The following is a 57,671-nucleotide window of genomic DNA, read 5'->3' as shown; positions in this document are numbered from 1 at the left end:
CGGGAACTCCCAATTTAACTAAAAAATCCCGTTGAGAGGTGGAAAAAATAATTACCTTATCGTAATTAGCTAAAAAAGGGGCGTGTAGTTGGTAGGTTAATAATTGGGTACTGGAGATGAGATTGCGAATTTTACTATCAAAAGCCGGGTGAAAAGTCGCCACCAGAGGCAAATCTAAAGACTCACAAATTTCTGGTAGCAGAAAATCGAGGGGAGACAGGGGTAAGGACGCATGAACTAGATCGGGTTTCAGTTCCCTGAGTTTATCCTGTAGAACCCGACTCGATTTCAGGGTGGGAATAGTATAGACTTGGGAACTATAGAGACGTGGCAGGGTGATTTCGTCGTAAAAGTCGGGCCAATCGCTTACGGTGGGTTTTTCGGAAGAAAAATGCAGAAAACTGACTTGATAATCTCGATCGAGCAGGGAATTAGTCACTTCTCGCCCATAGGTAACGTTACCGCAAAAAGGAGATTTTTTTCCTAACCAGGCAATGTGCATTCAGATTCTCTTAAGAAAAATTTAATTTAGTCAAGTATCAGCTTACTAAATTAACCGTAAAATTAAAAGCTAATAGAGTACCCAAGCAAAATTAATTACCCATCTAAGTCCTCAGCTAAAAATTGCCCTTTGCAAGAGTGCCTATTTGATAGTTAAAATTCTCGGCTTTTTACTGATTGGCCGAGGACTTGCGACGACGACAGCGTTCTGAACAGTATTTGACCTCATGCCAACAGTTTTGCCACTTTTTGCGCCAAGTAAAGGATAAACCGCAAACGGGACAAATTTTACTGGGAAGATCGGACTTCGAGACCTGACGTGCCATGATTAAAATTAAAAAGTCAAAAACTGCTCCTTATCTATGAGTGTAGATGAAAATAATCAGAGTTCCCCACTCGATCGCCTGAGAATTATTTTAGTTGAACCAGCCGGAGCCTTAAATGTGGGTTCCACCGCCAGAATTATGCGGAATATGGGCTTAAGTCGCTTAATTATCGTCAATCCTGCCTGTGATATCCTTGCAGAAGAAGCGCGACGCATGGCAGTACACGGAATTGAAGTCCTAGAAAACTGTTCACAGGTAGCCACCCTGGGGGAAGCTTTGCAGGGTTGTCATCGCATCATTGCCACCACCTCGAAACCCCGTCACCTGAATACTCCCCTCGAAACACCCCGGACCGCCTTACCCTGGTTACTCACCCCTAACCTGGAATCGGCCCTAATTTTCGGGCCAGAAGACCGGGGTTTAAGTAACAGCGAACTGAACCACGCCCAGCGTTTTGTCGGTATTCCCGCTAATCCTCAATATTCCTCCCTTAATCTGGCCCAAGCGGTGGCGGTTTGCTCCTACGAACTGTACCAAATGGCAAGGGAAAATAGGCTCGAACCCCGGTTAGAAACGCCCCCTAATGCCACTTTTGAGGCTCTAGAAGGCTATTATCAGCACTTAGAGAGCTTTTTGCTCAAAATTGGCTATCTTTACCCCCACACCGCCGCCGCTAGGATGGAGAAATTCCGGCAATTTTATCATCGGGCCCGGCCCACGGTGGAGGAATTAGCCCTGCTGCGGGGCATTATCGGTCATATTGAAAGTATCGGGCAACTTTTTCTCGGTCTTGATAGTCTCAAGGGCAAGAAAAAAAATTCTCCTAGCGATCGATAATAAATCTGGATACCCTTGAGGAAAACCGTGACTCGTCAAGTAACTCGTCGTCCCACTAAAGTCCAATCCGGCCCTGGGTCCCCTAAGTCTATGGACTCAAACAATAAAAAAAGGTCTTTACCAGTTAAAAAGTCGCAAAAACAGCGTAAACCTAACCTAATCGCCTCTTTTCTCCTTCAGGTTCTTCGCTTCTCTATCCTTGGTGTCGGTTTAGGTGCGATCGCTGGTACGGTTTTAACGGTGGTGGATCCGAGCAAATTACCCCTACACCCAAAACCCACCGCTACTAATTCCCCGACTCCCCAACCCGTCACCCCGAAACCGACCACGTTAGTTTTAAACGAAAATCTCAGCAGCCTCAACCAGAAATTACAGGCTTTAGCGGTCAAATATCCGAAATTACAGGCGGGAGCTTTATTTATTGACCTCGATAACGGTGCTTACGCTAATTTTCGCGGAGATACTATTTTTGCCGCCGCTAGTACGATTAAAATCCCGATTCTGGTGGCCTTTTTTGAGGATGTGGATGCGGGAAAAATTCGTCTCGATGAACCCCTTGTGGCCACTAAGGATGTCATGGCCAGTGGGTCCGGGGATATGCAGTATCTAGGAGCGAATAAAACCTATACTGCCCTAGAAACCGCCACTAAAATGAACGTAATTAGCGATAATACCGCTACTAATATGTTAATTAAGCGCATGGGAGGCAAAAAGGCTCTTAATCAGCGTTTTCAAGCTTGGGGTTTGACCAGTACGGTAATTAATAACCCTTTACCTGATTTGGAAGGAACCAATACCACAAGTCCGAGAGATTTGGTGACAATCTTAGGAAAAGTTAATCAAGGGGAATTACTCAGTTTACGTTCCCGAGATCGTCTATTGAATATTATGCAGGAAACGCGCACTCGCACCCTGCTGCCCCAAGGTATCGAGAAATCCGCCGATATTGCCCATAAAACCGGTGATATTGGCTCGATGTTAGCGGATGCGGGGATTATTGATATGCCCAACGGGAAACGCTATCTAGGAGCAGTGATGGTCAAACGTCCCCACAATGATAGTAACGCTAGGACTCTGATTCAACAAATATCGCGCACGGCCTACCAACACTTTAAATGGTATCAAACTCAACCCCCAGCCAAACCGCAACCGGTCGCCCAATCTTCTCCCTCTCCTAGTCCGGTCGTTATTCCTAGTCCGGGTAATTAGGGTTTGCGGCAAAAAGTTTTTCGTGGGGGTAGGGTGTGGGGTGTGGGGTGTGGGGTGTGGGGTTTTACCCATTTTCAGGTGGTCAATTACCTAATTTTCAGGGAAAAAGTAGCTGAATTTTGCCCCCGATCCCCGCAATGGCTGGCACTTTTTGAGGGAAAAAAAGTCTAAAAGTCTTATCCAACAAGGTTTTTAGATTTATTAAGCAAACCCTAATTAGCCCCTAGGTTAAATTATTGGCTAAAAGACGGGCCAATTGTTCGGCATTTGCCCGGGGGGAAAGACGAGGAAGGATTTTTTCCCCCGTGGCTAGTTTTTGACAGAGGACGGGGATTTCGTACTGATAAGCGTTAAACCAATCCTCTCGACTGGTAATGTCCCTAATTTCTAACTGCCACTCTGGTTGACGGATTTTTTCTAGTTTTTCTAGCAACCCTTCGCAAAGATGACAGTCTGGTTTACTGTATAAAATTAGTTCTATGGTAGTCATAAATATTTATGTTCATTACCTCCACGATTAGTCTCTCATCAACAATTCTACAAACTCCCACACCCACACCGACTTTAAATAATAATTTAGTTAATTCAGGTAGTCAAGATCTAGTCTATATCGGTGTGTTTCTTCTGGCAATTACCCTAGTCATGGTTATTGGTATTATCAATCAAAAAATTGAATACGCTCTCATTTTTGCCGCCACTCTCACTATTATTTTAGTTGCTTTCCTCTGGTTTTTATAAGTCCTTCAACTAAGGAAATTGAGGGCAAACCCCCCTTAATAAAGCTTGACGGCTCTCGTTGATTCACCTTCACCAAATTGTTAACTAATTCGAGTTCAGACTTGACAAAAATCTCCCTAGGTCCGAGCGGAAGATTAAGGAATGCATCCTATATTTGCAGAAATACCGACAATTAGCAATTATCAGTGACTCTTAAATTGGTACAAAAATATGAACAATCGCGTGTAAGCATCTCACCGAAAAACTAATGCGCGGTAGGGTTGATTCATGAATCAACCCTACTATGAATCAACCCTAGGGGTTTGGGGGGTTCTACCCCCCAAAAGCTTGGATTGAGTGATAAAACCGAAAGTAACGGCCGATTTTAGGAGAAAGTTTCCCCTTAAAAATCGCAACTTAGTCGATTTACAAAAATGAGATGTACCCCAAGCAAAACGATCGGACTTATAATATAATTGTATTGATTGTGGCTTGTTGCTAGAATCACCCCAAATTGACTCAATGGGTTTATAAACGATGACAACCCTAGATATTGCTAACGATATTGTCTGTCCTCCCACCGATTTATGGAGTGATGAACCACCCTTGGAAAGTGATCTGCATTTACAACAAATTATTTTATTATTATCTTGTCTTGATTGGCTCTGGCAAGATAGAAACGATTACTATGCCTCGGGCAATTTGACTATTTATTATAACGAAAGACAACTGAAACAGCGAGATTTTTGTGGACCAGATTTTTTCGTAGTTTTAGATACGGAGAAACGTCTCAGAAAAAGTTGGGTCGTCTGGGGAGAAGGGGGTAAATATCCCAATGTAATCATCGAAATTCTCTCCGATTCCACCGCTAATGTGGACAGAAAAGCCAAAAAGGAACTATATCAGCATACTTTCCGGACTCCTGAATATTTTTTGTTTGATCCTAATACTTTAGAATGGCAAGGATTCACTTTAATCGAGGGACAATACCAACCGATTACCCCCAATAAAAATGGTTATTTATGGAGTAAGCAACTAGGATTATATTTAGGGATTTTTGCCAATAAATTGCGCTATTTCACCGAATCGGGTGAATTGGTTCCCACCCCTCAAGAGTCAGCCCGACAGGAAAGATTAGCCAAAGAAAGAGAACAACAACGGGCGGAAAAATTAGCCCAAAAGCTGCGAGAATTGGGCATTAATCCCGATGAAATTGCTTAAATATCCAGTTGGGGGTGTTAGGGTTGCCCAACTCACCCCAGCAGTCTAGTTATAAATACTTATAATTTCTCAGGGAATTATAACAATTATTAAATAATGTGTAGTTTTGTATACTGATGTCAGGAACTTAGATACAATATCAAGTGGCGTAAGATATATAGAGATTAGCTAGTGAGTCGGCATCAAGACAGTCAAACTGACCGGAAACGAGAAGAAACACAGTTCACTCCTTACAGTGCAGAAGCGATCGCTCAACAATACCGTTACAAACCTTGGCAATTGTTCGGTCGCGCTTTCGTGATTATTTGGTCTTTAGGATTATTTCTGCTCAGTCTCCTCTGGGACAAATGGACAAAGCAAGAAGAAGCCAATAAATACCGGCGTGCCAGCGAACTTAGGCAAATTCTCACCCGTTTGGGTCCCACCTTCATCAAAGTCGGTCAAGCTCTCTCTACCCGTCCCGACCTCGTTCGCAAAGACTTTTTAGACGAATTAGTTAAACTGCAAGACCAACTTCCCCCCTTCGATAACCACATCGCTTTTGCCATTATCGAGACAGAATTGGGGATGCCTGTAGAAAAAGCCTATCGAGAAATATCCCCCACCCCGGTAGCTGCCGCTAGTTTAGGACAGGTTTACAAAGCTATTCTCCCCACCGGCGAAGAAGTAGCCGTTAAAGTGCAACGGCCCGGGCTGCGGTCGCTTTTAAGCCTTGATTTATACCTAATGCGCTGGGCTGCCCAAAAATTCGGTCGTTTATTACCCCTCAATCTCGGCCACGACCTCACCCTGATTGTCGATGAATTCGGAACCAAACTCTTTGAGGAAATCGACTATCAAAACGAAGGTCGCAACGCTGAAAAATTCGCCACCAACTTCCAAAATAACCCCGAAGTTAAAGTTCCCAGTATCTACTGGCGTTATAGTGGTCGCCGCGTCCTCACCCTGGAATGGATTGATGGCTATAAACTCACCGATACCGAGAAAATCAAAGCTTTAGGATTAGACCCCAATAATATCGTTAAAATCGGCGTAACCTCTGGATTGCAGCAACTCCTCGAACACGGCTTTTTCCACGCTGATCCCCATCCGGGTAATCTTTTCGCCACCTTTGATGGTCGCATGGCCTATATCGATTTTGGCATGATGGATCAGTTAGAGGAGGAAACTAAAGAAACCCTCGCTAGTTGCGTCGTCGATTTAATTAACAAAGACTACGAAAACCTAGCCAGCAACTTTGTCAAACTGGGATTTTTAACCCCAGAAACCGATATAAAACCAATTATTCCCGCCCTAGAACGAGTTTTAGGCAATGCCATCGGTCAAAGGGTCGGTGACTTCAATTTCCGCACCATTACCGATGATTTCTCCGAATTGATGTACGAGTATCCCTTCCGGATTCCCGCCAAATTCGCCCTGATTATTCGTTCCCTCGTCACCCAAGAAGGGGCAGCCCTCACCCTCGATCCTAACTTCAAAATCGTCCAAGTGGCCTATCCCTACGTCGCTAAACGTCTCCTGACCGGGGAATCGCCCCAACTGCGCCGGCGTTTACTGGATGTACTGTTCAAAGACGGTAAATTTCAGTGGCAACGCCTAGAAAACATGATTACAATGGCTCGATCGGAAAGTAACTTCGATTTACTGCCCACAGCGCAATTAGGCATCACTTTTCTTCTCTCGGAAGAAGGTCGTTATCTGCGTCGTCAATTGCTATTAGCTTTGACGGAAGATGACCGTCTCCACACGGCCGAAGTGCAACGTCTCTGGAGTTTAATTCAAGGAGAATTGCAACCGCGGCGACTCTTGGATGTGGCCATGAGCGCTTTTCGGGAATTATCGTCCCAAGGTGTGGCCGCTGTCGTTCCGCGAGAAACCAGTTCGCGTTAGAGTGTTTAAGGTCAACATCGGTTAATCACTTTTTCTATGGATTATTATTTTCTGCCCCAACCGCCCTATTTTCTGGTTGTTGCCGGTTTATTTATCGGTATTACCTGCGGGGCCGCTTTTGAAGCTAGTCTCAAGCAAGTGGTTAACAATTGGTATAAAAATAAGGGTTCGGACGATCAAAATCTTTTAAAATCCAGTTCCTTACAAATTCCTTTTATTGGTATTTGTGTAGGAATCTGTCTTTTCCTTGCCTCGGGATTAGATATATTTATTCTCAATGGTTGGGTTGCCTACGCTATCTCTCTCCCGATGACTATCTTTATCGGTGGTTTGGTTTGGAGTCAGTTAGGGGAATTATTAGGCCAATTACAGCGCGGCGGTTCTAAAGAAATTGACCTCGATTATCGGGGATAATTGGGAGGCAGCAAACATTTAGGACTAAGATCATCGGTGTTAGCAGATAGGAAAGAGCAACTTCCCCACAACTAACACCAAAACCCTAGTTATACCCAATTTACCAGCTATTTTGGCCCGCAATTAGATGCAAAAACCTTTAGCATGGCATTGGCGATCGCTACCCCTGCATCAGCGCACCGGTTCCGAGGTTTTTGCCTGCTTATTCGCCCAAGATGCGATCGCTACCTTACTAGAAAGTCCCTATCCGGGTAATTCCCTCTCCCGTTACTCTCTTTGTGCTGGTTCCCCGCGTCAGCTTTGGACCCCCGCACTAGGGGAAATTTTCCCCTTTTTAAGCAGTTTACTCCCCCAAACTCGATCGGATGTGCTTCCCGATCATCTTCCCTTCCATGGCGGTTGGTTGGGGTGGTTAGGCTACGATTTAGCTTGGGAAATAGAAAAATTACCCGACAGGAAAGCTGATACTCTCCCTTTTCCCATCGCTTATTGGTATGAACCGGATAGTTTTGCCCTTCTCGATCACCAAGCACAAATTCTCTGGTTAGCTGCCACTAAACCCGAAGATTTAGATAAATACGAACAATCTTTAACCACTAACCCCGATTTTGAGTTGATCGATCCTCATCCCTCTCCCTTAATCTTTTATACTTCTCAACTCGACTACGAAAAAGCTGTTAAAAAAGCGTTAGATTATATCAGAAAAGGTGATATTTTTCAAGCAAATTTATCCCTAAGATTTCAAAGCACAACTAGGGCAAAAGGATGGCAAATTTATCGCAGTTTACAACAGATAAACCCTTCTCCTTTTGCTAGTTATTGGCGCACCCCTTGGGGAGAAATGATTAGTTGTTCTCCCGAAAGATTGGTCAAATTAGAAAGAGGAATAGCCAGCACTAGACCGATCGCTGGAACTCGTCCCCGGGGTAAAACCGAGGCACTCGATCGACAATTGGCCGAGGAACTATTAACTAATAAAAAAGAGCGCGCCGAGCATATTATGCTAGTGGATCTAGAACGTAATGATCTGGGTAGAGTTTGTGAATGGGGATCGGTTGATGTGGATGAATTACTGACGATCGAGCGTTATAGTCATGTTATGCACTTGGTCAGTAATGTTCAAGGAAAATTAGATAAAAAGTATCATGCTATTGATTTAATTAAAGCTCTTTTCCCCGGGGGAACAATTACCGGTTGTCCGAAAGTTCGTTGTCTAGAAATTATCGAAGAATTGGAACCAGTGCGACGCAATTTATTCTATGGTTCCTGTGGCTATATTGACAGCAGAGGTCATTTAGATTTGAATATTCTCATCCGTACCCTATTAATGACTAATCAAGGGAATTTAAACACCGTTTGGGGACAGGTGGGAGCGGGAATAGTTGCCGATAGCGATCCCGAAAAAGAATGGTTAGAATCCCTTCATAAAGCTGAGGCACAATTAATCGCTTTACGTTCTTTTTAATTTTTGATTTCAACAAACTCACCTAAGTAGGTAGGCATTAAAAATTATCAGATGCCCCCCTTATTAAGGGGGGACTAAGGGGGGATCGGCACCCCCCTTATCAAGGGGGATCCCCCCGCCTTCGGCTTCCCCCCTTATCAAGGGGGGTAGGGGGGATCGAACCTAAAATCCATGTTTAATTTAATTATAACCAGCTACCTATTGTTGCATCTAAAACCGATCTTTTTACTTTTTACCTTATCTGCTATTTTGTAGGATAGCTTCTGATCTTGAACCCTATTCATGAATCAAATTTCTATCGCTGTTACTTTTTTTCTTAGTTTATTCTTGACCTCGCTTCCCTTTTTACTTTTGGGGGCAGCCGTTTCCAGTTTTTTGCTGGTTTTCGTCAATAAACAGCGATTAGCGGCGATATTTCCCCGTAATCGACTGTTAGGAGCGATCGTCGGCAGTACAATCGGATTAATCTTACCCGTCGGACAATACGGCACGATTCCCGTCGCTAGAAGATTCTTATTAGAGGGAGTACCCCCAGGGGTGGTGTTTAGCTTTCTCACCGCTGCACCTACCCTAAATATCGTCACTCTTTGGCTAACTTGGCAGACTTTCACCTATTCTAGTATTTTCTTCTATCGATCGCTTTCGGTGTGGTTAATGGCAATTTTTATCGGCACTCTCTTTAGTTTCTATCGGGAAAAACCCCGCACCGATAGTGAAATTCCCCTAGAATCGAGTTTAGTTCTTTCTGGTAGTTTTTTACCGGAGGAAGCAGCCAGTCAACCCCTGCAAAGAGTCGGCAGTCTTGTTTATGAGTATAAAACTAGAGATAGGCAAGCTTGGCCAATTTCTGTGCAGTTATTTCTTGATAACTTTATCGATGAAGCGCTGGAATTAGGGGGATTATTAATTATAGGCTGTGCGATCGCTAGTGTCTTTCAGCTATTATTACCTCAGAGTCAATTAATTGCCTGGGGGAATACTCCCGCTACTCAAATTCTCGTGCAGTTGTTCTTTGGTTTCACCCTCGCTGTTAATGCCAGTCTTAGCACTTTTGTCCCCGGTTCTTTAATTACTAATCTGTCCGTCGGTTCCACTCTAGCTTTTTTACTGGTCGCTTCCCTCATTGATATTAAAGCTTTTATCCTCCTCCTATCAGCTTTCCGTCCTAAAATTGTCCTTTATTTCGGAATTTTATGCCTGTTAATGACTTTTTTAGTGGCTCTGATCCTCAGTTTTTATCTAGGTTGAATTCCTTCCGGGTCAAAAAAATTTTCTCTTGACAAAAGTCCCTTGACATGATATTATATTCATAATGGAAAATCCGTGCGCCTACAAGCCCTATTTTCCCAAGCATTTAAACTCTATCTTGATTCTGCTTGCTGGAGTTGCGACAACATAGTTTTATAGTTCTCACTCCACCCACCTACCTAGAGGTTCAATAAGCATCTTTTCGATGAATACTACTCAATATGATAATCAGCATTTCTTGATCTTGAATTTTGTAAATGATGCGATAATCCCCTATTCTAATTCGGTAGGTGTCATCATATCCTTTGAGTTTCTTGACTCCGCTAGGACGAGGTGTATCGGTAAGTAGTCTAATGGCAGTAATTAAGCGTTCGCGTTGTTGTTTGGGTAAGTTGTTTAGTTGTTTTTGAACTGGTTTCGGAATAATAACTCTGTAGTTCACGCTTGAGTTGCCTCATATTCTTCGAGGGTTAGATAGTCTCCTGCTTGATAAGCTGATTCAGAAGCGATTATGTTAGCTTGCTCTTCTTCTGTAATTTCTATTGCAGTATGTCGTTCTTTGATAAAGAGCAAAAAGTCAAGTAATTCAGTCAAAAGGGTGTCAGGTGTCTGCTCGATTTCTTTAATTAGTTGTTCTTTGAGTGTCATAGCTTTATCAGTTATCAGTCATCAGTTATCAGTTATCAGTGAGCAGTAATCAGTTATCAGTGATTAATTCCATCATAGTCCATCATTCAATCATTCCAATCATAGTCGATGATAGGTGGTGGGTTACTGGACTAGGTAATAGGTGTAGGGGTAATTCATGAATTACCCCTACAATCGGCTAGGTTTTTCTGGATTTTGTCAAATTTTCTCTTGACAAAAGCCCCTTGACATGATATTATATTCATAATGGAAAATCCGTGCGCCTGCGAACCCTATTTTCCCAAGCATTTAAACTCTATCTTGATTCTGCTTGCCGGAGTTGCCAGAATATACTCCTATAATTCTCCATAAGGTTGACCTGGAATAGTCTTCTGATAATATATCCAAAAGTCCCTACAATATCAAATCCGTCGCTTTTTATTGAAGTTATCTAAAGCGGGAAAAATCCCCTTTTTTGTAGTCTGTGATACTGTTTTTTGGATTGAGATCGTCTAAGGTCAAGGGAATTGCTTCTAGGGTTCCGATTTAAACTTCTTTAAATGTCAGGTCCGAGAGGAGCAAGCTAGTCTTAAATGAGCGGATCAAACATTTTTTCCGTCTAAGCTGGCTACACGGCGGGATAAAAGCCCGGGAGACTTTAAGGATAACTGTTTTGAGGCAGTGTCTTTGAAGAATCCCGGGTTATTGTATTTTGAGGTGAAATGATGTCCGAGGAATCTACTTTTCAACCCCCTCATGTAACTGAAGCTCAACAGGCCCTAGAAAAAGAACGCCATTTGCCCCTAACCGGTTGGCAACAGGAAGTTTCCCAGGGGTTAACCTACGGTTTAGAGGCGGCCGATAGTATTCGCGATCGCAGTATTCCCACCTTTTCCAGGGGTGAGTTACCCCACTATGCGGGAATTAACACCTTTATGAAGGCCCCCTATTTGGAAGATGTGCGGAATGTGGGCAATTATGACGTGGCAATCGTCGGTGTTCCCCATGATTCGGGGACAACTTACCGACCCGGAACTCGTTTTGGACCCCAGGGAATTCGGCGGATTTCGGCCCTTTATACGCCCTACAATTTTGAATTAGGGGTAGATCTGCGCGAACAAATTACGCTCTGTGATTTGGGGGATATTTTCACCATTCCTGCTAATAATGAAAAGTCCTTTGATCAAATCTCTAAGGGGGTTGCCCATGTCTTTAGTTCCGGCGCCTTGCCGATTATTTTAGGGGGTGATCATTCCATTGGTTTTCCGACAGTGCGGGGTATTTGTCGGCATTTAGGGGATAAAAAAGTCGGTATTATTCACTTTGATCGCCATGTGGATACCCAGGAAACGGATTTAGATGAACGGATGCACACTTGCCCCTGGTTTCATGCCACCAATATGAAAAATGCTCCTGCTAAAAATCTCGTCCAATTAGGGATTGGTGGTTGGCAAGTTCCCCGTCAAGGTGTTAAAGTTTGCCGCGAGCGGGCCACTAATATTTTGACCGTCACCGACATTGTAGAACGAGGCATTGATGCGGCCGCCGAATTTGCCTTAGAACGAGCTTTAGATGGTACGGATTGCGTTTGGATTAGTTTCGATATTGATTGCATTGATGCCGGTTTTGTCCCCGGTACAGGTTGGCCGGAACCGGGCGGGTTATTACCCCGTGAAGCCTTAGCTTTATTGGGTAAAATTATCCAAAAAGCTCCCATTTGTGGTATGGAAGTGGTGGAAGTTTCCCCTCCCTACGATATTAGTGATATGACCTCTTTGATGGCTACCCGTGTTATTTGTGATGCCATGGCCCATATGGTTATTTCAGGTCAATTACCCCGTAAAGAAAAGCCCTATTATATTCATTCTGATGCCAATATGGAGGTTGATGAACCTTGGATTTAAGGACAAAAGCAGCAATAATTAGAGAGGTAACACATTCGCGAAGAAACACCGATGGCCAAAGGATTTGGAACTCCTATTAACAAAAGGTTAGGTTACGTTTTAACTCTAGTATCTGATCCTAAAATTTATGCTGCTGCTGAAAATGCTTTGCCCTATCTTGATCAAGATGAATCAGATGAACCTTTTGCTGGTATTACTAATGACTTGTCAATGGCGCGTGTCTGGAAAAGTCGCAAACAAGCAGAAAAAAGTGTTCAGAATTATCTTGGATTTTTAATGGATTGGATGACTAATGAAAATTTAGACAGATTAACTATTTTAATTTGTTCTTTAAACGCTAACAACAAAGGAGAGTTAACGACCGAAATTGCCCAAAAAATGCAGCTAGAGAGAGTAGAAAAGGAGTAGCCACTTCAGCATATTATGCACGAAACTGATATGACCAAGGCGTTAATTATGACAGTTCGAGATTGGTATGATAGCCAACCTGAAAAGCTCAAAATTGAAAAAATTCATCTCATGGTTGGTGAATTTACCTGTGTCGAACCGGTCAGTTTACAATTTGCCTTTGAAGTTCAAACTGCCAATACTTTTCTTGCCGGCGTGGAATTAGCTATTAAAAATATTCCCCTAATTGCTTATTGTCATTGCTGCCAAAAGGATTATAAACCCCAAATTGGCCAGCAATATTCCTGCCCAACTTGTCGATCACCGATGGAGGATATTCGTTCAGGTCGAGAGTTAAAAATTGACCACATTGAATATTCTTTAGATTCTTAAACAAAGTTGGGCGATCGCTTCTACAAGTTCGATGATCAATTATTCATTCTCAACCAAAATGCACCAAACTTTTGACGCGGCCTTAGAAATTAATCTACTTCATGCCAATCAAGCAGGAGCCGATCACAACCGGGAACATTTTGACGAGTGGGGCATTACCTGTTTAAACCTGATGAGTAGTCCAGGTGCGGGTAAAACTGTGTTATTGGAAAAAACCCTCGCAGCCTTAAAAGATCAATTAAAAATGGCTGTTATTGAAGGTGATATGACTACAGAACTAGATGCAGAGCGCCTGAGACAATATGGAGTTCCCGTGATTGCCATTAATACTGGTCGCTCCTGTCACTTAGATTCCAAAATGGTAGCCGGGGGAATTCATCGTTTCAAAGAAGATTATAACCCCAAAGAGTTTGATTTATTGTTGGTGGAAAATGTGGGAAATTTAGTTTGTCCCGCCGAATTTGAGGTAGGGGAACACGCCAAAGTTGCTCTATTAAGTATTACTGAAGGAGAAGATAAACCCCTCAAATATCCAATTATGTTTCAAGAAGCGGATTGTCTGATTATTACCAAATTAGATCTGGCTCCTTATTTAGAGATTGATTTAAAACGTTTAGAGGCAAATGTTCGTTCTATGAATCCCGATGTAAAGATTATTGCTCTTTCTGCTCAAACAGGAGAAGGTTTAGAAGACTGGTTAAATTGGCTAAAAAGCCAAGTCAATAGGCCGAGGTTCTTGAATTGTTAATCAGTAACAGTTTTTGAGGTTTATTTCTGTTTTACTAGCTGTCATCTCTAAAGGCTATTACCTATGAAACGGCGCAATTTTTTCTCCTTACTTCTCGTTTTTTTTAGTAGCTTACTGCTGACCGTTAGTTGTAATCAAGCTCCTCAGCAAACCCCCAATGCAAGTAGTTCTCTGAGTAATACTGCCCCGATTGTCATTGGTTATAGTAACTGGGCCGGTTGGTGGCCATGGGCGATCGCTGAAGAAGAGGGATTATTTGCTAAAAATGGGGCTAATGTTCAAATGAAATGGTTTGATGGTTATCTTGAATCCTTGCAAGCTTTAGCTGCCGGACAATTAGATGGAAATAGCCAAACTCTCAACGATACAATCGCTTTTGCGGGAGATGCAGTGAATGGTCAAGTTGCTGTTTTAGTTAATGATAACTCGTCAGGAAATGACAAAGTTATTGTCACAGAGGAGATTAAAACGATTCAAGATTTAAAAGGCAAAAAAGTTGCTGTTGAAGAAGGCGTTGTTGGTGACTTTCTCCTCAGTTTAGCCCTAGAAAAAGAGGGAATGAGCCGTAAAGATGTGCAAATTGTCCCCATGGAAACAGGGGCTGCTGCCGCCGCTTTTGCATCGGGAAAAGTCGATGCAGTGGCCGCTTTTCCACCCTTTTGGTCAACGGCCCTTAAAAGAAAAGGTTCTAAAGAATTAATTAGTTCTAAAGCTTTTCCAGGTGCTATTCCTGATTTATTAGTTGTCAGTGCCAAATTAATCAAAGAAAAACCAGAACAGGTTCAGGCTCTTGTCAAAACCTGGTTTGAGGTTCGAGACTTTATGGCTAAAAATCCCCAAAAAGCCGATGAGATTATGGCCAAGCGTGCTGGCATTAGCCCAGAAGAATTGGCCCTATATAAAGAGGGAACGAAGTTTTTCACCTTAGAAGAAAACCTAGAAGCCTTTAGTCCGGGGAAAACCATAAAAAATATGCCCTTTGCCGCTCAAAAAATGGCTGATTTTATGAGGGAAGTTGGCTTTATTAAAAAAGTCCCCGATCTAACAACCATTCTAGATCCCCAATTTGTCAAGGCGTTGGCAAATCAAGACAAAAAATCCTAATTAGTCCCTCGATCATTGACTTCAAGAATTGTTTGATAACTGGGTGATATTGGCTATCAAAATTATTCTTTTCTTTTAAAAATCCCATGACCACAACACCTAAAACGCTTCCTCAAAGCACTTTTTGGCGGATTACCGAGGATATTCCCGAATCCCTCAAATGGACTTTAATGGTTTCCTCTATTATTGTCCCGCTGATTTTATGGTTACTAATCTCTAGTTTTGCGGGCATTGAATCCGTATTTTTGCCCTCTCCTTTAGCCGTTATTCAGGCCTTAGGAAAATTAGCAGAACAGGGCTTTTTAATTCAAGATACTATTACCAGTTTTTTACGAGTAGTTGGGGGCTTTTTTTTAGGAGGATTGTTTGCTATTCCCCTAGGGATTTTAATGGGAACTTTTCCGAGTATTCGTAGTTTAATGGAACCGATCATTGGCGTTGTACGTTATATGCCCGCTCCTGCTTTTATTCCCCTATTGGTTATTTATTTGGGTATTGGAGAAACGTCAAAAATTATGCTGATTTTTATCGGGACAATTTTCTTTAATACCCTGATGATTATGGATGCAGTTAAGTTCATTCCCCGTGAATTGATCGAAGTAACTTATACCCTTGGAGGAACGCGAAAACAGGTTTTATTTAAAGTGATTACTCCCTATATTATTCCTAATATTATTGATACTTTTCGGGTTAATATGGCAGCCGCCTGGAATTTGGTGGTAGTGGCGGAATTAGTGGCGGCGGATAATGGATTAGGCAAACGGATTTTATTGGCCCAGAAATTTCTGAGAACCGATGAAATTTTTGCCTGTTTAATTGTCCTGGGAATTATTGGCTTTGCCCTAGATTTAAGTTTTCGTTTGTTTTTGCATTGGACTTGTAAATGGTCAATTACTCGTTAACTTAAAAACTCAAGAACAGAGTTTATTCTGTCACCAGTAAAGTTATTTTAATGATAAGAGAAGAACCTTAATGCACTTAGAAATTACTCAAATCAATAAAATTTTCACCACTAAACGAGGTGCTGTGGTCGCTCTGAAAGATATTAATTTACACGTTGAAAGTGCTGAATTTGTCTGTGCGGTCGGGGCCTCTGGTTCGGGAAAATCGACTTTGTTGCGAATGATTGCGGGTTTAGAATTGCCCACTTCCGGCAAAATTACCGTTGATGGTGTTGAAGTGACAGGGCCAGGAGCCGATCGCGGCATGGTTTTTCAAAATTATACACTCTATCCCTGGATGACGATCCAAAAAAATGTTGAATTTGGCTTAAAACTACAGGGATTATCGACAAAAGAATGCTGGGAAGTGGCCTGTTATTATCTGGATATTGTCGGTTTAATCCAATTCGCTAATGCTTACCCTAGAGAACTATCGGGTGGGATGAAACAACGGGTTGCGATCGCCCGCTCTCTTGCCTGTCATCCCAAAGTCTTATTAATGGACGAACCCTTTGCAGCTTTAGATGTACAAACCAAAGAAAGAATGCACGAATATTTAATTGAAATTTGGCAAAAAATCAGGTGTAGTATTTTAATGATTACCCATGATGTGGATGAAGCGGTTTTTTTGGCTCAACGTATTTATGTTTTGAGTGCTAGGCCCGGGACTATACAACGGGAATTAACAATTAATTTACCCGTAGATCGTAATTATAAAATTAAACGACAAGCTCAGTTTTATGACTATACGGATCAAATTTACGGCCTGCTACGGGGTGAGAAATGCTAGAAAAAACTAGGGATGATCAAGAGTAGTCCCGGGTTGAAAACGAGTTAGAGCAGCAAAAATCATCCTTTAGAGATACTTTCGGTTATCTAGCATCGCCAAACAGCGATCGCTGCTGCCGCCAACCCTAAATAGGGTTTGCTGAATAAATCTAAAAAGCTTGTTGGATAAGGTTTTTAGGCTTTTTTGACCTCAAAAAGTGCCTAGCATTGGAGTGATCGGGGGTAAAATTCCTGGACTTTTTCCCTGAAAATTAGGTAATTGACCACCTGAAAATGAGTAAAACCCCACACCCCACACCCCACACCCCACACCCTGCCACCACCGAAAAACTTTTTCAGCAAACCCTAGATAAGTGATAGAACAGTTGTTCAACCATTAAGATTTTGTGATAATCCCGGGTAAGTGTGATCTAAAGTACAGCTTTTTTTGGGAAAGTTTCCCCGGGGGTGCTGCCTTGGGGCGCAAATATGATAGAATGCTGGTAAATTGATACAAAACTTTACTTCAAGGTGAATCTATGCCGTTTACGATCGAATCAGCGCGGAGCATTTTCCCCAACACGCTATCAGCGGATGTGGTTCCTGCCACGATTGCGCGTTTCAATCAGCTGAATACCGAAGATCAACTAGCCTTGATTTGGTTTGCCTACCTAGAAATGGGCAAAACCATCACCGTTGCCGCCCCCGGCGCTGCTAGTATGGTGTTTGCCGAAAAAACCATGAATGAAATTCGGCAGATGTCACCCCTGCAACAGTCGCAGGTGATGTGCGACTTAGCGAACCATGCTGACACCCCGATTTGTCGTACCTACGGCACTTGGTCTGCTAACATCAAACTGGGATTCTGGTATCAATTAGGACAATGGATGGAAGATGGCAATGTTGCCCCAATTCCCAAGGGTTATGAACTATCTGCTAATGCCAGCGCCGTTTTAGACGGGATTAAAAAATTAGAGTCGGGACAACAAATCACCGTTCTGCGGAATTGTGTGGTCGATATGGGCTACGATCCCAAGAAACTGGGCGATTATAACCGTATTTCCGAACCCGTGGTTCCTCCCCAAAATATTGCCGAACGGACCAAAGTTAGCATTGAAGGCGTTACCAATGCCACCGTCCTCAACTATATGGACAACCTCAACGCTAACGACTTTGATGTATTAATTGAATTATTCACCCCTGACGGCGCTCTGCAACCACCTTTCCAACGTCCCGTCGTCGGTAAAGAGGCAGTATATCGCTTTTTCCGGGAAGAATGCCAAAATTTGAAATTAATCCCCGAACGCGGTGTAGTAGAACCCGCCGATGACGGTTTTACTCAGATTAAAGTGACGGGAAAAGTACAAACTCCTTGGTTTGGTGCAGGTGTGGGTATGAATATGGCATGGCGCTTCCTCCTAACTCCTGATAATAAAATTTTCTTCGTAGCGATCGATTTATTAGCTTCTCCGAAAGAATTATTAAACTTTGCCCGTGGCTAAATAGCTACTGAGAGAAATCATTAAAAATTCTGATGAAACTTATTAGAGTTCCTTGTCAAGTGAACTCTTTTTTTTATACAATTAAAAGGCTGACTTAAAAAAATTGGTAAATACACCGGTTTCTTCTCCGATCTAGGTAAGAATAACTAAACAATTATTCTTACAGATGTGGGCGAAAAGAGTCGAGGTAGTTCAAAAATCCAAAATTATCATCCCTAAAACTAAAATCATGCCTATGAGTGAAATAATTTGGTCAGATACGGAACAAGAAATTGCTCAAACTGCTTTCCAAAAAGCCTATCAGCGAGAAACTAGCACTTTAATAGAACATATTAAAGAACAGTCTGGTCAGATCACGGTTTTAGATGATATCTGGCAAATGCACGATTATCTAAGCGCCCGACGACATCAGATTGATGGTAAATATGACTATCGCTATACTTCCCTAATTTTTGTCTTTGCTCAACTGTTAAAGGAAGGATGGTTAAAGCTAGAGGATCTCAACGGTTTGGAAAAAGATAAACTAGCAAAAATCGCTGCCCTGTCGCGAATGTAAATTAATGATTAGCATTAAGCTATCAGCTTTCTGCTCCTAGTTGGGTGACTAAAAAATTCATCTCTAGATAATCAACCCCGTCTTAAGTTTTTCCTAAGCGGCAACCAATTCCGCTAGAATGAGTCAATCATCCCGATCGCTTTTCGCTTGTTTTGCACCTTTGGTTTATGTTCAAAAATCTTTTACTTCCCCTAGGAATATCTATCTTTCTCGGTGTTTGTCAGTCTTTGTCAGCCGCCGAATCAGCTATCATCAAATACCACATCTTCCAAGGGTCCGTATCGGTATCAGAATTAAAGCAATTGAGCGAAACAGGCGAATTAGCTCCCGCTTTGGCGGCACAATTAAAGATGGCTAACCAAAAACCCGAAGAATTCCGCAAAATCCTTAATCGTCGGGTAGCGGTGGATGCCGTCTTTCTTTCCAAATTTCTTAATAGTTTTTTTGGCGAAAGTTTGCTAGATTATGCCGCCGAAATTGTCCACACCCCCAATCGAGCCGCTAGTCGGCAAGCTTTACGCGGTTCCTTAGTCACTTCTGCCCTCAACGATAACGAGATTCAAGTCATCGAAGTCCTTGCCAATTATCCCACCAGCGAGGTTCATGTGGATGGCAATCGTCTGCTGGATTTAATCAACCAAATTGAATCAGTATTGAAAAAAATGCCCCGTTTACCTTTCTGATACCAAATACGCCTTTCAGGTTTTCTTGAATTGCGCTGTAAATTGAATAAATTAGGATAATCTAGCAATAATAATGACCACTTCTTTGTCTCAAAGGAAAACAGTTAGCGGCAAACCTTTTTTAAAGTGGGCGGGAGGCAAAACTCAACTGGTTCCTAATATTCTATCTTTGATTAATTCCCAGATTTCTCAAGATTGTCAGTTTAACTACATTGAACCTTTTGTCGGAGGTGGGGCAGTTTTATTCTCAGTATTAAATAATCCCTATCCTGTTCAAAAATTTATTATTAATGACATCAATCCTGATTTAATCATGGCTTATAATGTTATTAAAAATAATGTCAAAGAATTAATAGTCAAGCTTAAAAAAATTCAGCAGGATTTTTATGAACTTAAAAATCTAGAGGAACAACAAAAGTTTTTTTTAGATAAAAGAATAGAATTTAATTCTCGTGGCTGTGATGAAGATGTAGAAAAAACAGTTTTGTTATTATTTCTCAATAAAACTTGTTTTAATGGACTTTATAGAGTCAATAGCAAAGGACTTTTTAATGTCCCTTTTGGAAAATATGTCAAACCATTGATCTGCAATGAAGAAAACTTATTAGCTGTCAACCATCATTTACAAAAAGTAACGATCCTACAAGGAGATTTTGTCCAAACCCTAAATTATGCCAATAACAAGACTTTATTTTATTTTGATCCTCCCTATAAACCGATTAAAAAAACATCAGCTTTTACCTCTTATACTAAAGAAGATTTTAACGATGAGGAGCAAATAAGATTAAAAGAATTTATCGATCGAGTCGATCGGGCAGGTTATAAATTTATTTTAAGTAATTCCGACGTTAAAAACTTTGACTCTGACAATAATTTTTTTGATGATTTATATAAAGATTATAATATTCAAAGGGTAAAAGCCCGACGAAATATTAATTCCCAGGGCAATAATAGGGGAGAAATCTGGGAATTACTGATCAATAATTGACAAAAATCAAGTCTAACAGAAAAGACGACATGAATCGCCCATGCAAAAGTGAAGTGCAACCCCCCAGATTGACAAAGGTAAGCCCCTAGAGATAGTCTGAAGTTTCTGACAAGAGAAAGACTATCCGATCGCCTATATCCATCTTAAGCCAAAAATTTGCTTTGACCATAGTATCCATCTCACCAATGGCAATTAATTTGGCACGACTACGTTTACCCTTCTGAGTATGAATTTTATCTGCAATCATCCCTCGATCGAGCATTGCTTAAAACAACAATTAATTAATATTTTTCCAGAAAACAACCATAAATTAACTTTCTATCGTTGCCCAAAAACTGATATTATCCTCTATCGTTCACCTCTGTTTTATTATTTTACGCCCGCTCAATTTCAAACCATATTTAACCATTTAATCACCTTTTTTCCGCAAATTCAGCTTAGGGAAGGATGGCTAGAATTATTATTAGATCAGCAATTTTTGTCCTTTTGGTTACTGAAACTAAACGATTTAATCGATAAGTTTTTCTCCGATCAGCTTCCTCTCCATCCCAGAGGAGAATTTTTCTTTTTATTTCAATACACCCACGCTCGCTATTCTGGTTTGTTACAACTGCTCAATCGGGAAAAAATTAGTTTAACCGAGTCTGAACCGTTATCGTGGCATCATCCCGCCGAAATAGCCTTAATCCTGCAAATTTTAACCGTTTGCGATTGTTGGGAAGGCCAGAAACTCTATCCCCTAACCGCGAATTTTTGCGAAGCGATGCTCAATTTTGAGCGTAACTGTCGCATTATCGGAGAATCCGCCCCAATTCAGCGATCGAGATTAATCCTGATTAGCGTCAGTCAAAAACTACTTAACCGTCTTCTCCGTCAAAAATGGCAACTGCTGCCAATGACGGAACTATAAAAATATCAACTTTTATGAATTTAGTGGACAAAACCATCAGCCTATGATAGATTTTAATTAGTGTGAGGAGCGAACCAGAATAGAGAGCCGAGACGAAACATGGACAGTCGCCGGCTCTCTTTCTGTTGTTTAGGAATTATTTTCTTCTTGGCGATATTTAATAAAAGTGGGCAAATCAACCCGAAAAGAGGAATATTTCGGGGAAGGGGAGATGATAGGTGCCGGCCAATCCCTGTCTTTCTTATTTAAGGATTCTACTGGCTCAATTGTCTCTAATTCCGCTACAAAGTCATCGATGGGAGCCACTTCATCGTTTTCTTGGCTCTCTGTCTGAGACCAAGGCTCGATCGCAGCTGCCTTGGCAACAATGGCTAAATCTGGGGAAAAATTGCGATCGCTACCGCGCTGAAAATACTGGGCCAAGGCCGCTTTATACTGGAGGGTGTAGCGTTGCTGACGTTGGAGACGGGTGCGTAATTCCTGCAATTGCTGGTCATAGTTGCAGAGTTTTTGGCTTTTTTCCTGATAACTTTCCTGAATTAAGGCACATTCTCGCTCTAAACGGGCTAATTGTTGGCGTGTGCGGGTCAATTCTGCGGTCAAATTGGCAATAATCATCGGTTGCCGTTGTTCTGCTTGACGATACTGTTCGATTTCTCCTAAAGCTCGCTGTAATTGTTGCTTTTCGTATTGCAGTTCCTCGTTTTGCTGCTGGATTAGGGTATCGCAACTTTGCCAGCGACGATGTTGCTCGGCTAACTGCGATCGCAGTTCCCCGAGAGCTTGCTCCCGTCGCCAGATCTCCGCTTGTAATTCTTGATTTTGTTGACGTAAATGAGAGGATAGAGCTGCCCAATCTGTCTCATCTGTTGATTGACTCTCATGCTCGACAATTTCAGCAGTAATGACAGTATCCGCATGGGTGAGATGATCGAGGTACAGGTCGGAATTATCGTTCATAAAAGCCAAAGGATGAGGAAACCTAGAAGTTTAGAGACGTTAAAAGCCTTCTATCGTTCCAAAAAAAAATGGGAACCGCATTGTTAGAGACTGCCGCGCGGTTCCACTGCCGATCCTTGAGAGGAGAACACTATATATAACCATAAGCTTATTAGGAATTGTTGTCAATACTTAATGAGAAATTTTTTCAATAAGTTGGGGAGAGAGGGGAATCGACTAATTCCTAGATAGCTATAGTGCGGGGTATCTGGCCTGGATCCAGGGAAGAATTAGCCACAGCAAAATTGACACAAGCAGCGGTCGAGCGGGTTAGCGGCTCGATGTGCTTCAATAATCCTATAGTTTTTATTTTCCTTGTCGTATCATGCCACGTCCCCCGAAGAAAACCCCTAGCACCCCTGAACCTCCCGAAGAGCCAATTAAAACCACTCCTCCCCTACAACCTCTACAAATTATTAAAAAGGGTTCTAGGGCTGCAGTACCCCCCAAACCTCCAGAAACTCCTCCAGAAATCATCGAGGAAAAACCAGCCGAGGAAACGGTAAAATCAGTCAGTAGCGAGATAAAATCTCCTCTCCGTCCCCGTTTCGATTCGGCTCCTCCATTCCGAAAACCAATTCCCAAAGCAGAAATTCCCGTCATCGAAAAAGCGACGGGAGCCAATGGCGAAGTATTTAATCTGACCGATTCTGTCCTGATTACCGAACCTTTCGGTACTCGTATTGCCGCTATTATCGATAGTTTTTATGCCGATGCTCAAGGCGAAATCTGGGCCCGACTCAAACCAGTGGAAGTTAATCCCGATTGTCGCTGGGAACTGGCCTGTATTCGCTCTCAGGGTTTGGTAAAGGCCGAGTAAGACAGTTATCAGTTATCAGTTATCAGTTATCAGATTTGAGTTTTAAGTGTGCAGTATTAACAAGTAATTTACATAATATCTCTTGCATAGTTGATTTTTGAGGGTTCAAAAACGTCAAAAATAAGGATTAAATTGCATAAAATATGTAAATAGACCACTTAATTGATTTTTATTCATTCTTAATTCTCCTGACGACCGACTACTGGCTACTGACTTCTAACCCTAACAACAATTTTTGATTTTTACAAGAGGTCTGATGATTTGGTATTCTCAAAAGGTTTACTGATCAAGGCTATGGTATGATTAAGGGTGGTTTGTCAGACTCTGATATTTTTCATGATAATCTGTTTTTATCTGATATCATGTTGAGAAAAATTCACGCTCTAAATTTGGGTTTAAATTATGATAACTACACTCATCGAACGAGAAGCAGAACCAATTTTAATTAGTGACTTAACTTGGAGAGAATTTAAAGCTGTTGAACAGCTAATCGATCGCCCAGGGTTAAGGTTATCTTTTTTAGATGGAGTTTTGGAGATTAGAAAAATGCCAGGGAAAAAACACGAAACTATCAAAAAACGTATTGCTTCCTTAGTAGAAATTTATTTAGAATTTTTGGGATTAGATTTTACTCCTACTGGTTCTGTCACCCTAGAAAATGAATTTGAAAAGGTTAAAAGAGAAGGTGATGAATCTTATGAATTGGGAGCAAATAGAAAACATCCTGATTTAGTGATTGAGGTGGTTGTTAGTAGTGGAGGAATTAATAAACTGGAAGCATACAAACGGTTACAAATCCCTGAAGTTTGGTTTTGGATGAATGATGAGTTATTGTTTTATAGTTTAGGAAATGAGGGATATGAAGCTGTTAGTAAATCGCAACTTTTACCGATTTTAGATGTAGGTTTATTGATGCGCTGTATTGGTATAGAAAATCATGCTCAAGCGCTGGGAGAATTTAGAGCAGGGATTAAACCGAATTGCTTGGGTTAATATTGATAGAAAACGATTAAGAAATTATTGCTTCAGTTGCTGTGGATTCGTTGAAGCAGCAAATTATCAATCAGATTTTGGTTGAGAGAATTTCAGTATATTAAGGGGAAGAGAAATGTGAGTGACGAGCTTGTAAAATGGATAAAAGAAAGTTAGTGACTTTCTGAAAACATTCACGATCCCTTTGTAACATTAGGTATCCCTTGTGGATATATATTGACATGGGAATGTTGTATTGATTTAAAAAGCCTTTGCCAGTTGATTAAAATTTCATTAGCGTTTCCGTCCTGATTTTTTTGTAACCCAAGTATCACTTCAACAGTTCCTTGATAATTAGCTTGAGATATACTCTGGTGGTTAAGTTTACTTAAAATATTTTTTAAAGTAGCCCAAACTGAACTTACTCTAATAATTTCTATTAATGTATCTCCTTTATGAATTACTATTACAAGTTCATAGTTATCCTTTCGATTTTCTGAGCATAAAGATTCCCACTGGCTTGTTTTTAAGCGAATGATAGGATTGTTATAACTTATAGTTTTGACTTCACTGTAAATATTTTTACCTTTTGAATCTTTACACAAAAAATCATATCCTAAAGCTAAATAATCACTTTGTTTTTCAGCAAAATAACCTAGTAATTTATACATTCTTTTTGCTTTTCTCTCACCCCATTCTCCCCAATACTCTTTATTCTCACCTGTACCACCAGGAGAATAAACAAATCTAGAGTTATTAGATATATTTTTTTGATTTAGTGGTTCTTGGATATTTTCTGGAGGGGGCGTAAATTTTTCTTCTTCAGTAATATCCCCAATATCATAACCATTTTCTAGTAAGTATTCTTTGATGTCTTCAATCTCATCATCTAGTAACTGTAACATTAATTGCTCTGTAATTTTCACTTTATCTAACTTCAAAGCATCAAGTAAATGTTTACCCAAATTAACATTTTTAATACTATTCCACTTCCTTACATAATAAATAGAATTATTATCTTTATCATAGTAATTATGTAAAGACTCTTTATAGTCTATTAAACTACACATCATGAGAATTTTATGAGGATTATAAAATCGAATGTTATCTACTTTCTCTTTAATTTGCTCCTCTATTAAAATATTACGTTTTCCAGTAAGTAATATACCTATGAATATAGACCTTGCTTTAATTAAACCAGGTAGATAGTTATCAATTTCACTTTTATCCAAATTAATATCCATATCCTCAATAGTGATTTTTTTAACTCTTAAAATATCAAGTATTGTTTCAAATTGAGAACAATTTACACCAGAATCAGCAAATTTTACTAAACTAGAGTTGCGCTTAGGAGGTAATTTCAATGATGTACTAAAATAGAATAAATCATTAATAAAACGAAATTTACCATCATAAGTTAGTAATTTTCCACTATTTATCCAAGTTTTAATTTTTTCTTTATCTTCTTCATTTATTCCTTGTATAATACATCTTAAAAAATGTTCAAAGACTTGATTTAGTCGTCTATCATGTTTGTTGGTATGCTCAGTATATTTTTCAGCAATATCATCTAAGATAGTTAAACAACTTTCTACATTAAGCTCTCGCTTCACACCAATAAAATCTTCTACTTCTTCTTTCAAGCTACATATACATACATTGTAGCAATCTCCTACGAGTTCTCTGATTCGATTAGAGTATATACCCTCAGATGACTTATGGCATTTTTCATCAAAGCAAGGAATTGAGTAGTTATGTTTTACTGAAACTTGAAAATAGGAAATTACTTCTACTGGAATATTATTTCTCCATACTTTTGATTGCTGTCCTAAATTTAATCTATCCCAATTATCATTTATATACCTCCATATTTTCTGAGAAAATCTAAAATTATTAAAGTACAGATAATGGGGGTAATAAATAAAATTTTGAAAAAAGTGTTTTTGCTCATTAGAATCAAGTCCAATAACTCCTAAGTATTCTTTTTGAAATTGCGTTGAAAATTGAATTTCTCGCTTATCATTATATATCCAAAATCTGACTTTCTCTTCTACTCCTATATTTATAAAAAATTCCTTCCATTGCTCTTTATTAGATGATTCATGTTCGGAATATTTAGAACTAACAAATTGATAAAAATCAGTATCTTCATAGAAAGTTTCTAAATTTTGCTGGGGATTATAGTAATTTGATAAGTAACACTTTTTAGCTAGTGCTAAATTATTGTTTCTGACCAAAAGTTTTAATCCACATAATTTCTGAAAGTCTTCTTGAGTTAAATAGGTACGATATGTAAATATTTTTCTGCATATATCAACAGCATTTTCAGATGTTATAATCTCTGGGTTATTGAGGACTTGATAAATTTTCTCTCTAATTAAATCAACACCCTTTAAGTCAGATACTCCTAAGACACCAGTAAAAAACCTTTTCCATTCAATAATAGAATCTCCTTCTTGATAATATTTATTACTGATTAAATTAGGTAATGATACCTCTAATAGTGATATATCTTCCAACTCTTCATTTGTATAAAACTCAGATAAGTTACATTGACTTGCTACTTCTAATCCATTGTTAGTTAATAAAGGTAATTTATGAAGTGATTCAATATCCTCATTACTCAATGATAATGTTTTCCAAACATTAAAAATATATCTGGTAATATTAATGGTATTGGAATCATTAATTGCATTATTGGTAATCATAGGAATTATTGTGTTAGATATAATATCTAATCCATTAGGATCTTTAACACCTATAAATAAGAAAAAATCTTTCCAATTACTAACTGTAGCTGGAGTTTCACAATAATTATGAATAACAAACTTAAAATTTTCAATACCAATTAAATTTGCTACTTCCTCTGTTGGATATTGAGGTTTATAAAAATCGGATAAATAAAAATTACAAGCACAATCAAGATAATATTTATTATCCTTTGGATTACGATAAATTAATTGTAATTCATTTAATTTTTGACATTGTTCAGAATTCAGTTGAGAATAATATTTAAAAATAAATCTGACATAATTTATACAGTTATCTAAGGATAATTCTACATCTGGTTTGTATTTAGCTTGATTTATTCTTTCTTTCAATATTTCGTAACCATTAAAAATCTTAATTCTTAAATTATTTTTTGCCCATGCAAAGAGTTCTTGGTCTTGTCTAAGTTTTTCGTCTATATCAGGATGTATAAAATAAAAAATATCGAAATTTAATATTTCTTTTATTTCTTTCTCTGATTCAATAATTTGGAAATATAATAGATCAGGACTAGCCAAATTACTATTTTCATCCAAAATAAATTTTATAGAAAGTAATTCTCTATTAGATAAGTTTTTTGTTTTTAAATGAGCTAATACTTGAAAAATAAGCTGCGGGTTGCTTTTAACAATATTTTGGTAATGTATGGACTTCAAAAAACTACCAAGGGATTTTACATCAAAAATTTTAACACCAAAATTCTTTAGTTTTGTTTTATTGAGTAATGAATTACTTATAAAGTATCGTTTAGAATCAAAAGATGTTCTTACAGTTTCAACTGGTATTATTTTAGTAATTTCTGTCTCATCTAAAATAGAATTATTTACAGTTAATAATTTATTATCTTGTTCTGAAGGAATAAAAGCAATTAATTCTAGAGCTTGATCAAATTCTTGATTAAATGAGATAAAAGTTTCACTTTTAGCTAAGTTCAAAGAAAATTTAGATGGTAAAATATTAGTAACTTGGTTTCTATATTCTGTCTTTTTAGCAACTTCAGCTATCCATGTTAACGAGTAATAAGCTATATTAGCAAAAAGAAATATATTCCAAGGATTATCATGATGAATTTCTTGTCGGTTAGCTGTAGTTAGAAAATCAGCATTAACTAAAAAAGGTAATTTATATTCTTTTACATTGGTTGGTAAATATGTAAATAAAACAGAATCTTCTTCATTGACAGCAACCAGTTTATTATCTATAAGTTGAGCAGCAAAGGTAATTTTCGAGCGTTCAATTAATTTTAGTTTATCAGGTATTTTTTTATCGCTTTCCATTTTGTCTTTAACTTGTTTAGGCACATTAAAATCAAAATCCTGTACTAACCAATAAGTAATTTGGTTATTTCTACATATTTTGTATTTTCCTCCTTGCTTTTCTTTGGTGATGGAGACATCAACTATGTTGATATTATTTAAGCCTATAACATTTATATTTTGAACATGACGTAAAAATAAAATTAATCTAGGATCTTGAAATAATTTTTCTAACTTTGTTTTATATTCTTTAATTTTAGCTTGTCCCACATAAATAGCAGTTGCAACAGGAAAAGTAAAAAATTGTTGATACTGCTGAATTTCTACAGGATATTCTTTTTTATCTATCCAAATAGGTTTGATTTGCCAAGGAGTTTTCTCAAGGTTTTTATGTCTTTTGTCATTTCTATCAAATTTGAATGAAAAATTACCAGAATTAATATATACACATTCTGAATCCGCAAATACAGATTTAAACCCTATACCTTTATAACCTGTTTGCTCAGAATTATTGACTTTTGTACTTTTGGATATACTCGATATAGCGTCTACATTAGTGCTATCAAAAGGCTTACCATTATGCAAAATCAAAAAATGTTCGCGGAGAATGACAAATAGTACGTTTACTTGACCAGTTTCATTAGGTATATCATCAGCATTTTGCAAGAGTTCAAAGATAAATCGTTCTGTTTCTGTATACAAATCACCTGTAAGTCTTGTTAAAGCATTAGCAAGGTTTTCAGCATCTCTTTCAGACTGACCTGTTTCATTGAATATTTTCTCAATTAGTTGTTTAGGATTTTGCATAATTCTTTATTCGCAGGGAAATTTGGTCATTATTGTTACCTAATAAATCCAGTTCTAAGCAATTACCGAGTATATCGGTTACTCATTGATGATTTTATTGGGTAATATTGCCGTATCTATTTAGCATATCACTTTTTTATCAACTAACAACAATCAAAAATCTGACAGGGGGACAAGAAGGCTGAAATCCATATATCATAAGCTTTTCATGGTTTTAGATCGAAAAAGTCCGCCGCACCATCTCTCACTTATTAATAATAATTCCTAGTAAGCTCGCTCCTATTCCTAATTCTTTCGTTAGCTTTTTGCCTAGAATCGCTAGATCTATTTCTAGAATTTCTGGACTATTTTGTAATAATTCCTTGGTTCTTCGGTTTGTGTTATGCAATGGACTGGGATTATAAAGGATGGAACTCTTATGTAGAAAGGCATTTGGCGATTTTTGTCAATTGTTTTTTATCTAGAGCGAACTCATCAATTAAGTCTCTTGCCAGAGAAGGATTTAGTCGATTTATGCCCCCCTATCGAATCATACCAAGTAACGAAGAGCCATAATCCTTCATCTCTCAATCGTTTAATAATTTCCTCTGCGGATTCTCCTAGGTCAACAATTTTCGATAATACCTCTACCCAATTAATAATACTGATATAACACCCATTAATCAAGGCATTTTCTACAATTTCTGCTCCTGGTTCATCTCTAAGATAAGCTAAAAAGGCAGCAGCATCTAACACAGATTTATTCACTTAAATACTCCTGTCTGCGTTCTTGAATAAGTTCATCTACTAAATTTCTATCAGGTGATTTATCTTTTAATAAACCTCTTAATTTTTTAACTTGGTTTTTGAGACTAACTAATTGTAATATACCATTATCTTCCAGAGTTAAAATTAATCTATATCCAGATTCTAAATTAAGAATTTGTTGGATTTCTTGCGGTAAAGTTAAACGTCCTTCTGGTTCAATATCAAGTATGTATTGTTGAGAAAGTGATGAATTAGCAACTGTCATAACTTTATATTTCCTCGTTTTCTACCTATTTCTAGTTTAGCAAAATTCTCAAAGTTAATCCTGTAGGGTGGGTTAATGAAATGTAACGCAAACAGTAAGTTTTTAAAAGACTCACGCCCGAATCACAGTAATTCTATATTGATTTTCCGTCACCAACACCTCAGTTGATAACCTTTCTTCCATAGGTAAAGCATTTTTCCGCCTATCAAAGATAAATAACCAACCAAAATCTAAACCCAAACATCCTAAATAAGATTCTAATTGTTCAATTCCATCAGCTTGAGGATCGCGCTTTTTATCCCGCCATACTTTCAATTCAATCCCTAAAATTACATCTTTATAACGCAGACATAAATCCATTCTATCGCTACCAATTGCATATTCCCTTTCTAAAACTCCCCCACCATTAACCACACGATGTAAAAAAGCCATTAATACAATATGTGGGGCAATTTCATGGTAAGCAGCACTACTTAATAATGGTTCGACCTGTTGTCGCCAAAACTTGAGAAATGCTGTTAATAAAGCATCAACATTTAATTCACCTGTTGTAGTCAACCAACTAGGACTAATTAAAGGTAAACTGTCCTGAGTTCCTTGTACTAAAACGCGGGGAATAACTTCACGATATATGGGGTTAGAAATAACTAATCCTCCCCTTGGATCACGTCTTAATAATCCTAAATCTATTAAATATTGCCTATCATCTGCTAAAGTATCAGGTAATGTTTGCCCTGCTAAAATTGGTTCAATAATATTTTTCACTCGTTTTTCCCTGAGTTTTTCTGCTAAACTATCTAAATGAGTATCTTGACGAGCAATTAATATTTTTTTGGCTGTTAAAATGTGTTCTTTGGTAATAGCAATGTTTCTATCTTTTACCATTTTTTCTACAATTTCTTTAGCTAAAGCATTGACTAACCAAGGTTGTCCTTGAGTTAAATCAAACGCTGTTTCGATAGCTTCTGGTGTGAAAATTTGTCCTGTTGCTGCTGTATGTTGTTGATATAATTCTCCTACTTCTGCAAGATTAAAATTTCTCATAGTCAGAGAAGCAACTTTTATATTAAAAGGACTAGATGTATTTAATCTATCACTACCTCCCGATGCTACTTTATAATCTCTCACATCTCGTAAACCAATTAATCCTACTGATGAGGGAAAATTTTCTGGACGTTTAGGAAAACCATCTCTTAACTGTCGTAAAACTGATATTAATGTTTGGTCTTGTAAAGAGTCAATTTCATCTATAAATAATACTATGGGACGATTGATAGCTTTTGCCCAACTTCTTAAAAAAGCCTTAATTCTGCTTCCTGGTTCTTCCTGTTGCCATTGTTTAGCAGCTGGTTGTAATTCCGTCGGTAAACTATCCTCAATTGTATTATACCAAGTTCCTAAAATTGCCAATTCTGCGGCAGTAGGATCATGATTAAATGCACTTCCTACTTCTACGGATACCATGACTGCGGCATAATTTCCAGTATCAGTCAATTGTTTTGCTAGGGATAACATAGCGGTGGTTTTCCCCGTTTGTCGTGGTGCGTGAAGAACAAAATAACTACGTTGTTGAATTAGCTCCTCTAAATCTGGTAATCTGACTGTGGGAGAGAGCATATAGTGGATATCGTCTGAACAGGGACCTGCAATATTAAACCAGCGAGTCATAGAATTTTGGTAATAGATGAACTCTTTAAGTTTAGACATTTTTTATGCTCCCGATACATTATTAAAACCACTAAATTTGCTAATGAGAGTTGGTTAATTCGGCAATTAATTGTTCAGGAGTGATAATTCGTGGTGTGACAATGGGGAAATCTTGAGGATTACGGGTAATAATTGCATCCAATTTATTAACTACCGCGGTAGAGTATTGAATAGAATCTTCAAAATCCTGAAAATTGGTTGTGAAAGCCATTATAATTGCAGCCTGATTTACTGTAGCAATTTGACAAAAAGTAATTAACTGCTTTAAATAAGTAAGCGTCCAATCTCGACCTCTTGCTTTACGGATAATATAATACAAATCACTAAAAGTTGAGGCGGAAATATAACCTGCAATTGTGCCTTTTTCAATTAGTGATAAAACTTGTTCACTTGCATTCCAAAAAGGTTCTCTTTCTAAGGCATTATCAATAATGATATTAGTATCTATCAGGATTTTCACAGGTTATATTTCTCCTTTAAATATTCATATTTAGCTTGATCTGGATCAAAGTCTGCCGGAATGGCAGGGGCATTTTCAAATAAACCCTGAAATGCTTTGATCCTAGATTTTCTTTTTGGTGCTTCTGGTGCTGGTTCAGTGGTTGGGGTTGTGGTATGATCAAGGGTATCTGTGGCTGCCCAGACTACAATTTCCACATTTCCGGGGGGTAAATTCAATGGTTCGGTAATCAGCAAGTTACCAGATTGATCAATTTTTCCTTTGAGTTTGTATGCTTGCATGATGTTTTTTATGATACTCTGTTTTTATATCATATCATAGTGAACAAAATTCACGCTCTAAATTTGGGTTTAAATTATGATAACTACACTCATTGAACGAGAAGCAGAACCAATTTTAATTAGTGACTTAACCTGGAGAGAATTTAAAGCTGTTGAACAGCTAATTGATCGCCCAGGGTTAAGGTTATCTTTTTTAGATGGAGTTTTGGAGATTAGAAAAATGCCAGGGAAAAAACACGAAACCATCAAAGAACGTATTGGTGCTTTACTAGAAATTTATTTAGAATTTTTGGGATTAGATTTTACTCCTACTGGTTCTGTCACCTTAGAAAATGAATTTGAAAAGGTTAAAAGAGAAGGTGATAAATCCTATGAGTTGGGAGCCAATAGAAAACATCCTGATTTAGTGATTGAGGTGGTTGTTAGTAGTGGAGGAATTAATAAACTGGAAGCATACAAACGGTTACAAATCCCTGAAGTTTGGTTTTGGATGAATGATGAATTATTGTTTTATAGTTTAGGAAATGAGGGATATAAAGCTGTTAGTAAATCGCAACTTTTACCGAGTTTAGATGTAGGTTTATTGATGCGTTGTATTAATACAGAAAATCATGCTCAAGCACTGCGAGAATTTAGAGCAGGGATAAAAATTATTGAATCAACATAACAATAGAAAATGGTGATTTTTTCTGCCTATCTAAAGATTATGGGTTAACTTAAAAGTTGCAGAATGCCGACTCTCTTATTCTTTCTGTGATAAGTTTAATACTAAATCCAGTTATTAAAAACTGATTATTTATTCACCCTTTTGCCTGTTGCCTTTTGCCTGTCATCATAAGTAGTCTATACTCAACGGATTTAGTATCATTTCATCAACTCAATAACCAATCTAGATGATTCTGTAAACATTGCTTGAGGTCGTAGCGTTGCTTGATAGTTTCCCTAGCATTTAAACGCAGATTTTGCCAACCCTGGGGATAATCTAACACTTCATCGACGCGATCGGCTATTTGTTGAGGAGAAAAGAAATCCACTAATAAACCATTTTCCCCATCAGTAATTAATTCTCGCACGGGGGGAGTATCGGAACCAATCACCACGCAACCCATGGCCATAGCCTCTAACATTGACCAAGACAGCACAAAAGGACGAGTAAGATAGATATGGGCTGCTGATGCCTGTAAAACCTGTTTATATTGACCGTAGGGCAGAGAACCGGTAAAATGCACCCGGGATAAATCCAAAGAAAGGCTTTCTAACATCAATTGTTTATAGGTTTTGCCCTCCGGTAGAGTTTTCCCATAAGCGACTCGATCCTCCCCGACAATCACCACATGACAGTTAGGCCGACGGGCTAAAATTAGGGAAACAGCCGTCATAAATTGGGGAAAACCGCGATAGGGTTCCATTCCCCGGGTTGCATAGGTGACAATCTCCTTAACACCGGATAAATCTAAACCTATCTCTGGAATCACTAACTGCACATCGGGACGGGGACAGAAATAGTCCGTATCGATGCCATCGTGCAAAACCGTCAGTTTCGAGTGAAATTCGCTGGGAAATTGTTGTTTTTGCCAGATAGTCGGCGATAAACCTCGATCGCAACTGACCAGATCGATCAGGATCGTCGCATTTTTAATTCTAATCCGGGCTTCGGCATCAGCATTAAGGGGATCCGCCGGATCAAAATCAGCATCGGAACCATGGGCATGATAAAACCATTCAAAATAGGCTAAAAACTTAGTTTTCGGGAAAATATCCTTGATAAATAGACCCGGCCCCCAGCCAGAATGTGCATAGACAATATCGGGATAAAATCCTTGATTTTTCAGTTGTTGGCAAACACCATAAACCGCTTGACCTTGTAAAACCGCACTTTCGAGGGGACGGACATAATGATGGGTTTGGGGAGAAACAGCGCGACTTTCCTTGTAAATAAATTTTTTTACCCCCGCTATCTCTCCCTCTTGCCGGGTAGTGCCGAAAATAACTTGATTTCGGGGGTCTTGAGCCAAAACCGTGCTTAAATGGCGAAATTGGGCGGGAAAGTTGGAATGAAGGAATAAAAATTTCATCGCGGGTAAAGGTTTAGAAAAAGCGATCGCTAACCGTACATTGTCCCTGAAAACGGAGCAGATGATCGCATAATACCAAAGCCATCATCGCTTCTACCATAGGGACCGCTCGGGGTAAAACGCAAGGATCGTGTCTTCCTTTGGCTGCCAGGGTGGTTTCTTCCCCGGTGCGCGTCACGGTTTTTTGTTCTTTACCGATAGTTGCGGTGGGTTTAAAAGCGATGCGGATAATAATATTTTCACCGTTACTGATTCCCCCTTGGATACCCCCCGAACGATTGCTCGTGGTGCGAATTTCCCCGTTATCATCGATAAAATACTCGTCATTGTGTTCGCTGCCGGTTAAGAAGGTTCCCGCGAATCCCGATCCGATTTCAAATCCCTTGCTCGCGGGTAAGGACATCATCCCCTTAGCTAAATCGGCTTCTAGCTTATCAAAAACGGGTTCTCCTAGACCTTTCGGCACATTTCTGGCTACACATTCCACCACACCGCCGATCGAGTCCTTATTCAGGCGAATTTGGTCGATCAGGGCGATCATTTGGGCGGCCGTTTCCCCGTTGGGACAACGCACTATATTACTTTCCACCTCGTCGAGGGTGACGGTGTTGGGGTCGATGATTGCCTCAATATCTTTAATTCGCTTCACATAGCCGATAATCTCGACATTATAGATAGATTTAAGGATTTTTTTGGCGATCGCTGCTGCGGCCACCCGGCCGATGGTTTCTCGGGCCGAAGATCTGCCTCCTCCTTTCCAGTTGCGAATGCCGTATTTTGCCTCGTAGGTGGCATCCGCGTGGGAAGGTCGGAATTTCTCGGCCATTTCGTTGTAATCTTGCGAGCGAGCATCCTGATTCCGCACTAGAATAGCGATCGGTGTACCGAGGGTTTTACCGTCAAAAACGCCCGAAATTATCTCACAAATGTCATTTTCCCGACGCGGGGTCACGATTCTGCTTTGTCCCGGTTTGCGACGGTCTAAATCGATTTGAATCTCCTCTTCAGAAATTTCTACGCGCGGAGGACAACCATCGATAACCACTCCTACCCCACCCCCGTGAGATTCTCCAAAAGTGGAAACCCGAAATAGTCGTCCGAAAGTGTTACCCATAATCTCAATATCTACTAAGCCTCAAGCTTTTATTGTACCTGAGCGGTTATCAGTTATCAGTGATCAGTTATCAGTTATCAGTGATCAGATGTGAGTTTTTAGTGGACAGTCTTAAGTAGAAAATTGCCGTTTTCTTGTCACTGATGCCATTTTTCAAAAGTAATCGCAGAGATGGTTAATTTCCCTTACCCCCACAACCAAAGGGAGAGGGGAGTAAAATGCCGGCTCTCTTATTCTTTGTGTGATAAGTTTAACTTATATAAGACCGATCAATCTTTGTGTCCTTTGTGTCTTTGTGGTTCGTTCCATTTGCTCGCCAGCAGGAATGTATTTTAGAATACATTTTACCCACCAAACCCAAGAGAGTAAAATGCCTGCTACGAATAAAGGAAAATACTATGATTACTGTTTACTGATCACTGTTCACTGATAACTGAAAGGTCTCCTGTCTTCAGGTTAAGCTCCCAAAAAAAGGCTATTCTTTACCTTATATAGCCTGGCGAAAATTTGATGACTTCTTTGTTAGTTCACACATACCCTTCTCTTGTCAAGGGTATTTTAATTAAACGTTACAAACGCTTTTTTGCCGACATACAACTGGACAACGGAGAATTAATTACGGCCCATTGCGCTAATACCGGACCGATGACGGATGTATGCGTAGAAGGTCAACCGGTTTATCTTTCTCGCAGTGATAACCCGAAGCGAAAATTAGCTTACACCTGGGAGATGATTCAACTGGGGGAGACTTGGGTGGGAGTTAATACCAATCTTCCTAATCAGGTGGTGAAAAATGCCCTGTTGCAAGGGGTTTTTCCCGATTTGGTCAAAAATGACACCGAGGTGCGATCGGAAGTGGCCTACGGTCAAAATAATGGCAGTAGAATTGATTTTCTTTTGACCCATGGGGATAATTCCCTCACCTATATCGAGGTTAAAAATACCACTTGGAATCAGGGAGAAACGGCACTTTTTCCCGATACTGTCACCACGCGAGGACAGAAGCATTTACAGGAATTAATGGCTTTATTGCCGGCAGCGGAGGCGATTATGTTCTACTTTATTAATCGGGGTGATTGTGACCGGTTTGCTCCGGGGGATAGTAAAGATGCTAAATACGGGCAGTTATTACGTCAAGCAGTGGCTAAAGGAGTCAAGGTTTTACCCTGTCGCTTCCAAGTGACACCCACGGGAATTTATTATTTAGGTTTAGCAGAATTGCAACTGTGAAACCAGTGGTTTAGATGGGCCAGCTTTTGACAAAATCCCCCAGACCGCAACTGACCTTGAAAAGCTTAGAGACACAGTTACCTGTGCCTCTAATGGGGATTTTGTCGATACATATTTGGGGTAATTTGTCAAGGTTTTTGATAACTAATTCCGTGGCGCATTTTCTCTAATTTCTGTTGCACCTGAGCATCGAGAGAATGGAATAAAAAACGCCCTTTGGGACTTTGAGAAGAACTCTGGGATTTTCTCAGACGACGACCGGTTAAATCCACCTCGATTTCCAGACGTTGAGCGGAAATCCACTGGGCCCCATAACCCATAACGGTCATTTTTTGGGCATTATCAGAGGTAGCGACGATAATCCGTCCGATAGCTGGGGCGCGATCGTGCCAAAAATCGGCGCAGGTTTTCTCGATATAGGTGTCGGCGGTTTGAGCGTGAGCGGTAAAATAAACCGATAAATGGTTAGTGTAGCGTTCTTGGCTGCCGGGGGTATCTTGAAGGTAGGAATCGAAGACGATTTGGGTTTGATAACCCTGATGGTGGGTGTAACCGATTAGGGTTTCAATTAACTTGTCTCGCGCCGGTTCGAGACCGTGGCGATCGCTGATTTTTTTCAGGGACGGCCAAGCGCCGATGACGTTGTAGCCGTCAACCAGCAGAAGGGAACGATCAGAAGAATTAACCATGGCTTTGAGAGTAATTGGTGTAGCATTAAGGGCAGTTCTAAAAAACAGCATCCTAATGATATTAACAAAAAATTTAAGATTCAACCGCCGCACTTGCCAATAATCTCGCTTTTAATTCTAGGGGATTTCCCCGATCCGTTACCTTACCCCCCTCTAACAAAAATGCCCCATCGCTGTAATCCAATTCCTCCAGGCGATGCGTCACCCAAAGGGCTGTAATCCCTCGGTTTTTGACCAATTTCTGCACTTGAGAGACTAATTCTATTTGGGTATCCCCATCCAAAAGGGCGGTGGGTTCATCAAAGAGCAAAACCTCGCAATGACGAGCTAAAGCCCCCGCAATGGCGATTCTTTGCTTTTGTCCGCCACTGAGAGCATAGATCGGTCGTTTTTCCATTTCTAATAAATTCACCGCCCCTAGGGATTCCCGCACCCGGGCCCGAATTGCCGGCGTGGATAAACCCTCGGATACCAACCCAAAAGCCACATCTGCCCCCACTGTTGGCATAACTAACTGATGGTCGGGATTTTGGAAAACAAAACCGAGGGGGTTAGGTATCTCTATTTCACCGCGACTAGGTTTTAATAATCCCGCTAAGAGCCGCAGCAGGGTTGATTTACCGCTGCCATTTGTCCCCAACAACATCCAAAATTCTCCTCTGGGAACTTGCAAAGAGCAGCCATTTAATACTGATTTCCCATTCGGCCAGCTAAACCAGAGATCTTTTACTTTTATAGTCATGAATTATCAGCCTTTTCAGTTATCAGTTATCAGTTATCAGTTATCAGTTATCAGTTATCAGTTTTGAGTTTTGAGTTTTAAGCCGAAAGTGTTATGTAGGCGGTTGCCGTTTTTTGTCACTGATTACTGGTTACTGCTCACTGATAACTGATTAAAGAACTATTCTGTGGCTAAAGCGACAAACCCCGGCGCTCTACCAGTGGAGGCAGCCCCGGATTTTTGTGACACAATCACCGCACTGATCTGATCGCTCAAAACCGCCACCTTTTTATCGGTTTGTTTTTCGCAGGTTAATTCTAATAATTCTGGATTCGGCGATCGCATAGCGTTAATAATTGTTTGATACAAAGCGTCTGCCGCCGCTTCTTCCTTGCGCTGCACGGAAATGGGGATGGGCGAGAGTTTCAGGGTAATATCGATCGAATACATAGTTTAGCGTTCCCTTCCAAAAAACAAGTCAAAAACCATTGTATAACAGGGCTTGGGTGTTGGGGTTTTAGGGTGTTGGGGTTTTAGTTGAAATTCCCCTATCTCCCCATAGTTGCCCATCACCCACCGCCGATAACCTTAGGGTCATAAGGGACTTGCGCAGGAGAGGCAGCTCACCTGTTAACATTTCATGTAACATCATCTCCAACTCAAACAAATCGCTATAACTTCCTGCATCTTCCCCTAAAATTACCTCTGGAGCTGCATAGCTTTCAGTAAAAGCTTGAACACTGCGACTATTCTTTCTCAATCCTTGCCTTGCTGCCCCAAAATCGATTAAAACCAGCCGTTTTTCATCGGTAATTAAGACATTATCTGGTTTTAAATCTAAATGATAAATATCTTGCTTCTCATCATGCACTGCTTCCCAAGCACTGACTAAATCATTCATTACCGACTCAATATCTTTCTCATTTAATCTCTTTTCTGGTTGTTTATCGTAAAATATCTCTTAAAGTTTGTCCCTTCACCAATTCCATCACCAAATAAACGGTTATCTGGCAAGGGTTTTAAGAATTGTTAATTGATCTGTTTTTGCCAACAACTCATCTAACTCAGCTACCTCATCAGCGCAGGGCAAAGATGCTGCATTTCTCATCACTAAATCATCTAAACGGGTTGGCTCTACCAGGGCTAATTGACAACTTGCCAGCGCTTTTAATTCATCCACACTCAAACCAATCAAATAATCTTGATCGAGGCCTAATAGATTGGCAAATCGAGAATAGGTGTTCCAGTCTAATAAAACCCCAACTCGTTCCCGTTGCTCATTTGTTAAGTATTCTACCGGCTTGGACAGATCAGAAACACCCAGAAGACAATGTCATCCTATTTTAGTAATTAACTCCAGATAATGCTATCGATCGCCGATCAGGTTATCTTATTTTTGTTTTCCTAATTGTTAGGTTTTCTAAAAAGTTGAAAAAGTACGGGTGAAGCATTCGGATAGAAAATCTCTGGTTTCAGCGATAGGTTATTGTCCGAATGCTTCGCCCCTACAGGACGCAATTGCCGATCAGGTTATCTTATTTTTGTTTTCCTAATTGTTGGGCTTTATAAAAAGTTTCTAAACTGTGACTATCCCCGACAAAACGCCAGTGCCAGGGTTCATAATTAATACCCTGGGGATTATTTTCGGGGAAAGATAACTCGAAACTATACTGGGCAGCGTTATTTTGCAACCAACGAAAAGCGGCAGTATTAGCAAAACTGCTACTTAAATTCGTTGCGGGAGCGCTACCATCGCCAATATCGATCGCATAACCGGTATGATGTTCGCTGTAACCCGGAGGTGCGCTCACTTCTGCTCGTTTGCGGGTTTGCTGATTGCGTTGTTTTTTAACTTCAAAAAAGAGCTTTTCTTGGGTTGCTTTCGATCGAAATGCGGAAATCGGCATTAAAATCACCCCCGACCTTCTCGCGTCACTCTGCATCTGGATAAAAGCCTTGGCTGCCGGTTTCCTTAAACGCATAGTACCATCCCCAGTAATGGGGGCTAATTCCGTCTCTGGGGCCTCTTGATAGGGTAAATGACCTAGAATGTTCTCAATCGGGCTAGGAGTGGCTTTAATGGGGGGGGATGGGTTAATAACCGGTTTTTTTACGGAAGCAGGGGGACGATTCAAGACTGCTATGGCAATTAGGCCGGTTCCCACCAGAGCGAGTAAACCGCTTGCGATCGCTATTAGACCCTGGGGATTAGTAGTTTTTCTGTACTGGTTGTCCCGCAAAGCTTCGGGAATATCATCGATCGGTTTCACGGTTTACTTACCCTCCTGCACCATAATTACATTATTCCCCGGCCACTCCATCTTGACGAGCAGCCTGTTGAACGGCGGCGGCCACAGCCGTAACTACACGACCATCAAAAACCGAGGGAATAATATTCTCTCGATCAAGATTAGCAGGAGTGATCAAAGAAGCGATCGCTTTGGCCGCTTCCAGATACATATTATCGGTGATTGCCCTAGCGCGACAGTCCAAGGCCCCGCGAAATAATCCGGGGAAAGCGAGAACATTATTAATCTGATTGGGATAATCGCTGCGTCCGGTAGCCACCACGGCCACCAAATCATTGATTAATTCCGGTTGAATTTCGGGAATGGGATTAGCCATGGCAAAGACGATCGCATCTTTAGCCATTCCCTTGACCATTTCGGGAGTCAATACCCCCGGTGCGCTCACCCCCAGGAAGACATCAGCGCCTTTGAGAGCATCCCCTAGCTTACCACTGGCAGCCACGGCCCAAGCTTGTTTTTCTGGGGTTAAATCGTCCCGGTTTTGGGAGAGGATGCCATGGGAATCACAGAGGATTATATTTGTGGCTCCTGCGGTTTTAAAGAGAGTAGCGATGGCGATTCCCGCCGCACCCGCACCATTAATGACGATTTTGACTGTATCAAGCGATTTTTTGACCAATTTGAGGGCATTAATCAGGGCAGCCAGGGAAACGATCGCCGTACCATGTTGATCATCGTGGAAAACGGGAATATTTAATTCCGCTCGCAGACGTTTCTCGATTTCAAAACAGCGGGGAGCGCCGATATCCTCTAGGTTAATACCCCCAAAAACCGGAGCGATTCTTTTGACGGTTGCGATGATTTCTTCGGGGTCTTGGGTGGCTAAACAGATGGGAAAAGCATCAATTCCGGCGAATTCCTTGAATAACATCGCTTTCCCTTCCATTACCGGCAGGGCAGCCTCCGGCCCGAGATTTCCTAATCCTAATACCGCGCTACCATCGGTCACTACAGCGACGGTGTTGCCCTTGATGGTCAATGAGTACACCAGTTCGGGTTGGTGAGCGATAGCGGTGCAGATGCGACCAACTCCGGGGGTGTAGGCCATGGCCAGGTCATCTTGGGAGGTGAGGGGAATACGACTCTCAATGGAGATTTTACCCCGACGATGGATATCGAAGGTGCGATCGGAAACTTTGAGCAGTTTAACATCTGGTAGAGCTTTAACCGCAGCGATAATCTGTTCCGCTTGGTCGGTACTAGCGGCATCAACCATAATCTCGCGGGTGCTAATCTTTAAATTGCGTTCGATCAGAGAAATTTGCCCTAAATTCCCCCCGACATCGGCGATCGCATTGAGGACAGAAGCGAAGGTTCCCGCTTGATTGGGGATTTCTATCTTGAGACTTAAACTATAGCTAGGATTGGGCGTTAAATGAACCATGCTGAAGGCTTCCAATACTGATAAATATTGATTATCTTCTATCTGTGAGGGACTTTGGTATCTAATCGTGCAGTTTCTTTAGCTATTAGGGTCTCTCTGGGCCTAACACCAGGGGAGCGGGGTGTGGGGTGTGGGGTGTGGGGAGATGGCAAATTAGGTTAGACTTTATCTTAATGAGAAAGACTGTAAATATGACTAGAGAATTATATCCGGCGATCGATCCCTATTGTACTGGTTACTTAAAAGTATCGGCTCTCCACACAATCTATTATGAAGAAGTGGGCAATCCCCAGGGTAAACCGGTAGTATTTCTCCATGGCGGGCCTGGAGGTGGTATTGAGGGGATTTATCGTCAGTATTTCGATCCACAGAAATGGAGAATTGTCCTTTTTGATCAACGGGGTTGCGGGAAAAGTACCCCCCACGCTGAGTTAAGAGAAAATAACACTTGGCTGTTAGTGGCAGATATCGAAAAACTACGAGAATTATTAAAAATTGATCGCTGGGTAGTTTTTGGCGGTAGTTGGGGAAGTACCCTATCTTTAGCCTACAGTCAAACCCATCCCGAACGCTGTTTAGGCTTAATTTTGCGCGGGATTTTTCTACTGCGAGAAAAAGAATTAAAATGGTTTTATCAAGAGGGAACCAGTTATATTTTTCCCGATATTTGGCAGAATTATTTAGCACCTATTCCCCCGGAAGAAAGGGGTGATTTGCTGGCCGCTTATTATCGGCGCCTGACTAGCGATAACCCCCAAATCCGTCTAGAAGCTGCCAAAGCTTGGTCAATTTGGGAGGGAAGTACCAGCAAATTAATTCCCGCAGACAATTTAATCGAGAGATTCGGTCAGGATAATTTTGCCGAAGCTTTTGCACGCATTGAATGCCATTATTTTGTCAATAAGGGTTTTTTAGAGACGGATAACCAACTGATCGAAAATGTTGATAAAATCCGCCATATTCCCGCGGTTATCGTGCAAGGACGTTATGATATTGTTTGTCCGATGATTTCTGCTTGGGAATTACATCAAGCTTGGCCGGAAGCGGAATTTATCATTGTTCCCGATGCGGGACATTCGATGACAGAAGTGGGAATTCGTAGTGCTTTAATTGAGGCTACCGATAAATTTGTTAACTTATAAATCACCTAATTATCGTGATGATTTTGCCAAATTTGTTCGTAGGCTTTTTCCATATCTAGGGTAAATTTTTTCCCATTCCAGAGGGGAGATCTATGGCGAGATTGACGTAATTGATAACGAATTTCTTCCCTTAAATTTTGATCTAATCCTAACTTAATTCCCCACTGCACATATTCCTCATCACTCCAAGCTATACCCTGACTAATGCCGGCATTTTTCATAAAAGTATAGCTATTACGGGCTGCAAATTGTTCACCAACCCTAGTGACTAAAGGAATCCCCATCCAGAGGGTTTCTAGGGTTGTGGTAGCACCACTATAGGGATAGGTATCGAGAACTATATCAGCAATTCCTAGATTAGCGCGATGGGTTTCCTCATTGAAATCATTGGGCAAAAATCTTAATCTATCTTGACTAATTCCCAATTCGTCGGCACTTTTGAGAAATAATTCTCGAATGGTTTCTTTGTCGGCAAAACCTTTGATTAAAAGATAGCTATTAGGAACCTGTTGAAGAATCTGCAATTGCAGACAAATCATGTTTAAAGTGCGTTTTAATCCCGATTGCACGGTCAGATAAATAATAGCATCATCGGGAATATTTAAATCAGTTCTTCTCCTAGTGGGAACACCCACTTCAAAACCATCCACGGATAAATAAGAGTTAGGAAGTCGGATAATTTTTTCTGAATAAATTTCTTGAGCATTTTCGGGTAAAACGTAGTTATCGGCAATAAAATAATCAATAGCAGGAATTCCCGACGCATCTAATCCTAACCAGGTTACTTGTATCGGTGCTGGTTTTAAAGCCATTACTAGATAAGTTGTATTATTAGTTAAGCTATCAATATCCACTAAAATATCTAAGTTATCTTGACGAATTTGTGCAGTTATTTGTTCAATTTTTGCGGGCAAGTTATAGCTATAATCTGAGTTATTTATAAACCATTTTTCAGTAATTTCGTCCGCTGCTTGGTTGACAAAATAGGTGTAAATTTCAAATTTATCTCGATTATGATAGTGAAATAACCAGCGACTTAACCAACCCACAGAATGACGACGGAGAGTATGGGCAATATAACCAATTTTTATTTTTCTCGCTGGAGATTTTGGAGAAGAAACAGGAGCGATATAGTTATAGCGGTTTCTCACATCTGCTTGGAAAATTTCCGCTAGTTTACTTTGTAAATAGCGATTAATTTTGGGATTATCTTGATAGTAGGGAAGACAGATAGTAACTCCTAAAATAGAGTCGATAATAAAGGGACGTGCATTAAATTGTTTGGCATTAATTTGTCCCTCGATTAGTTGTATTAATTCATCGATAAATTTAGGTAAATTTCCCCAGTCTCCCTTAGCTTGTAAAATACCAATTACTAGAGAAATTCCCAAGAGCTTTTCAGTAGTTGTTTGGCAACTTTTATAAAAATTATCGGCAATTTCTAGAGATTTTTTATAGTCAACAGTGGTGGTTTTATAAAGATTAAACAAACTATTTTGTAGGTATAAATCCTCCGGTAGAAAGCGCAAACAAAGTTCTACTAAATTAATGGCAAATACACTTTGCTTTTGTTGATAAGCATAATTGACAATTGCTGAGATAACTTTGGCTGCAATTATTTCTGGATTATTGATATGTAAGGCTGCTAATTCTAAAAAGTGGATGGTATCAGTACAGGGGTAGATTAAAACTTTTTCCGTCACTCCCAGCAGTAAATCAACATTAATTGCTGCTGTAGCTGTATTTTCTAACAGTTCAAATACACACCAATCATTGAACTTTTCCATCGCAAAAATTTGGAATTGGATTTCTAATTCCATCAGATGCAGGAGATTGTTTAAAAAACTAGGATTAAGATTTTGTAGCTGCAATCGAATTAGATAACTTGTCTCTAATCTTTGGGAATTTTCTTGTCTGGTTGCCTCTGCATCTAAGATTTGAGTTAAAGTTTCTATCCACCCCGATAATTCTGATTCGGCTGCTTGACTCAACACCAGTAACCAAGTAGCTTGCGCGTCTTCTTCTCTATCTTGTAAAAGATAGGCTAATCCTAGATAAAAATAATCCTCAATTACTGGAGAATTGTTTTCAATTAATTGTTCATAAAACTGCAATACCAGTTGATAATTATTGTCGTTTAAGTGTGTTTGTATGTCTTGATGCCATTGCATAGTTTTTATCCGCTAAGATTGACAATAAATATTCCACATTTGCCGATAAGCATTTTCTAAATCTCTGGTAAATTGTTTGGCATTCCAGAGGGGAGATGTATGACGAGACTTTCGGAGTTTCCAACGGACTTCCTCTCTTAAATTTTTATCCAATCCTAACTTAATTCCCCACTGCACATATTCTTCATCACTCCAAGCTATACCCTCAGTTATTCCCGCATTCATCATTAAAGTATAACCGTTGCGTGATGACCATTGTTGCCCCACTTTAACCACGAGAGGAATTCCCATCCAGAGGGTTTCTAAGGTGGTTGTACCACCATTAAAGGGATAGGTGTCCAAAACCACATCAGCGATGGCTAAATTTGCCCTGTAGGTTTCCGTCTGATAGAGAGGAAGCATCTTAATTCGATTAGTTTCTACTCCAACTTCTGCGGCAATTTGACAGAATAAATCCAGGAGGGAATTATCATCAGCAACTCCTTGAATCAGGAAATAACTATTAGGTACCGATTTGAGTATTTGCATTTGTAAGCGAATCATCGCTGGATTACGCTTAATTGCTGTTTGAGAACTTAGGTAAATAACCGCATCGTTATTAATACCTAAATCTTCTCTTCGCAGGGTAGGAACGGCTATTTCAAAACCATCCACAGCGACAAAAGTATTAGGCAAACGCCAGATTTTTTCCTGATAATATTCTTGGGCATTTTCTGGCAATACATAAGGATCCGCTAAAAGATAATCTACTGCGGGTAAACCAGAACCATCAAAACCTAACCAGTTAACTTGAATAGGGGCAGGTTTTAAGGCAATAACTTGGGCAACGATTGCCCCAGTACCACTATCTAAGTCCACAAGAATATCGATGTTATCTTCTTTAATTTTGCGGTAGGTTGCTAGGGAATCAGCAGTAGCATGATAGATTTTATCTGCGGGATTAGAAAACCATTGTTTAGTTATTTCATCCACAGGTTGACTCACCATATAAAGGTGAATATCAAACTGTTCACGATTGTGATAATTAATAGTCCAACGACTCAATAAACCGACGGGATGACGTTTTAATGTTTGGGCAATGTAACCAATTTTAAGTTTTTTATTGGGATTATCTTCTCTGGGTTTATCAAAACCTTCCTCTTGAAAACCCAACATTTCTTTGTAAGTTTCTTGGAAAAAACTACCAATCTTACTTAAAAGCGGTCGATTCTCTTTCGGTTTATCTTCATAGTAAGAAATCGGATCCATAACTGTTAGTAACCCTTCTCTAACTAAGGGATGTATGTCTTGGGGCTTTTTTTCTAGAAATTCTTGAATTAAGTGTTTATACTCTTGACAAATACTAGGAATGTCATTCCATTTTGAGGCTCGTAAAGAACCACTAAAGAGGAGAGATTGACTAAACATTTTTAAATCAATTGTTTGGATTTTATCTTTAAATTCTTTGGTAAAGTTTATCGCTTTTTGGTAGTCAGGTACAACAACATAAAACCAAAATAAATTAGCTACTAAGTACAAATTTTCTGGATAAAGGGGAAGAAAAGCTTCCGCTAAGTCAACGGAATAAGTAGGTTGATATTTCTCAAAAGCAAAGTGTCGGGTGACAGTGATGACGTGATTAAGTAGTTCTGGAGAATTGCCAAGATAGGGTAAACTTAACCGAACTAATTCTATGGTATATTCATGAGCGTAACGTATGACGGCAATTACTACCCGTTCCAATAATTGAGAGTTAACTGAACCCTGAGTAATTAATTCTAGTATTTGCCATTCTTGCAGTTGTTGAGGATCAAATCTATTTAATTTAATTTCAATGAGGGTTAAATGCAGTAAATTATCGAGATAACTGGGATTAATTTCCTGTAGATGTTTACGAATTAACCAACTGGTTTCTAGATTTTCTAACTCTAATTGTCGGTTAGCTTCGGTAGTTAAAATATTGCTTAATTCTAGCATCCATGAATCAGTTTCCTGTTCATCTCCTTGAGTGAAAACAAATAACCAAGTAGCTTGTGCTTCTTCTTCTTTTGCCTGCAAAAGATAGGATAATCCTAAATACCAATAATGACTAATTTCTGTGGTTTCTTTTTCTATCAGTTCTTCGTAAAACTGACTAACAATATCGTATTGATTGTTTTCTAAAGCGGTTTTAACTTCATTTTGCCAAGACATGATTTAATTCTCCCTGATTAACTTTCACAATAGATTTGCCACATTTGACGATAGGCATTTTCCACATTTTTAGTAAACTGACGTGCATTCCAAATCGGTGAATTTTTTCTAGATTCGTCTAATTTAGCGATAACTTTGCGTCTCAACTGTTCATCCTTACCTAACTTAATTCCCCAATCGATATACTCCTCATCACTCCAAGCGATACCCTCACTAATTCCCGCATTAACCATTAAAGTATAACTATTTCTCGATGACCATTGTTGACCAACTTTTGTAACCAAAGGTATCCCCATCCACAGCACATCTAAAGTCGTCATTCCTCCCGTAAAAGGATAGGTATCTAAAACCACATCAGCTATTCTTAAATTTGCTCGATAAATTCCTGTGGGATAGAGGGGTAAGATTTTTAATCTCTCATAATTAATTCCTTCTTCCTCGGCAATTTTGAAAAATAATTTTTCCACTGATTTAGCATCACTTAACCCTTGAATACTCAAATAACTATTAGGAACTGCCTTTAAAACTTGTAGCTGAAGTCGAATAGTTTCAGGGTTACGTTTAATCCCCGTTTGTACGGTTAAGTAATTAATTGCATCCTCTGGAATCCCTAAATCATCCCTGCGGAGAGAGGGGGAAGCAACCTCGACACCATCCACACAAATATAGGAATTAGGTAAGCGCCAAATTTTTTCTCGGTAGTATTCCTGTGCATCTGCTGGTAAAACATAATTATCAGCAAGATAGTAATCAATTGCGGGAATTCCTGACGCATCAAAACCTAACCAAGTCACTTGTATTGGTGCGGGTTTTAGTGCCATGACTTGACAAGTTGCTTTATTAGTGATGCTGTCTAAATCTACCAAAATATCAATATTATCTTGACTAATTTTTTCAGCAATTACTTGAGGATCAATCGGTAAGTTATAGCAAGCATTTACCTGATTTTTAAAAAAAATTTCAGTGATAATGTCTTCTTTTTGAGATACTAGGTACAAAGAGACATGAAATTCATTATAGTCATGATACTTCATTAACCATCTAGCGATTAATCCGATAGAATGATTATATAAAGTATGGGCAATATAGCCAATTTTTAGAACTTTATTAGTATTCTTAATAGTCGATTTTTGCTGATAATTACAGTTAGAATTATTGCGAACATATTCCTGAAAAAGTTGACCAATACAATTACTAATATAACGGTTTTTTCTTGGGTTATCTTCTAGGTAAGTTAGAGGGGATAAAATTGTTATGTATGGTTTATCCAATAATCTTGGACATTCTTGATTAGCGATACTTTTTTGCAAGGATTCTGCATATTCTTCAATATCTGCCTTAATATCGACCCAATCACCACTAAATAATTTGACATAAAGAGCAATAAAATCAGCTACAGCTTGAGAAGGCAACCCTTGACAACTTGTTTTTAATTGATTAGCTACTTGGATAGCAGCGGCAAAATCTCGATTATCAAAATAACATTGATAAAGTTCAGCTAACAGATAAATTTGCTCTGGTTCTACTGCTAAACAAGTATTAATAATATCAATAGCCAATGGTTTATTGTTTCTGGCTAGAGAAGGTACTTTAGCTTCTACTACTTTGATGAAAGTTTGTCGCTGACAGTGAGATTGAAATATTGCTTCCAAGTAAGGGACGGTTTCTGGTATCTGAGAATCGAGAAATTTTTCTAAAACTTCTACTAATAAACCTAAATCGAGACTCTGGAAATTATTTGTTTTTAACACATCGACAAATAACCAAGCTTTTAACTGCTCTTTATCGAAATAATTCAAATCAATTGCTAATAAAATAAACCGCAGCAAATTATCAATATTATCGGGACTAATCTCGCGAATATGTCCTCGAATTAACCAACTGGTTTCTAAATTGCCTAACTCTAACTGTCTTCGCGCTTCCCCATCCAAAATATTGACTAAATCTGCTGTCCACAGCATCACCTCCTGTTCATCCCCTTGACTGAGGACGAATAACCATGTGGTTTGTGCTTCTTCTTCCCTAGCTTCTAAAAGATAGGCTAATCCTAAATACCAATAATGACTAATTTCTAGGGGGTCTCTTTCTATCAGTTCTTCGTAAAATTGGCTAACCTGCCAGAAATCCCCTTGGATAATTGCCGGTTCAACTTGGGAATGCCAAGACATAAGTATTTATCGTTAAGTGTCTCTACTAGCATACTCAAATAGAGGCAAAATTTTTCTATATAAGTAAAATTTATCAGTCGCTCAGGGGTTGGGTTTTGGGGTGGTCACTGCGTGCGCGTTGCGGGGGGGTGTTGGGGTTTTAGTTGAAATTCCCCCACTACCCCACTTCCCATTCCCCCACTTCCCACTCTGCACCCAGTTTCAACGCGTCCCAGCTTACCATCAATCTCAGCCAAGAGTCAGTCCCGATGAAAAAGTTTTCACCACCAGAGACGAAAGAGGTTTCCTTCCCTATACCCCACACCCTACACCCTACACCCTCTTTCAAGTCAGTTTTTTGAAAGATTTTCTAAATAAACCAATAAATCGGCCATAGCTTGAGTATCGGGCTTAAATTTGGGCATTGGCGGTGTTTTACCGCTAATTACCTGTTCAATCAGACTAATTCTCGATTTGCGACGGGAAACGTCCTCTAAACTCGGTCCGACGATGCCATCAGCAAACTGACCGTGACAAGCAGCACAGTTAATCTGAAAGATTTCGTAACCACGACTGACATTGCCTTGTCGGGATAACACCTCTTTAATGTAGGGATCCGACATCTTAGCCAGATGAAAGGTGATTAAAAAGGCACTAATCAGGAACAAAACCACGATTATAACCATTAAGAATCGATAAAGTCCGAATTTTGGTTTAAATAACTGACTATTCACGCAAGCTGCCGAAGGAAAGATGAGTTTCTCTTTACATTTTGCAACTTTTTGCCCCAAAATTCCACCGCCGCTGCTAGAGATAGGCAAATGGAGAATAATATAAGACAAAAGTGTATCTTTTTCTAACCCTCTAGCAATGAACCTATTAACCAGACTGGAAGATTGGCCCTATATTATCTTACCTATCATCATCGTCCTCAGTTTCCTGCTGTTGGGATGGCTCGTAGAAAAGCGCGTTGTCAGTCAACTTTTATCGATTGCCAGAGAAAAAAACCTGCGTTTCTCGGAAGGGGTTTTACGTTCCCTTCGCGGATTAAGCATACTTTGGTTCGGACTTTTGGGTTTAAATATTGCCCTCTCCCTTCCCAATCTTCCCCTCTTTCCCTACCTGATTCTCCTGAGCCAAAAATTGCTGCTAGTGGCTTTTTTAGCTTCGGCTACTTGGGCTATTGCTCAATTATCCGTGGAAATATTACGATTTTATACCACGGGAGATGATGGCATTTCTTCCCTAACTTCCCTATTTGAATTTCTCGCCAAAGTTCTGATTTTTAGCTGCGGTTTTTTGCTTATTTTAAGCTCGATTGGCATTTCGATAACTCCGATGCTTACTGCCTTTGGTATTGGGGGTGTTTCCCTCGGTTTAGCTCTCCAAAATACCCTAGCTAATTTAATGTCAGGGATTAATATTATCACTTCTAAAAAAGTTAGACCGGGAGATTATATTGAACTGAGAACGGGAGAAGCTGGTTATGTGCGAGATGTGGATTTAAGATGCACAGTAATCGAAGAAATTACCAATAATCTTTTGGTTATTCCCAATGCTCAGATCATTTCTTCTAGTTTCCGTAACTATAGTTTACCAGATCACTCCCTCCTCATCCCCGTGGAAGTGGGCATTAGTTACGATAGTGACTTAGAAAAAGTCGAAAAAGTTACCCTAGAAGTTATGCAAGAAATCGCCCAGTTATTGCAACCTCACCTCGGTGACTATCAACCTTTGATCCGTTATGGTAAATTCGATTACTATAGTATCCTGCTGACGGTTTATCTCAAGGTGGTAGAAGAAGAATTTTTTCAACACCTCACCATTAAACACGAATTTATTAAACTCCTACACCGACGCTATCAGCAAGAAGGAATTAAACTTCCCTATCCGATTTTTTTTCCCTATCCCCCCACTAATCCCCCTAGTTAACCTCAATTCCCTATGGCAACCAACAATTTAAAGCGCGGGCAGCTCACAACTGATAATTCTCCTCAAAAAACTTACGAGTCATCGGTTGGGCAACTTCAAGACCGTGGCCTTCTCCTAATAATTCTAGGGGTTTTCCTTCCACTTGAATCCAGACTTTGGCATTGGGATCCTCGGCAGTAGTAGTATAGATGATTTGTGCCAAACGACCGATTAACATATCAGGACCATCATCATTGCCAAACTCGCGCGAGAGATTAATCTTAATTCCCGTTTTATCTACTTTTAAATCAAGTAATTTAGTCCCGGGGGGAATAGTAGTCATATCCTGAGGATTACTTGGACCGGCTAATAGAGTTTGTAATACTGCTGTTAACTCTCCCTCGCGGCCATCGGCTTTTTGAACGGTAATTTCTTGGCTGACTAATTGATTCCCCGTATCAGTCACTTTTAACCAATAAACCTGTCGAGTTTCCCTAACAGGAATAGCTGCAGGAGTCGCTGTCGGACTTGTCTTCACTGGACCCGGAGAAACTGGTTCAACAATTGGCGATTGACTTATCGGCACCTGACTGGGAGATTCAATCGGGTTTTCGCTGGTTTTCTGGGAGGAAGATAGGTGATGGACGGCAAACCAGGCAGTGGCCCCACCAGCAGTAAATAAAGCGAGGCCGATACCAATTATCCAAGGCAAAGAGATTTTATCACTAGAGCGAGAACTAGGCATAATTCAGTTATCAGTTATCAGTTATCAGTTATCAGTCGAACGCTTTTATTCTCCCCCCGCAACGCGCACGAAGTGGTCTCCCCACTTCCTCACTTCCCCACTTCATAATTCATAATTCATAATTCATAATTCCCACTTCCGATCTCCTGTTTTCTGACCGTTAAATTTAATTGGGGTTCCCCGATCGAGGCTTGATGCTGCCAAAGGCGGCTATACTCAGCTTATCATCGTCGATCTGCAATTGTAGAAGGCGGGCGATAATCCCTTGTTTCTCGAAGTTTTTTAAATCTAACTGGGTGGATATACCCTCGGCAAACCCCTTGAGAAGGCGCGAGGAGAGGCGACGACCATTAAGAGTGGCTGTGGGGTCAATAAGCTCGATTTTTCGCCCCTGCACTAGCTTAAATCCCACTTCTAGGCTAAGGTCGAGGCTGGCTGCTGGTTCGTCCGGCTTTTGGGTCTCCAGCTGCAGCCTCAGAGCGACGCGATTATTATTAAGAAAGTTAAAATTTGCTTGACTAAGTTGATATTTTGTGCTAGAAGATTCTTCCCTAGAAGGAATTAGATTATTAATCAGGGTCTGAATTTGTTCTTTGACCGCTGCCGATTGTAAAGCTTGATTAACATTAGTTTCCGTGAGGACAAGATGCAACGCCCCCGCAGCCGGTCGGCGCAGAGCGGCGGCTAAATTGCCGTTTTTTTGCTGTAATCGCCGCAAATCGAGGCTAATTGGCTCAGTTTCTAGCTCGATCTTCTCAATGCGAACATCAGCAAGGGGATAAATTCCCCGTGCAGAAATGCGAACTCGATCGATTTTGCCTTGCAGAGCCTGATAATTGGGAGTATTATCGACCCTGACGGCTAATTGTTCCACTTTTTGGACTTGAGAGCGAAGGGTATGGGCTAAAACCGTATCAATAATTGCCCCTGCGGGAGTTAACAGGGTCAAAACACTAGCGAGAGTGATTGTTAGCCATTCCATCGCCCAATTACACCCATTCAGCTAAATTTTGCCAAGCATTAGTCAAAAGCTGACTTAACCAACGTCGTTGCACTTGATCTAAAATCGGGTCTTCTGCGAGAATTTCTTCAGTAAGATCATCGAGAGATTGGCCTTGAGCGCGGGCCATTCTAATGATTCCCGCAATCACGGCAGCGATCATCTCCTCATCCACGGGACGCTGTCGGAGGGCGGCAATTTCTTCGGGGGTAGTCGGGATAGGATAATTCATAATCAGATGGTCCTGGCTGTGTATTAATCTAGGTATGTAAAGTTTTTTCAACTTTTTTCAGAAAACTTTTTGTGTAGTCTAGCGTAATCAGACGATTTTTGGGTGTAATAGCTAAATCAAGATGAGAGAAATCCTTTACAGAGAAATTCCGACTCCCGACTCGATCGCCGTTTGTCAGTGGTTACAATCCGATTGGCAACCCGGAAGCGGTGTCAAGACAAATACACCTAACGGGGTGAGATTGCGCTTATCGGAGGCGATCGAATTGTCGATCTTTGTCTGGACGCTGCAACGGACTACTTATTTAAAAGTTTTCCGCTGGGGTGAGCGATCGCATTACCTGGAAACATCCCTAACTCGGCAGCTCGATCGAGCTTTACAAAAGCGTTTTCCGCCGCAGTGTAACACGATACCAAACATCGATCGAAAAAATCACTCAATTTTTACAGCTTTAGAAGCGGACTATCCCCTAACGGTTCACTACTTCCGCAAAATGCCGCAAGGGGAGGCAGATTTAGAACGGTTGTACTGGTGGGAAAAACGTTGGCGCGACAGTGCCAAAAATCCCCAACAACCGCAGCCGGTAATTTTCTCTAGCAGTGAGGAAAATGATCATCCCATCGCCTACGACTTAATTTATATTGGTGGTGCCTTGGGGGCAATTCACGCCGCACAGATGGCCAAATTAGGTTATCGAGTCCTCTTAGTAGAAAGACTGCCTTTCGGACGGATGAATCGGGAATGGAATATCTCTCGATCGGAGTTTCAAAGTTTAATTAATTTAGGCCTATTTACTGCCGAAGAATTCGAGGAATTAATCTTCCAAGAATACCTCGATGGCTTTAATAAGTTTTTTGATGGCAATAATCCCCCCCATCTGAAGGCGGAGATTCTCCATACTCCCACGGTTTTAAATATCGCCATTAATTCCGATCAATTGCTGCAATCCTGCGGTAAAAAAATACAGGAATATGGCGGTAAAATTCTCGATCAAACCGAATTTCTTAAGTCTGATATTACTGCTAATAGTGTTACTGTCACCCTTAATCATGGTGGAGAAATTCAACAGATAAAAGGTCGTTTATTGATTGATGCCATGGGGTCTGCCTCCCCGATTGCTTGGCAATTAAACGGAGTGCGTGCCTTTGATAGTGTCTGTCCGACGGTGGGGGCAGTAGTAGAAGGATTCGATCCAGTGGTGTGGGATTCTCACTATGGCGATGTCTTAAATTCCCATGGCGATATTTCTAAAGGCAGACAACTAATTTGGGAATTATTTCCGGGGGAAGGAAAAGAATTAACCTTCTATCTATTTCACTATCATCAAGTCCATCCCGATAACCCCGGTTCTCTGTTGGAAATGTACGAAGATTTCTTTACTATTCTGCCCGAATATCGACAGTGTGACCCAGAAAAATTAACCTGGAAAAAACCAACCTTTGGTTATATACCGGGGCATTTTAGTACAGGAAAAAAAGATCGAATTGTCTCCTTTGATCGCATTTTAGCCATCGGTGATGCCGCCTCCCTGCAATCACCCTTAATCTTTACTGGATTCGGTTCTTTGGTGCGTAATTTAGAGCGCTTAACCCATCTTTTGGATATGGCATTGAAACACGATTTACTAACAGCTAAAGACCTAGAAAATGTGCGGGCCTATCAAAGCAATGTGGCGGTAACTTGGTTATTTTCTAAAGGAATGATGGTTCCCACAGGAAAAACCTTACCACCCCAAAGAATCAACGCCATGTTAAACACATTTTTCGGTTTATTGGCCGACGAACCGCCGGAGGTTTCTGAAACCTTTATTAAGGATAAAACCGATTGGTTGACCTTTAGCCGTTTAGCAATTAAAGCGGCCAGAAAAAACCCCGCTTTACTGTTATGGATAGCAGAAATGGCTGGCAGTCAGGATTTAATTCGGTGGTTAGGTTCCTATCTCGATTTTAGCCTTGATGGAGTCAAAAATCTGTTTTTTGGTTCCTGGTTTCCCCAATGGTTAAAAAACTCCCAAAGCTGGCTAGAAAAAGACAATCCCCGCCTCTGGTTAAAGTTATTGAGTTTTAATTATAGCTTAAGAAATTAGAGGATATTTATCAATTGACGCTCCCATCACCCTAAGCGCGTTAGAAGTCAAAGTAGATGAATTGTTTAAGAAGTTAACACCCCCAGAGGGTTGCTTCTCTGACAGGATTTCCCTTGATCCTTACTGAATACAATTTAATTTGGTATGACTAAGACCTGGGCGAATAAACTTCTCGGTTCCGATGCAAGCAAAATAAACTAGAAAAAACCGGGTTAAACTGGCGAAAAATTATTCCTACCGCCAGGGTCGCCGGGGGCGAGATTTTCGAGACATTTTCGATGACAGGAGAAAAGATGAGGATGCCTACTCGATTAAATTTTTCTAGGGAGCAGTTTTCCCTACCCGGGTTAAAGCGTCTGCGATCCTATCGCTCGGCCTGGTTGCGGGGAGATATCATCGCGGGGATCACCGTGGCGGCCTATCTCGTTCCCCAATGTCTGGCCTACGCGGAACTGGCCGGAGTACAACCGATCGCCGGATTATGGGCGATCCTACCGCCCATGCTTATCTATGCGCTGCTCGGTTCCTCACCACAACTCTCCGTCGGGCCGGAATCGACAACGGCAGTAATGACCGCCGCCGCTATCATGCCCCTCGTCGCGGGGGATAGTAGCAACTACGCCAGTCTGTGCAGTCTATTGGCCTTACTCGTGGGGAGCGTCTGCTGCCTCGCCGCTTTCGCCCAGTTGGGGTTTCTCGCCGATCTCCTCTCCAAACCGATCCTCGTCGGCTACATGGCCGGGGTAGCGGTGATCATGATCGTCGGTCAGTTGGGAAAAATTAGCGGGATGTCACTAAAAGCGGAATCGCTTTTCGGACAGATCGGGGAATTTTCCCGACATTTATCCGAGATTCACCCACCAACTCTGATTCTTGCCGCCGGTGTTTTAATTTTCCTGCTAGTGGTACAACGTCGCTTTCCCAATGCCCCCGGCCCTTTACTCGCGGTTCTACTGGCGACATCGGCAGTATATTTGTTCGATCTGAACGAGCGCGGCATCGCCGTGATCGGGGAAATTCCCGCCGGTTTACCGAGTTTGAAAGTACCGAGAGGTTTTTCTTCCCAGCAGCTCGTCTATTTACTCTCCTCGGCCATCGGTATCGCCCTCGTTGGCTATTCCGATAACGTCTTGACCGCCCGCGCCTTCGGGGCGAAAAACAACTATCGCATCGATGGCAATCAGGAATTACTCGCCCTGGGAGCGGTGAATATCGGTAACGGCATCATGCAAGGCTTTCCCGTCAGCAGTAGCGGCAGTCGCACGGCGATCGGCGATTCTCTGGGCAGTCGATCGCAACTGTTTTCCCTCGTGGCTTTTCTGATCGTGATTTTGGTACTCTTGTTCTTGCGACCGCTGCTATCCCTGTTTCCGAAAGCAGCCCTAGGAGCGATCGTGATTTATGCCGCACTCCGTCTGATCGAGATATCGGAGTTCAACCGTCTGCGTTGTTTCAAAACCAGTGAGTTCCGATTGGCGCTCGTCACCATGTTCGGTGTCCTGGCCACCGATATCCTCGTCGGGGTGGGCGTTGCCGTGGGGTTATCGGTGGTCGATCTGTTCGCACGGCTGATGCGACCACACGATGCGGTTTTGGGGGAAGTGCCGAATCTGGCGGGCCTGCACGACATCGAGGATTGGCAGGGCGCGACGACGATCCCCGGATTGGTTCTCTACCGTTACGACGCGCCCCTCTGTTTCGCCAACGCCGAGAATTTTCGGAAACGGGTAATAGCGGCGATCGAAGCGGAGAAAGTCCCCGTCGAGTGGTTCGTTCTCAATGCCGAAGCAATTCTAGATATCGATATTACGGCGGTCGATATGTTGAAAGAATTACATCGAGAATTAATCGGCCGTGGTATTACTTTTGCCATGGCGCGGGTGAAGCAAGATTTATATCAGCAATTAAAAAAAGGAGACCTATCCGAGACGATCTCGACCGAACGTATTTATCCAACCCTAGAGGAAGCGATCGAGGCGTTTCATCGGAAATTTTGGGTCTGAAACCCCGCCGTTCTAGGTTGGCTTTACGTTAGAATTAAAAGGCCAGTCTCGAAAACCAAGTGGACGGCGCAGCACCTTGAAAACTCGGCTTAGGGGGTTCCGACCAGAAAAGCTTGGC

At 40.6% G+C, this 57,671-nt stretch carries 57 protein-coding genes and 1 riboswitch (1 of these 58 running past the window's edge); of the genes, 29 read left to right on the top strand and 28 right to left on the bottom strand.

Annotated features, from left to right (window positions below):
• A protein-coding gene (locus IM450_RS07405) for a glycosyltransferase family 4 protein (protein ID WP_287667469.1) crosses the window boundary here: on the bottom strand, positions 1-502 show its beginning. The gene continues 647 nt to the left of window position 1, outside the view; only the first 502 of its 1,149 coding nucleotides appear in the window; it begins with the start codon at positions 500-502; the stop codon falls past the left edge of the window.
• Positions 503-671: 169 nt separating this feature from the next.
• Positions 672-827, bottom strand: a complete 156-nt coding sequence (locus IM450_RS07400) for a DUF2256 domain-containing protein (RefSeq protein WP_002801262.1) — start codon at positions 825-827, stop codon at positions 672-674.
• 36 nt (positions 828-863) lie between these two features.
• On the opposite strand from IM450_RS07400, the gene IM450_RS07395 reads away from it, so the two are divergent.
• Both IM450_RS07395 and IM450_RS07390 read left to right on the top strand, forming a co-directional pair.
• Complete coding sequence (locus tag IM450_RS07395) at positions 864-1,664, top strand: RNA methyltransferase (protein WP_287667467.1); 801 nt, start codon at positions 864-866, stop codon at positions 1,662-1,664.
• Positions 1,665-1,691: 27 nt separating this feature from the next.
• Entirely contained in the window at positions 1,692-2,873 is a 1,182-nt protein-coding gene (locus IM450_RS07390) for a serine hydrolase (RefSeq protein WP_002801264.1), read from the top strand.
• A gap of 223 nt (positions 2,874-3,096) precedes the next feature.
• Here IM450_RS07390 and IM450_RS07385 read toward each other — a convergent pair whose 3' ends face one another.
• Positions 3,097-3,363, bottom strand: a complete 267-nt coding sequence (locus tag IM450_RS07385; protein ID WP_002750529.1) for a glutaredoxin family protein — start codon at positions 3,361-3,363, stop codon at positions 3,097-3,099.
• 8 nt (positions 3,364-3,371) lie between these two features.
• On the opposite strand from IM450_RS07385, the gene IM450_RS07380 reads away from it, so the two are divergent.
• The 6 genes from IM450_RS07380 to IM450_RS07355 all read left to right on the top strand — a co-directional run bounded on the left by IM450_RS07380 (position 3,372) and on the right by IM450_RS07355 (position 9,828).
• Positions 3,372-3,611: a hypothetical protein gene (locus IM450_RS07380; RefSeq protein WP_287667464.1), complete on the top strand. Its 240-nt coding sequence runs from the start codon at positions 3,372-3,374 to the stop codon at positions 3,609-3,611.
• A gap of 516 nt (positions 3,612-4,127) precedes the next feature.
• Positions 4,128-4,811 carry a Uma2 family endonuclease gene (locus IM450_RS07375; protein ID WP_287667462.1) on the top strand — a complete coding sequence of 228 codons (684 nt, stop codon included), beginning with the start codon at positions 4,128-4,130 and terminating at the stop codon, positions 4,809-4,811.
• Between the two features lie 171 nt (positions 4,812-4,982).
• A complete protein-coding gene (locus IM450_RS07370; protein WP_287667460.1) occupies positions 4,983-6,701 on the top strand; it encodes an ABC1 kinase family protein in 1,719 nt (572 codons plus the stop codon).
• 36 nt (positions 6,702-6,737) lie between these two features.
• Positions 6,738-7,115, top strand: a complete 378-nt coding sequence (locus tag IM450_RS07365) for a hypothetical protein (RefSeq protein WP_002801269.1) — start codon at positions 6,738-6,740, stop codon at positions 7,113-7,115.
• A gap of 127 nt (positions 7,116-7,242) precedes the next feature.
• On the top strand, positions 7,243-8,580 hold the full coding sequence (locus IM450_RS07360; RefSeq protein WP_287667458.1) for an anthranilate synthase component I: 1,338 nt from the start codon (positions 7,243-7,245) through the stop codon (positions 8,578-8,580).
• A 282-nt stretch (positions 8,581-8,862) separates the two neighbouring features.
• Positions 8,863-9,828, top strand: coding sequence for a permease (locus IM450_RS07355; RefSeq protein WP_002803658.1), 966 nt, complete (start codon positions 8,863-8,865; stop codon positions 9,826-9,828).
• 187 nt (positions 9,829-10,015) lie between these two features.
• On the opposite strand, the gene IM450_RS07350 is transcribed toward IM450_RS07355, so the two are convergent.
• Together IM450_RS07350 and IM450_RS07345 are read right to left on the bottom strand one after the other, a co-directional pair.
• A complete protein-coding gene (locus IM450_RS07350; protein ID WP_002760924.1) occupies positions 10,016-10,270 on the bottom strand; it encodes a type II toxin-antitoxin system RelE family toxin in 255 nt (84 codons plus the stop codon).
• Positions 10,267-10,476: a hypothetical protein gene (locus IM450_RS07345; RefSeq protein WP_002760925.1), complete on the bottom strand. Its 210-nt coding sequence runs from the start codon at positions 10,474-10,476 to the stop codon at positions 10,267-10,269. Before IM450_RS07345 ends, IM450_RS07350 begins: the two co-directional genes overlap by 4 nt.
• 501 nt (positions 10,477-10,977) lie before the next feature.
• Positions 10,978-11,112, top strand: a riboswitch (guanidine-I (ykkC/yxkD leader).
• Between the two features lie 68 nt (positions 11,113-11,180).
• On the opposite strand from IM450_RS07345, the gene IM450_RS07340 reads away from it, so the two are divergent.
• The 12 genes from IM450_RS07340 (at position 11,181) to IM450_RS07285 (ending at position 21,339) form a co-directional block, all read left to right on the top strand.
• On the top strand, positions 11,181-12,359 hold the full coding sequence (locus tag IM450_RS07340) for an agmatinase family protein (RefSeq protein ID WP_287667456.1): 1,179 nt from the start codon (positions 11,181-11,183) through the stop codon (positions 12,357-12,359).
• A gap of 51 nt (positions 12,360-12,410) precedes the next feature.
• Positions 12,411-12,767, top strand: coding sequence for a hypothetical protein (locus tag IM450_RS07335; protein ID WP_287667454.1), 357 nt, complete (start codon positions 12,411-12,413; stop codon positions 12,765-12,767).
• Between the two features lie 15 nt (positions 12,768-12,782).
• A complete protein-coding gene (gene hypA / locus IM450_RS07330) occupies positions 12,783-13,139 on the top strand; it encodes a hydrogenase maturation nickel metallochaperone HypA (RefSeq protein WP_002731704.1) in 357 nt (118 codons plus the stop codon).
• A gap of 58 nt (positions 13,140-13,197) precedes the next feature.
• Positions 13,198-13,887, top strand: coding sequence for a hydrogenase nickel incorporation protein HypB (gene hypB, locus IM450_RS07325; RefSeq protein WP_287667451.1), 690 nt, complete (start codon positions 13,198-13,200; stop codon positions 13,885-13,887).
• A gap of 63 nt (positions 13,888-13,950) precedes the next feature.
• A complete protein-coding gene (locus IM450_RS07320; protein ID WP_287667449.1) occupies positions 13,951-14,991 on the top strand; it encodes an ABC transporter substrate-binding protein in 1,041 nt (346 codons plus the stop codon).
• Positions 14,992-15,077: 86 nt separating this feature from the next.
• Positions 15,078-15,893, top strand: a complete 816-nt coding sequence (locus tag IM450_RS07315) for an ABC transporter permease (protein ID WP_287667447.1) — start codon at positions 15,078-15,080, stop codon at positions 15,891-15,893.
• 70 nt (positions 15,894-15,963) lie between these two features.
• Positions 15,964-16,722 carry an ABC transporter ATP-binding protein gene (locus IM450_RS07310; RefSeq protein ID WP_287667445.1) on the top strand — a complete coding sequence of 253 codons (759 nt, stop codon included), beginning with the start codon at positions 15,964-15,966 and terminating at the stop codon, positions 16,720-16,722.
• A 517-nt stretch (positions 16,723-17,239) separates the two neighbouring features.
• Positions 17,240-18,202, top strand: coding sequence for an orange carotenoid-binding protein (locus IM450_RS07305; RefSeq protein WP_002801386.1), 963 nt, complete (start codon positions 17,240-17,242; stop codon positions 18,200-18,202).
• A 166-nt stretch (positions 18,203-18,368) separates the two neighbouring features.
• The gene (locus IM450_RS07300; protein ID WP_008204498.1) at positions 18,369-18,758 is read left to right on the top strand and encodes a hypothetical protein; all 390 of its coding nucleotides are present in this window, start codon (positions 18,369-18,371) and stop codon (positions 18,756-18,758) included.
• A 167-nt stretch (positions 18,759-18,925) separates the two neighbouring features.
• Complete coding sequence (locus IM450_RS07295; protein ID WP_002784786.1) at positions 18,926-19,441, top strand: alpha/beta hydrolase; 516 nt, start codon at positions 18,926-18,928, stop codon at positions 19,439-19,441.
• 73 nt (positions 19,442-19,514) lie between these two features.
• Complete coding sequence (locus IM450_RS07290) at positions 19,515-20,429, top strand: DNA adenine methylase (protein WP_002801389.1); 915 nt, start codon at positions 19,515-19,517, stop codon at positions 20,427-20,429.
• Between the two features lie 226 nt (positions 20,430-20,655).
• Positions 20,656-21,339, top strand: a complete 684-nt coding sequence (locus IM450_RS07285; RefSeq protein WP_287667434.1) for an anticodon-binding protein — start codon at positions 20,656-20,658, stop codon at positions 21,337-21,339.
• A gap of 129 nt (positions 21,340-21,468) precedes the next feature.
• Here the strand turns inward: IM450_RS07285 and IM450_RS07280 are convergent, their stop codons facing one another.
• Positions 21,469-22,299, bottom strand: coding sequence for a hypothetical protein (locus IM450_RS07280; protein ID WP_287667432.1), 831 nt, complete (start codon positions 22,297-22,299; stop codon positions 21,469-21,471).
• 364 nt (positions 22,300-22,663) lie between these two features.
• Between IM450_RS07280 and IM450_RS07275 the strand changes: the two genes are divergently transcribed.
• Together IM450_RS07275 and IM450_RS07270 are read left to right on the top strand one after the other, a co-directional pair.
• Entirely contained in the window at positions 22,664-23,158 is a 495-nt protein-coding gene (locus IM450_RS07275; RefSeq protein WP_002801393.1) for a hypothetical protein, read from the top strand.
• 402 nt (positions 23,159-23,560) lie between these two features.
• On the top strand, positions 23,561-24,151 hold the full coding sequence (locus IM450_RS07270) for a Uma2 family endonuclease (RefSeq protein WP_287667429.1): 591 nt from the start codon (positions 23,561-23,563) through the stop codon (positions 24,149-24,151).
• 173 nt (positions 24,152-24,324) lie between these two features.
• On the opposite strand, the gene IM450_RS07265 is transcribed toward IM450_RS07270, so the two are convergent.
• From IM450_RS07265 to IM450_RS07240, 6 genes are all read right to left on the bottom strand, one after another.
• Positions 24,325-28,962 (bottom strand): sacsin N-terminal ATP-binding-like domain-containing protein, encoded by a 4,638-nt coding sequence (locus IM450_RS07265; protein ID WP_287667427.1) that lies wholly within the window; start codon positions 28,960-28,962, stop codon positions 24,325-24,327.
• Positions 28,963-29,436: 474 nt separating this feature from the next.
• Positions 29,437-29,709 (bottom strand): PIN domain-containing protein, encoded by a 273-nt coding sequence (locus tag IM450_RS07260; protein ID WP_008204591.1) that lies wholly within the window; start codon positions 29,707-29,709, stop codon positions 29,437-29,439.
• On the bottom strand, positions 29,702-29,974 hold the full coding sequence (locus tag IM450_RS07255) for a hypothetical protein (RefSeq protein ID WP_002737947.1): 273 nt from the start codon (positions 29,972-29,974) through the stop codon (positions 29,702-29,704). Before IM450_RS07255 ends, IM450_RS07260 begins: the two co-directional genes overlap by 8 nt.
• A 111-nt stretch (positions 29,975-30,085) precedes the next feature.
• The gene (locus tag IM450_RS07250; protein WP_287667424.1) at positions 30,086-31,642 is read right to left on the bottom strand and encodes an AAA-like domain-containing protein; all 1,557 of its coding nucleotides are present in this window, start codon (positions 31,640-31,642) and stop codon (positions 30,086-30,088) included.
• A 79-nt stretch (positions 31,643-31,721) separates the two neighbouring features.
• A complete protein-coding gene (locus IM450_RS07245) occupies positions 31,722-32,141 on the bottom strand; it encodes a type II toxin-antitoxin system VapC family toxin (RefSeq protein WP_002756819.1) in 420 nt (139 codons plus the stop codon).
• Entirely contained in the window at positions 32,138-32,422 is a 285-nt protein-coding gene (locus IM450_RS07240) for a hypothetical protein (protein WP_002756821.1), read from the bottom strand. The genes IM450_RS07245 and IM450_RS07240 overlap by 4 nt, the downstream gene beginning before the upstream one ends.
• Before the next feature lie 76 nt (positions 32,423-32,498).
• Here IM450_RS07240 and IM450_RS07235 point away from each other — a divergent pair, with 76 nt between their 5' ends.
• The gene (locus IM450_RS07235; protein ID WP_149977974.1) at positions 32,499-33,089 is read left to right on the top strand and encodes a Uma2 family endonuclease; all 591 of its coding nucleotides are present in this window, start codon (positions 32,499-32,501) and stop codon (positions 33,087-33,089) included.
• Between the two features lie 205 nt (positions 33,090-33,294).
• Here IM450_RS07235 and IM450_RS07230 read toward each other — a convergent pair whose 3' ends face one another.
• Complete coding sequence (locus tag IM450_RS07230) at positions 33,295-34,497, bottom strand: glycosyltransferase family 4 protein (RefSeq protein ID WP_287667330.1); 1,203 nt, start codon at positions 34,495-34,497, stop codon at positions 33,295-33,297.
• Between the two features lie 13 nt (positions 34,498-34,510).
• Positions 34,511-35,611: a chorismate synthase gene (gene aroC, locus IM450_RS07225; protein ID WP_287667328.1), complete on the bottom strand. Its 1,101-nt coding sequence runs from the start codon at positions 35,609-35,611 to the stop codon at positions 34,511-34,513.
• Positions 35,612-35,852: 241 nt separating this feature from the next.
• Between aroC and IM450_RS07220 the strand changes: the two genes are divergently transcribed.
• Positions 35,853-36,041, top strand: coding sequence for a hypothetical protein (locus IM450_RS07220; RefSeq protein WP_232306221.1), 189 nt, complete (start codon positions 35,853-35,855; stop codon positions 36,039-36,041).
• 80 nt (positions 36,042-36,121) lie between these two features.
• A complete protein-coding gene (gene sfsA / locus IM450_RS07215; RefSeq protein ID WP_002755011.1) occupies positions 36,122-36,841 on the top strand; it encodes a DNA/RNA nuclease SfsA in 720 nt (239 codons plus the stop codon).
• 128 nt (positions 36,842-36,969) lie between these two features.
• On the opposite strand, the gene IM450_RS07210 is transcribed toward sfsA, so the two are convergent.
• From IM450_RS07210 to IM450_RS07180, 7 genes are all read right to left on the bottom strand, one after another.
• A complete protein-coding gene (locus IM450_RS07210; RefSeq protein WP_002742028.1) occupies positions 36,970-37,530 on the bottom strand; it encodes an NYN domain-containing protein in 561 nt (186 codons plus the stop codon).
• Positions 37,531-37,603: 73 nt separating this feature from the next.
• Positions 37,604-38,272, bottom strand: coding sequence for an energy-coupling factor ABC transporter ATP-binding protein (locus IM450_RS07205; protein WP_002799790.1), 669 nt, complete (start codon positions 38,270-38,272; stop codon positions 37,604-37,606).
• A 159-nt stretch (positions 38,273-38,431) separates the two neighbouring features.
• Positions 38,432-38,701, bottom strand: a complete 270-nt coding sequence (locus IM450_RS07200; protein WP_002756830.1) for a hypothetical protein — start codon at positions 38,699-38,701, stop codon at positions 38,432-38,434.
• Positions 38,702-38,768: 67 nt separating this feature from the next.
• Positions 38,769-39,209: a protein kinase domain-containing protein gene (locus tag IM450_RS07195; protein WP_287667493.1), complete on the bottom strand. Its 441-nt coding sequence runs from the start codon at positions 39,207-39,209 to the stop codon at positions 38,769-38,771.
• A 45-nt stretch (positions 39,210-39,254) separates the two neighbouring features.
• Positions 39,255-39,431, bottom strand: a complete 177-nt coding sequence (locus IM450_RS07190) for a hypothetical protein (RefSeq protein ID WP_002799794.1) — start codon at positions 39,429-39,431, stop codon at positions 39,255-39,257.
• 355 nt (positions 39,432-39,786) lie between these two features.
• Positions 39,787-40,521 (bottom strand): M15 family metallopeptidase, encoded by a 735-nt coding sequence (locus IM450_RS07185; protein ID WP_287667321.1) that lies wholly within the window; start codon positions 40,519-40,521, stop codon positions 39,787-39,789.
• Positions 40,522-40,552: 31 nt separating this feature from the next.
• Positions 40,553-41,944, bottom strand: coding sequence for an NAD-dependent malic enzyme (locus IM450_RS07180; RefSeq protein ID WP_287667318.1), 1,392 nt, complete (start codon positions 41,942-41,944; stop codon positions 40,553-40,555).
• Between the two features lie 191 nt (positions 41,945-42,135).
• Here IM450_RS07180 and pip point away from each other — a divergent pair, with 191 nt between their 5' ends.
• Positions 42,136-43,086, top strand: a complete 951-nt coding sequence (pip, locus tag IM450_RS07175) for a prolyl aminopeptidase (protein WP_002782674.1) — start codon at positions 42,136-42,138, stop codon at positions 43,084-43,086.
• A 5-nt stretch (positions 43,087-43,091) separates the two neighbouring features.
• Here the strand turns inward: pip and IM450_RS07170 are convergent, their stop codons facing one another.
• The 4 genes from IM450_RS07170 to IM450_RS07155 all read right to left on the bottom strand — a co-directional run bounded on the left by IM450_RS07170 (position 43,092) and on the right by IM450_RS07155 (position 50,418).
• Complete coding sequence (locus IM450_RS07170) at positions 43,092-45,257, bottom strand: O-linked N-acetylglucosamine transferase, SPINDLY family protein (RefSeq protein WP_287667315.1); 2,166 nt, start codon at positions 45,255-45,257, stop codon at positions 43,092-43,094.
• Positions 45,258-45,269: 12 nt separating this feature from the next.
• Positions 45,270-47,429 carry an O-linked N-acetylglucosamine transferase, SPINDLY family protein gene (locus tag IM450_RS07165; RefSeq protein ID WP_287667312.1) on the bottom strand — a complete coding sequence of 720 codons (2,160 nt, stop codon included), beginning with the start codon at positions 47,427-47,429 and terminating at the stop codon, positions 45,270-45,272.
• A 17-nt stretch (positions 47,430-47,446) separates the two neighbouring features.
• Positions 47,447-49,597, bottom strand: a complete 2,151-nt coding sequence (locus tag IM450_RS07160; protein WP_287667310.1) for an O-linked N-acetylglucosamine transferase, SPINDLY family protein — start codon at positions 49,595-49,597, stop codon at positions 47,447-47,449.
• Between the two features lie 329 nt (positions 49,598-49,926).
• On the bottom strand, positions 49,927-50,418 hold the full coding sequence (locus IM450_RS07155; protein WP_002799809.1) for a c-type cytochrome: 492 nt from the start codon (positions 50,416-50,418) through the stop codon (positions 49,927-49,929).
• Positions 50,419-50,446: 28 nt separating this feature from the next.
• Between IM450_RS07155 and IM450_RS07150 the strand changes: the two genes are divergently transcribed.
• Complete coding sequence (locus tag IM450_RS07150) at positions 50,447-51,508, top strand: mechanosensitive ion channel family protein (protein ID WP_002799810.1); 1,062 nt, start codon at positions 50,447-50,449, stop codon at positions 51,506-51,508.
• 43 nt (positions 51,509-51,551) lie between these two features.
• On the opposite strand, the gene IM450_RS07145 is transcribed toward IM450_RS07150, so the two are convergent.
• The 3 genes from IM450_RS07145 to IM450_RS07135 all read right to left on the bottom strand — a co-directional run bounded on the left by IM450_RS07145 (position 51,552) and on the right by IM450_RS07135 (position 53,464).
• Entirely contained in the window at positions 51,552-52,232 is a 681-nt protein-coding gene (locus tag IM450_RS07145) for a GerMN domain-containing protein (RefSeq protein WP_287667307.1), read from the bottom strand.
• A 166-nt stretch (positions 52,233-52,398) separates the two neighbouring features.
• The gene (locus tag IM450_RS07140) at positions 52,399-53,214 is read right to left on the bottom strand and encodes an LmeA family phospholipid-binding protein (RefSeq protein ID WP_002800027.1); all 816 of its coding nucleotides are present in this window, start codon (positions 53,212-53,214) and stop codon (positions 52,399-52,401) included.
• A 7-nt stretch (positions 53,215-53,221) separates the two neighbouring features.
• Positions 53,222-53,464, bottom strand: coding sequence for a hypothetical protein (locus tag IM450_RS07135; RefSeq protein ID WP_002800028.1), 243 nt, complete (start codon positions 53,462-53,464; stop codon positions 53,222-53,224).
• A 121-nt stretch (positions 53,465-53,585) separates the two neighbouring features.
• Here IM450_RS07135 and IM450_RS07130 point away from each other — a divergent pair, with 121 nt between their 5' ends.
• Together IM450_RS07130 and IM450_RS07125 are read left to right on the top strand one after the other, a co-directional pair.
• Entirely contained in the window at positions 53,586-55,550 is a 1,965-nt protein-coding gene (locus IM450_RS07130; RefSeq protein WP_287667303.1) for a flavin-dependent dehydrogenase, read from the top strand.
• Positions 55,551-55,849: 299 nt separating this feature from the next.
• Positions 55,850-57,553 carry a solute carrier family 26 protein gene (locus IM450_RS07125; protein ID WP_287667301.1) on the top strand — a complete coding sequence of 568 codons (1,704 nt, stop codon included), beginning with the start codon at positions 55,850-55,852 and terminating at the stop codon, positions 57,551-57,553.
• Positions 57,554-57,671 lie beyond the last annotated feature (118 nt).

Origin of the sequence: Microcystis sp. M083S1, from assembly GCF_020246405.1 — a bacterium.
GTDB lineage: Bacteria > Cyanobacteriota > Cyanobacteriia > Cyanobacteriales > Microcystaceae > Microcystis > Microcystis aeruginosa_C.
Note: the sequence above shows the minus strand (reverse complement) of the source record. Positions and strands in the feature narration are given on the sequence as shown.

Coding starts and splice junctions, on each gene's coding strand:
- IM450_RS07400 (WP_002801262.1), bottom strand. CDS start 827: ATGGCACGTCAGGTCTCGAAGTCCGATCTTCCCAGTAAAATTTGTCCC.
- IM450_RS07395 (WP_287667467.1), top strand. CDS start 864: ATGAGTGTAGATGAAAATAATCAGAGTTCCCCACTCGATCGCCTGAGA.
- IM450_RS07385 (WP_002750529.1), bottom strand. CDS start 3,363: ATGACTACCATAGAACTAATTTTATACAGTAAACCAGACTGTCATCTT.
- IM450_RS07380 (WP_287667464.1), top strand. CDS start 3,372: ATGTTCATTACCTCCACGATTAGTCTCTCATCAACAATTCTACAAACT.
- IM450_RS07375 (WP_287667462.1), top strand. CDS start 4,128: ATGACAACCCTAGATATTGCTAACGATATTGTCTGTCCTCCCACCGAT.
- IM450_RS07365 (WP_002801269.1), top strand. CDS start 6,738: ATGGATTATTATTTTCTGCCCCAACCGCCCTATTTTCTGGTTGTTGCC.
- IM450_RS07360 (WP_287667458.1), top strand. CDS start 7,243: ATGCAAAAACCTTTAGCATGGCATTGGCGATCGCTACCCCTGCATCAG.
- IM450_RS07355 (WP_002803658.1), top strand. CDS start 8,863: ATGAATCAAATTTCTATCGCTGTTACTTTTTTTCTTAGTTTATTCTTG.
- IM450_RS07345 (WP_002760925.1), bottom strand. CDS start 10,476: ATGACACTCAAAGAACAACTAATTAAAGAAATCGAGCAGACACCTGAC.
- IM450_RS07340 (WP_287667456.1), top strand. CDS start 11,181: ATGTCCGAGGAATCTACTTTTCAACCCCCTCATGTAACTGAAGCTCAA.
- IM450_RS07335 (WP_287667454.1), top strand. CDS start 12,411: ATGGCCAAAGGATTTGGAACTCCTATTAACAAAAGGTTAGGTTACGTT.
- hypA (WP_002731704.1), top strand. CDS start 12,783: ATGCACGAAACTGATATGACCAAGGCGTTAATTATGACAGTTCGAGAT.
- hypB (WP_287667451.1), top strand. CDS start 13,198: ATGCACCAAACTTTTGACGCGGCCTTAGAAATTAATCTACTTCATGCC.
- IM450_RS07320 (WP_287667449.1), top strand. CDS start 13,951: ATGAAACGGCGCAATTTTTTCTCCTTACTTCTCGTTTTTTTTAGTAGC.
- IM450_RS07315 (WP_287667447.1), top strand. CDS start 15,078: ATGACCACAACACCTAAAACGCTTCCTCAAAGCACTTTTTGGCGGATT.
- IM450_RS07310 (WP_287667445.1), top strand. CDS start 15,964: ATGCACTTAGAAATTACTCAAATCAATAAAATTTTCACCACTAAACGA.
- IM450_RS07305 (WP_002801386.1), top strand. CDS start 17,240: ATGCCGTTTACGATCGAATCAGCGCGGAGCATTTTCCCCAACACGCTA.
- IM450_RS07300 (WP_008204498.1), top strand. CDS start 18,369: ATGTGGGCGAAAAGAGTCGAGGTAGTTCAAAAATCCAAAATTATCATC.
- IM450_RS07295 (WP_002784786.1), top strand. CDS start 18,926: ATGTTCAAAAATCTTTTACTTCCCCTAGGAATATCTATCTTTCTCGGT.
- IM450_RS07290 (WP_002801389.1), top strand. CDS start 19,515: ATGACCACTTCTTTGTCTCAAAGGAAAACAGTTAGCGGCAAACCTTTT.
- IM450_RS07285 (WP_287667434.1), top strand. CDS start 20,656: ATGAATTTTATCTGCAATCATCCCTCGATCGAGCATTGCTTAAAACAA.
- IM450_RS07280 (WP_287667432.1), bottom strand. CDS start 22,299: ATGAACGATAATTCCGACCTGTACCTCGATCATCTCACCCATGCGGAT.
- IM450_RS07275 (WP_002801393.1), top strand. CDS start 22,664: ATGCCACGTCCCCCGAAGAAAACCCCTAGCACCCCTGAACCTCCCGAA.
- IM450_RS07270 (WP_287667429.1), top strand. CDS start 23,561: ATGATAACTACACTCATCGAACGAGAAGCAGAACCAATTTTAATTAGT.
- IM450_RS07265 (WP_287667427.1), bottom strand. CDS start 28,962: ATGCAAAATCCTAAACAACTAATTGAGAAAATATTCAATGAAACAGGT.
- IM450_RS07255 (WP_002737947.1), bottom strand. CDS start 29,974: ATGACAGTTGCTAATTCATCACTTTCTCAACAATACATACTTGATATT.
- IM450_RS07250 (WP_287667424.1), bottom strand. CDS start 31,642: ATGACTCGCTGGTTTAATATTGCAGGTCCCTGTTCAGACGATATCCAC.
- IM450_RS07240 (WP_002756821.1), bottom strand. CDS start 32,422: ATGCAAGCATACAAACTCAAAGGAAAAATTGATCAATCTGGTAACTTG.
- IM450_RS07235 (WP_149977974.1), top strand. CDS start 32,499: ATGATAACTACACTCATTGAACGAGAAGCAGAACCAATTTTAATTAGT.
- IM450_RS07230 (WP_287667330.1), bottom strand. CDS start 34,497: ATGAAATTTTTATTCCTTCATTCCAACTTTCCCGCCCAATTTCGCCAT.
- aroC (WP_287667328.1), bottom strand. CDS start 35,611: ATGGGTAACACTTTCGGACGACTATTTCGGGTTTCCACTTTTGGAGAA.
- sfsA (WP_002755011.1), top strand. CDS start 36,122: ATGACTTCTTTGTTAGTTCACACATACCCTTCTCTTGTCAAGGGTATT.
- IM450_RS07210 (WP_002742028.1), bottom strand. CDS start 37,530: ATGGTTAATTCTTCTGATCGTTCCCTTCTGCTGGTTGACGGCTACAAC.
- IM450_RS07205 (WP_002799790.1), bottom strand. CDS start 38,272: ATGACTATAAAAGTAAAAGATCTCTGGTTTAGCTGGCCGAATGGGAAA.
- IM450_RS07200 (WP_002756830.1), bottom strand. CDS start 38,701: ATGTATTCGATCGATATTACCCTGAAACTCTCGCCCATCCCCATTTCC.
- IM450_RS07180 (WP_287667318.1), bottom strand. CDS start 41,944: ATGGTTCATTTAACGCCCAATCCTAGCTATAGTTTAAGTCTCAAGATA.
- pip (WP_002782674.1), top strand. CDS start 42,136: ATGACTAGAGAATTATATCCGGCGATCGATCCCTATTGTACTGGTTAC.
- IM450_RS07170 (WP_287667315.1), bottom strand. CDS start 45,257: ATGCAATGGCATCAAGACATACAAACACACTTAAACGACAATAATTAT.
- IM450_RS07165 (WP_287667312.1), bottom strand. CDS start 47,429: ATGTCTTGGCAAAATGAAGTTAAAACCGCTTTAGAAAACAATCAATAC.
- IM450_RS07160 (WP_287667310.1), bottom strand. CDS start 49,597: ATGTCTTGGCATTCCCAAGTTGAACCGGCAATTATCCAAGGGGATTTC.
- IM450_RS07150 (WP_002799810.1), top strand. CDS start 50,447: ATGAACCTATTAACCAGACTGGAAGATTGGCCCTATATTATCTTACCT.
- IM450_RS07145 (WP_287667307.1), bottom strand. CDS start 52,232: ATGCCTAGTTCTCGCTCTAGTGATAAAATCTCTTTGCCTTGGATAATT.
- IM450_RS07140 (WP_002800027.1), bottom strand. CDS start 53,214: ATGGAATGGCTAACAATCACTCTCGCTAGTGTTTTGACCCTGTTAACT.
- IM450_RS07135 (WP_002800028.1), bottom strand. CDS start 53,464: ATGAATTATCCTATCCCGACTACCCCCGAAGAAATTGCCGCCCTCCGA.
- IM450_RS07130 (WP_287667303.1), top strand. CDS start 53,586: ATGAGAGAAATCCTTTACAGAGAAATTCCGACTCCCGACTCGATCGCC.
- IM450_RS07125 (WP_287667301.1), top strand. CDS start 55,850: ATGCCTACTCGATTAAATTTTTCTAGGGAGCAGTTTTCCCTACCCGGG.